Source organism: Planktothrix serta PCC 8927, from assembly GCF_900010725.2.
GTDB lineage: Bacteria > Cyanobacteriota > Cyanobacteriia > Cyanobacteriales > Microcoleaceae > Planktothrix > Planktothrix serta.
In genome coordinates this window covers 230,686-288,356 of record NZ_LR734877.1, presented here as the reverse complement: position 1 = coordinate 288,356, position 57,671 = coordinate 230,686, and the positions used below count along the sequence as shown (strand labels likewise).

Genomic DNA, 57,671 nt, shown 5'->3' with positions numbered 1-57,671 from the left:
TGTCCAAATTGCAATACTCATCATGACCGTGACGGTAACGCTGCGCTTAACATCAGGAATGAGGGGATCAGAATTAAGAATAAAGGCGGAGGGAACCCCGTCTCTGCTGATAGAGCCTGTGTAAGACCGGATAACCGCAAGGCTTCAGCCGTGAGCCTCAGCCGAACGGTGAAAGGGCATCGGGCTGAGAAATCAGAAGCCCACACTTACTCGTAGAGAAGTGTGGGTAGTTCACATAGATATAGGGCGATCGCATTTCACTCTTAGGAGCATCGCCTTAATTCATTTCCTATTGTCTAGGACGGAAAATTAGAATTCTTCAAATCGGCCCCAAACTACACAGGTTTTCAGATTGTGTTGAGTCGGGTTATGATGGATATTTTCTGTTGTCGTCATTTCTACTGTGCCATTTGGATAAATAATGTCAGCACCCCGTACTGAAGTGGCGGGGCTTTATGCCTCACATGACATAATAGTTGACCAGCCTAACTAAAAGTTAGGGGTTTCTCCTGTTTAATCTAACACAACCTTTAACTCCATTAACCTCTGGATTTTAATTATAAACAGTGATATTTTTACGGTTTAATTGAGATTAATCTCAACAAATCAAGTGATAGCGATCACAGCGTCAAATCGTAAAATTGGATAGTAATATTCCATCCTTTAATGTTTGCTACAAATACTTGATCGGGTGGGTAATAACTTTTTTCTATTCCCTCCTATTCCCTATTCCCTCCTATTCCCTATTCCCTCCTATTCCCTGTTCCCTGTTCCCTGTTCCCTGTTCCCTGTTCCCTGTTCTAAAACCAAGCGTGAAACAACGACTCGATACTTTATTAGTAGATCGCAATTTATGTGAGTCTCGCCAACAAGCTCAACGCTTTATCCGGGCGGGATCAGTTTTAGTCAATCGACAGGTAATTGATAAACCGGGAACAGAAGTTAATACAGAAGCCGAGATTCAAGTTAAACAGCGATCGCGTTTTGTCTCCAGAGGAGGAGAAAAACTGGCTAAAGCCCTGGCAGAATTTAATATTGATGTGCGCGATCGCATTTGTCTGGATGGGGGAATTTCCACGGGGGGGTTTACCGATTGTTTATTACAAGCGGGGGCGAAACAAGTTTATGGCGTTGATGTCGGTTATGGACAATGTGACTGGGGAATCAGAAATGATCCCAGAGTCCGTTTGAAAGAACGCACAAATCTGCGCTATTTAACCCCTAGTCAATTGTACGGAGATTTAGCCATTGAATCGGATACACCTCCAGAAGCTTATGCGGAGTTTGCCGTTGTAGATGTATCATTTATTTCCTTAACCAAAATTTTGTCCCCGTTGTGGCAACTGTTAAAGCCGAATCGAGAAGTGGTACTGTTAGTAAAACCTCAATTTGAAGTGGGCAAAGAAAAGGTGGGCAAAAAAGGCGTTGTCCGAGATGCTGGCGATCAAGCCCATGCTATCTTTCAAGTAGGTTGTGCTGCCCTAACATTAGGATGGCAATATCGAGGTTTAACGTGGTCGCCGATTCAAGGCCCAGCAGGGAATATTGAGTACCTGTTGTGGTTACACCCGGAAGGTCAACCCCTTCCTTCAGAAATGGCGATCGCCCAAATCACCCAACTAGCCCAACAAAACCTAACTCAATCCCCCTCTCAACCCTAATTCATAAATCGGTTCAATGAAGTTTTTCAAACTGCTGAAGCGCATTACGGTTTATATCTTATGCGCCTTCATGTTTGTCTCCTGTGTAGTCGTTCTCGCGGTTGTAGCGATTACCATCAAGGTTTTAGTCCTGAAACTCGCCCATCAATTTATTTACCCCATTTTCATGTTTGGTGATTTGCTTCGGGGTTTAGAAATTATTGATTTACTTAATATTTTGGTATTTGCGATTGTGGGTATGGGATTAGGATTAGCAACCCGTTTATTACCCATTCAAAATGCGCGAAAAATTAGTACATTTTTTCTGATTATTTTAATCCCGATTATTTTAGCTGTTCCTCAAATTGTGAAATACAATCTTTGGGTGGAGGATATTGCTCATGATGATGAAATCCCGGTTTCTCAAGCAAAAATGGTTGCGGATACCTTTCTAAAACGCCGGATTAATCAGGAGGGGATCTTCGGTTTTTATTTATATACCGGACGATTTCCCATGATTCCGACGCGACAAGTTCAAATGCAGGAATTAGAACGTTTAGAGAAACAAGTTAACTCTAAATTTGTTCGGGTGAGTGGAATTCCCCCAACTTTAATTACCTTAATTATGGGAATTTGTTTTTGGGGAATTCGGCTATTTTATTTTGCCATTGCTGTGATTACAGCGATCGCTCATTATCGAGAAGGATTAAGAATTGTGGGAGAGTAATCAAAGAATTATCGCCAGTAGGGTCTTCCTTTCCAAAACAAACCAATTAAAATTCCCATAATCGTGATTTGAGATGTACTTAATAAAAGAACGGGCGGGAAGATGGATTTATAGATAAATAAAGTTACTAATAAGCAAGGGAAAAGTACCCAAATACAAGTTGTATTGAGGAAAACTTTAGAAGGACGAATTTCGATTAAATAAATTACCAAAGCTCCTACCCCAACACCCACACCGAATAAAATTAACAACCCCAAGGGAGGGGCATATAAAATTGCCATCATTTTTTGCAAAGCTTTTGATTGAGTAATTCCCCAAATCATCAGAATTTCTGCGATCGCAACAATTAAATAAGTCAGGGCGACACTTTGCAATAAAGATGACCAGGGTAAATTTTTTAAACGTTGTATAAAATTATTCATTGTTAACTGTTGACTGTTGACTGAAGAAAAGAACGCCACTTCCTACCTGGATTTTGCCGGATTTTCCAGAATAGCCGCATATTAATCAGTTCTAAAAATTCAAGGGATCAGAAGGGGGAAACACTCAACTCAATTCCCCCTTTTCCATTAGATATTGGGTTCAATCCTTAATTTTAGTGGCTACAATCCGAATCCGCTTATAGTCAGCAATCCATGTCCCATTCTTGAATAATTTGGGGCGCAAATGCGTTTCGATATCAGTAATAATATGCAGTTGTTCCGATGCCGGAATTCCCTGAAAAAAGCTATCTGCAAACATTCTCAGCCAATGTCTTAACCCTTTTTCGCTATCATTTAATGGGGTGGGACGCTCCATCAAAGTTGCCAACTTTAACTGAAATCCTGTTGCTTCTAAGAGCGTTCCATATTCAGAAATACTGGGAAAATACCAAGGATTCAGCGTTTTGTTTTCCGGGTATCCGGCTGCATCTAAAGCCGCATAAATTGCCGTAATAATTGTATCAACATTCCCCTTTCCTCCAAATTCTGCAACAAAACGCCCTCCTGGTTTCAATGCTCGCCAAACCCCAGCGATGACTTTTTCAGGTTGTTGAATCCAATGTAAAACCGCGTTGGAGAAAACTGCATCAAACTGTTCAGTCCAGACTAAGTTCGATCCATCCGCCACCCATAAATTTAGATTGGGGTAAGTTTGATTGGCTCGTTTAATCTGGGTTGAGGCTTTGTCAATTCCGATAACTTCAGCCCCAGTATTTGTAATTTTGTAACTCAGATGACCTGTGCCACAACCGAGATCGAGGATGTGTTCTCCTGCACGGGGATCAAGCAATTCCAAGAGATCCACCGCTAAGTTAGAGACAAAGCTATGATGACTGTCGTAGAGTTTTGCATCCCAATGGGGCACAGGAGCCATAGGAGCATAGTTTACGGTCTTAGTGTTCATTAGGCAGTCAGGCAGAATTTGTTTGTCATTTTTTAGTATGCAGCATTATGTTCATGATTGTCTAAAAATTAAGGAAAGTTTAGACTTATTCAACAGAGGTAATTTATTCCTATTACTGAAAAGTGTAATCAACTCCTGAGAATTGCATTTCAACTCGTTCTGTTTTATCAATAGAGGTTGTTTCACTAAGTCCTAGTATAAATCAAGTCATCTTTCTGAAGATAGAGATTTTGTCAACTCCATTATTTTACTTCTATAAAAACTTTTCAAACCCCAGAAAAACTGACGATCCCTCCTATCATTTTTCTAGGACAAAACAGAGTTGACAAACAAAACGGAGCAGGGTAGAACTCCAGATTAAAATCGTGAGTTAAAATTTATACCCTCTGACCCCTTTCTACTGCAAGGTGAAGATGGTTTTTGGGTGTCGGGTATCGACGATCAGACATTTGAGGTGATAAAGTTTAAACCGCTATCCGCTTAGGAATAAAAATGACCGATTTTTAACCTTTTATTAATCTATGATTAAATTTTTTTTAATTTAAAATTAAAACAGTTAAAGCAGAACGGTTTAAGGGTTGTGTGTGCTTAAAATCGGATAACATTTTGTGATCAGTACAGAATGTTCTACCCTGGAACATTGGATCTGTATATTTGTAGGAGAAGTGATTATGTCGGGTAGCGAACTCCAAGCCGATTTTTGGGTGAGTGAGTATATCACACCTTGGGATATTTATGTTCATGGAATTACCAAAGTATTAGCCTATAAAAAAACGCCTTATCAAGATATGTATGTCGTCGAAACAGGCGCTTACGGAAAAGCCTTAGTTCTTGATGGGAAATGGCAATCTTGTACTGGAGATGAATTTCTCTACCACGAACCCTTAGTCCATGTCGCCTCGGTTTATCATGGTTCTCCCCAAAAAGTTGCGGTTTTGGGTGGGGGAGAAGGCGCGACCATTCGGGAGGTATTACGCTGGAAAACTATTGAATGTGTAGCGATGATTGACTTGGATGGGGAGGTGGTCGAAGCTTGTAAAGAACATCTCCCAGAAATGCACCAAAATGCCTTTGATGATCCGCGCACACAACTAATTATCGGGGATGCCATCGACTTTTTAGATCAGACTCAAGAAAAATGGGATATTGTGATTTCGGATTTATCCGATCCGATTGAAGATGGGCCCTCATTCAAACTTTTCACTAAAGAATATTTTGAAAAAATTCGTCAAATTTTGACTCCCGATGGCTATGGGGTAATTCAAGCTGGCCCCGTTTCTCCCAATGAAATGAAACTCCACGTCCGCCTGGTGAATACCCTGAAAACGGTTTTTCCCCATGTTCATTCCTATACCAGTTATATTTCAACTTACGGAAGTCCTTGGAGTTTTATTATCGTTTCCAACCAACCGATTAATACCCGTCCTGAACCGGAGACGGTGGATCAAATTTTGCAAGACCAAACCGTCGGAGGGTTACGGATGTTTGATGGAACAACAATGTTAGGAATGTTACAAGTCCCTAAACATCTGCGGGCTGCGATCGCAGCCGAAACCGAAATTTATACCTTAGCTGAACCTCCAAAATTCTTTGGCAAAGGGGCCAATGCTTAATTAATTGCTAGGCATTTAAACTGGGTATCGGGTGCTGGGTGTCGATCAGGTTAACAATTAACCAAAATCGAGTACAATACACCCTGATGCCTGGGTGTTCTGTACTGAAAAGTTATAAAAAATTCGACTAACAACCCTTTTTGGTGATCGAGGAGTCAAACCTGAATGGCAAAATCTAAATTATCGCGTCCCCATAAACTTGTTTTACTCGCAGGATTAATGGGTCTAAGTTTTCTGGGACTGGGATGGAAACAACAGTTCGCTAAAGCTCAAAATACTGAAGTGGCGACGGGTATAAACTGGTCAGGAGCATCCTTTCCTGTGGAAAGCTTTCAAGAATATACCTCTGCTTTTGGATATCGGGGTGAAGGTTTTCATTATGGTTTAGATTTAGCAGCACCTCAAGGCAGTTATATTCGCAACTGGTGGCAAGGGACAGTGGTAGAAGTTTGGCAAGATGGCCGTTGTGGGACGGGAATTGCAATTCAGTCCGGTCAATGGGAACATATTTATTGTCATGTTCAAGGCAGCGTGGAAAAAACCAGTCAAGGGACTTATTTTATTGACCGAGCAGGCGGAATTCAACTCTGGGAAGGTCAACAAATTCCTTCGGGGACGAGAATTGCTAGAGTCGGGATGACGGGACGAACAACAGGCCCTCACCTGCATTGGGGTTTAAAACATAGTGGCCGTTGGGTTGATCCCGCGCGTGTGTTACGCTCGATGTACAATCAACAAATTCAACAAGCTAATCGGGGATAAGATAAAAATGAATTTTTGTAAAAAAAATGAGTCACTCTTGATACAATAGTTAATGTGAGATTTGAAAATTTCTACCCGCAGGCAGATGAAGAACGCGGCGTTTAGGTTTCTTCAAATCAAAACAACAACGGTATCCATAAATATAGACCAGCAACTTAAATTTTGCGCTGGTCTTTTTTGTAGGTTGATGGTGGGTTTTAAAATCCTTTTTGTCCTTCACCTTCAGAGGGAAAAGTATTATCAGAAGAAGGGAGTTGAGGAAGTAAAGGATTAGTGTTATCAGGTTCAGGAATTGAAGGGGTTAAGACCGGACTATTCTGTGAAGGAAGACGGTTAGGACTGTTAGGAAGGGTGGGAGAAATCGGAGAAATGGAGGGAAGTGTATCCCCGGAATTGGGTGTTGTCGGGGCAAAAGGCGGGGTAAGATTAGAGGGATTAGGAGGGGTTAAGGTGGGGTTTAAAGGGTTTGTGGGGGGTTGAATTTCCTGAGAACTGGGTAAGGTAGCGAGGGCGACTCGTTCGCCGCCAATGGCTCTTAAACGGTCTAAAATGCTAACAACATCATTATAAAGGGCTTCTTTCGGGGCATATAATACAATTAATCCATTCGGATTCCAACGACGAAATCGTAATAATGCTCGGTCTAATTGATCGAGGTTAACCAGTTGTTGTTCAATATAGGTTCGTCCGGCTTGATCAATCCCCACAATTAACATTTTTTGCATTTGGGTTTCCCCTGTACTTGCTTTTGGCAAATCCACATTAATCGCCTGTTGACGAGTTAATTGTAGGGATGCCAAAATAAAGAACGTCAGAATACAAAACACCACATCAATTAAGGGAATTAATTCTATTCTAGCTTCATCAATTTGAGAATCTGTTCTAATTTTCATAACAGTTTTTTTGTAATTAATTTCTAGGAGTTTTTCGAGGAATAAATCGGAATATTAGCCCTGAAAATCGTTTATTTTCCATCGTCTTCCTTCTCCAAAAACTCAGATCGTTCTGCGGGTTTAATCGGTTTTTCCGGTTCTACGGACGAGTTATTATTTTCTCGGTCTACCAGTAAATGCTTCAGAATCGGTTCTTCGGTTTCTTCTTCCTCTTCTTCTTCAGTGTCAGGAATTTGTAACTGAGATTTGGCATAGGGCCAATTCTGACGATACAACAATTCTAATTCATTTCCGGCTTTACGGAATATTTTAGCTTGATTAAACATTAACCCCTGAAACAAGCGATAAAACGCCAAACTTATAATCGCAACAATTAATCCCGTTGCTGTTGTAATTAAAGCTTCTGCAATCCCCAAGGTAACATCTGAAGCCGATGAAGTCCCAATATCCCCCAAACGAATCGAACCCAAGGAGTTAATTAACCCTAATACTGTTCCCAAGAGTCCCAATAGAGGCGCCATTGCAATTACCGCCTCAAAAATTTTGTCTCCACGCCGCATGGACGCTAACTCTTCATCCGCTCCAGCTTCTAGCGCTAAACGAAACACTTCCGGGTCTGGAGACTGTAACCGCAGGGGTGCATAGAGAAACCGTCCCATAGGTTGATTACTAGATTGTTTCGCAATTTGATGCGCCTTCCCCCATTGTCCTCGTCGCGCTGAGTCAATAACTCGGTTAACGATTTGTTTTTCTTTGGTGAGGGTCGTCATCCAAAACCAAATGCGTTCTAAGATCACACTCATCGACAAGATGGACAAAATCAGCAACGGCCACATTGCTGGCCCACCCTTAGCAAAAATCTCTTGAATATTCATAACTGTATTAGATGTACAGGCTACTTGGCTAATATAAAGCCAAACCCTTTCAATTTTGCCATTCTCCGGGGTGAATCGCTAGTGTTTTTATAGCAGGGAACAGGGAACAGGGAATAGGGAATAGGGAATAGGGAACAGGGAACAGGGAACAGGGAATGAGTTTGCTGGATTTAGAAGTGTCCTAACTGTAATGCGTAGTGCTATACCCTAGAAAGGGATCTTCTGTTAAATTAACTGGGATAAAAGGGCATTCTAGGGGGTGCTGTTTTCCAGATTAATTCTATTTCTTCTGGGGTTAATTGATAGGCTTGATTGACTAAATCCGATAACCGTTTTTCTAAGTTTAGTGCTTCTTGTTTGCGAGTTTGAATGGCGGGTACATATTCGTTATAAGCTTCTCGTATTGATTTTAATCCTTTGACTCCTAAAGGATCAGATGATTTACTTTTTGGTAATTGTTTGATCACTTCTTCGATTAATTCTTCAAAACTCAGGTCGGCAAAACTTTCTAATTTTCGACTAATTTTTTTAACTTTATATTGAATTTGTAACCAAGTTAAAACATCATCATTAGCGGTTTGATTTGTTTTTGTGATTTCAATTAAGCGAGTAACAATTGATTCAACTTCATCACGAATTTGATCTGTAGGTTCTCCGATAGGAAAATTAATCATTAAATCTCCACGCGGTGTAACAGAATCTCCGATCATTTTGGGAAATAATTGATAAGCTATCCACCAACCTAAAGGCGAGTTAAGACAACCGCAAATATAAAAATCTGCCTTCGGTAAAATAAAAACTTTATTATTGACATAGTAATTGTTCCTATCTATTGTATAAGCTGGATAGGTATTAATTTCTTGATAAAGGATTTTGGGTTGTTCCAAAATTTCCCAATAATCTACTGCATCTTGAATTTCATACCATTGATAATGACCGGCTTTGCGTCCCAACCATTCCCCCTCTTGGTTTTTATTCCAATTTTTAGGACAAGGTTCTAATTTTTGGCGATAGGAATTGAGATGATTTTTAATAGCCGGATAATCATCAATTTCTAACCCTCGTCTAGTAAAAATTATCCATAAATTTTCTGATGTAGAATACCACCGTTTAATATCCTGACCTCGGAGTAAAGGTTTAATAATTTCGGCGGATTTTGGGTCAGCTTGAACAATTTTATTTTTAGTCTCATCATCAATTAAAAAGGCTTCATTTAACCCAGTTTTAATTCCATATAACGGTTTAACTCCGGCGAAATCTTTAAGAGGAATTCCCACACGCTGAATTTTATTCATTAACTCCTCAACGTCTGGACGTTCTAAATTCCAAGATTCACTTGTAAACCTTGACCAAGCCACATCATAACCTTGATTTTGGACATATTGAGTTAAGTTAATATTAACTAATTTTTCTTTTGGAATTGGACAAAGTTTAACATTAAATTCAGAAGGAATAGAGGTTTTGAGTTCAGTGGTTTCAACTTGAGAGGGAGATAGTTTATAAACCGATATAATACAGGGAAAAGTATCTGCATCCTCAAAAATTGGGGCGTGTCCAAAATCAATAATTTGCTCAAAAGTGCTATTTTCAATAAAAAACCGACGCAAGGGTTCACCATAACCCGCTTTTAACCATTTATTCGTAACAATATAAGATAATTTTCCAGCAGGTTTGAGGATATTTAACCCTTTTTCATAGAAATAAGCGTATAAATCAGCTACCCCATTATAGGATTGATAATGATCTTTTAAATAGGGTTTAATTGGAGATAATAATTCTTGTCGGACATAGGGAGGATTTCCGATCACCACATCAAACCCACCCTTAGCAAAGACTTCTGGAAATTCTGTTTCCCAGTTAAAGGGTTTATCGGTAAAGTCAGCATCAGCAATAATAGAATTACCTTGTTTAATATTATCATCTAAATCCGTTAAGGATTTTCCAGGTTCAGCCGTTTTTAACCACAGGGATAATTTAGTAATTTCGACCGACTCCGCCGATAAATCAACTCCATATAAGTTTTGAGTTAAAATCATTGTATCTAAACGTTCTAACTCTGTTTCTGGCGTTATTAATAGGGAAGATAAGGCTTGATTAACTCGTTGATAATCTTGGAATAAATAATCAAAAGCCGCGATTAAAAATGCCCCAGAGCCGCAAGCGGGATCACAAACTTTGGTTTGTTTTAAAATTTGATCTCGATAGGTTTGCCAAAATTCAATTTCTGCCGATTTTTGTTGCTTTTTAGGTGTTTTTGTGGTAATATTTAATTGAAAGCGATCGCGCAATTCATCTTCTTTTTGTTTGAGATAAGCTCCCAAGGCTACCTGCACAATATATTGAGTAATAAACGCTGGAGTATAAAAAATTCCTTGGGTTTTGCGTTTCCCTGATTTTTGATTAAAATCTTGGTTTTGAGTTTTAGCTTTTAAGGCTTCTAAATCTGTAATTGATTGTTCAAAAATATGTCCTAAAATATCAACAGAAACCTCAGTTTCAAAGTCATATTTAGTTAAATTTTTGAGTTGTGTACAAAGCGGGTCAGGAACCGTTAACTGTTCATCTAATAACGGATCATGTTCAAATAATCCCCCATTATAACCTGGAATTGGCGGATCTTCATTTCCTTTATCGACCCAAGAAAATACTGATTTATAATTATCCCAAATTAATTTAGTATGATAAGGATCTTTGTAATCATGAGCATTATTTAGGGTGTTTTTAGGTAATAACCCTCTATCTTGACAAAAGGCTAAAAATAAAATTCTATCTAAGGTTTTTTGAGCTTTCTCAATTAAAATATTATCTCGATTTGGGAGATTTTTAGGCCCGGTGAAGCAAAAATGATTAACGAGATTAATTCGGACATTATAATAATCTTGATAGAGTTGTTCTGTAATTTCTTGTTGTGCGGTATCGGAATCAGCCAATAACCGATCTATAATAGATTGTTGTTGTCCGGTTTTGGGTAAAAAGTTAGTCCGACAGAGTAAATAATAAAGCTTTTTGAAATTAGCGATCGCTTCTAAGTCAGTTAATAAAAAACGTTCAAAGTAAGCGGGTGTCTTAGTAAGTTGATAAAGACGTAATTCTCGATAATTAGAGACAATCACCCAACGACAATTTTCAGTATAATTCGCATATTGCCAACCTTGTTCAACCGCAGAAAGTTTGCGTCCGGGTGCAGGTCGATCTAAATCGTTTTTAGCACTTTTTAATTCAATCGGTGCAATAATTTTACCCTGAAGTTTAACCTTTCCCGCTTTCCCTTCAATTGCTGTAAATAATCCTAACGCACCATCAGCAAATCCACCCCCATCAGAAATCGTTTGTTCGGCGTGAATTTCCCAGGTTTTCCCCTCTCCTGAAATCACAGACCGATATCCTAAAATATCCTGAAAAATATCTTTTAAAAAATCCCCTTGTAAAGACGTTTCTTTAACTTTTTCTAGTGTTCCTGCTTTTAAGGTATTAATCCAACGTTGAAGAATTTCATGACGGTCTAGCAAATCATCAGGAAAGGTAAAATTGCGAATAGCATTATTGAGGATTTTATTTTGAAATAAGGTTTTAGTGACTTGCATCGGTTTTCTTGAATAGAAAAATGTCAATCTTCTTAACATCAATTAAGATCATTCTACAGCATAATAATAGTATTGAGTCAAAAATGATTTATGAGTTTAGTTTCACCTGCGGTTAATGATAAAAATCGAGTTATTCCCCCAGAGTTGAATGTTCCTCCCCGTCTGTTATTAGGGCCGGGGCCATCCAATGCCAACCCCCGTGTATTACAAGCGCTGGCGATGTCTCCCATCGGACACCTTGACCCCTATTTTCTGCAACTGATGAACGAGGTACAAACCCTGTTGCGCTATGCTTGGCAAACCGATAACCCCATGACTATCCCCATAAGTGGGACGGGAAGCGCTGCAATGGAGGCGACTCTGGCGAATATTGTTGAACCTGGAGACGTGGTTTTAGTGGGGATAATGGGATATTTTGGCTATCGGTTAGTCGATATGGCGGGCCGTTATGGGGCCGATGTGCGAAAATTAGTCAAACCCTGGGGTCGGGTGTTTAGTTTGGAAGAACTGCGGCAAGGGCTGGAAACCCATCGTCCCAAGGTGTTAGCAATAGTTCATGCGGAAACGTCTACAGGCGCTTGTCAACCGTTGGAAGGGTTGGGCGCATTGTGTCGAGAATTTGATTGTTTGCTATTAGTTGATACCGTTACCAGTTTAGGCGGTGTGCCCTTATTTTTGGATAGTTGGGGTGTGGATTTATCTTATAGTTGTAGTCAAAAAGGGTTAGGTTGTCCCCCCGGTTTAGGGCCGTTTACCATGAGTCCTCGCGCTGTTGAAAAATTAAAAAATCGTTCAACAAAAGTGGCGAATTGGTATTTAGATGTATCGCTTCTGTCTCAATATTGGGGTCAGGATCGAGTCTATCACCATACTGCCCCCGTTAATATGAATTATGCCTTGCGAGAAGCTCTCAGAATTTTAGCCCAAGAAGGATTAGAAGCTAGTTGGAATCGTCATCTAACTAATGCTAAATTATTATGGGAGGGGTTAAACGATTTGGGATTAGTTTGTCATGTTCACGAAGATTATCGTTTACCTACATTAACAACGGTTCGCATTCCTGAAGGGGTGGATGGAAAAGCGATTTCTCGTCAATTATTGACCGAATATAATATTGAAATCGGCAACGGTTTAGGAGAATTAGCGGGTCAAGTTTGGCGAATTGGGTTAATGGGATATAATAGCCGTCCTGAAAATGTTCTGTTATTCTTATCGGCGTTAAAACGGGTTTTAAATCGTTAAATTGTAGTAGTGCGAGCGTCCTCGCTCGCTTGCTTTTATCAAGAATAGTCAACCGTTATTCTTCTGTTAAAATTCTTTCAATATCTCTAGCCGAGTGAAGAATGCGAACAATTAAAATCCGATCTTCAAAGGATAAATAAAAGATTAAATACTTTTCAAATCCTTTAACTGACCATCTCCTTAACTTTTCTAAACGAACATTATTAATAGGATACAAACCCCCTATTTCTGACATTCTAGCCAAGTTTGCTAAGGTTTCACGGACTGCATCAAAAAAACGTAATGCTGCATTCTGATTTCTCGAAGAAATATACATAAAATGATCATCAATATCTTGGCTGGCTTTAGGAGTGATTATAATTCTTTTAGTCATTACTCTGGTTGAAAATGTTGTATTAATTGAGAACGTTTTTGATCCCACCATTCATCTGTTAACTCTATCGGTTCACCACTTTCTAACCCTTCTAATAATAAAGATTCAACTCGTTCTATTTTTACTTGTTCTTGACGCAGCAAATCTAGGATATATTCGTTAGCATTAGCATAACCTCCTTTAACAACTTGGTGTTCAACAAAAGTTTGAATTGACTCAGGGAGAGAAAGATTGAGTAAGTTCATCATCGTTTAACCTCTGATTTTAGATTTACAGTTTAGACAGAAACCCGGTTTCTAAGAAACCGAGTTTATTGGATTAACTAACGCAGTCTTAAAAATACCGTTGCGTGTTGAACATTTCCGACGCGATCGCTACTACTAATTGTAAACGATCGCAAATTATCAAAAAACGGTTTAGCGGAAAGTTCCACTAATTTAAACAACGGTAATTGTTGATTCAAAAAGTCTCGACTGGTTAGCCAATTCAGATAGAAATAACCATCATTGATTTGCGGTAAAACTTCAAGACTGGCTTTAAAATCGGGATCTTCAGTAATCAAATTAGCTGTTTTTGCCACTTCTAAAGCTTCATCCATCGCTTCAACAGAAGTCGTAAAAATTTCATATTTCCCCACCGTTGAATGTACCCCTTTTGCATTCGCTTGAATTAACCGGGTTTGAGTTTTAGCTTTATCCTTTTTCTGCAAAACCACAGGAGTTAATTTTGTCCAAGCTGATAGAGTATTATTATTGAGATTAAATGATCCCACACTATAGCCTTGTTCTGTAGCAATTTTATCTAAATTTTCAATTGCTGAATTCGCATTTTCTGAACGTTCGGCCACAAAAATCCAGTCCCATTGTTCATCCCCATGAGGAACAACTGCTAAGGCATATTCTCCTGTCACCCAACTGAAAATATTTTGAGGTAAATCTAACCCCCATAAGCTTTTAATTCCGGCTATTGGTTGCTCAATAAATTGTTCTAAAGCCGTATTGACCGCAGCAATTTTAGAGAAGTCTGTCCACAGTTGTTTTAAGTCTTTTCCGGCAATTAATAACGGACTATTGGAACTAATATAGTTTAATGCTTCTACAGGTTTGGAAAATGCTGGAGATGGGTTTATTGTATCTTCCTCTAAGGTCGCAATTAACGCGGTTTCTGCTAAAAGTCCCTTAGAATTAATTCCTAAAGATACAGCCAAACTGGGTTGTTGACCGATAAATTCTTCCGGTTGATCAGTCACTAATTGCCAATTTCCTAAATTAAAAAATCCAAACCCAACTCCTCCTGGTTTTAATTCTTTTAAGGCTTTTTGATAGGATTCAGATTGACTTAAATTCAGATTAGCTTGTACAGTATTTAAGGCTTCTTTCATCACTTTGGGATAGTTAGCAAATAACACAAAGCGATCGCCAATAGTAGCCGTGACTAAACTAGGTGTATCGTTAACATCCCCTTCAAAGGGTCTACGATAAACTAATTTAACTCCGCGATATTGATCAGAAATAATATCTAAACCAGCATTGACTTGTTTCTGCCAAAACTGATCTAAAACCTCTTGACTTTTTTGAGAATTTTTTGTTGATAAAGCGACAAAATACCCCGGTTGTTGACCATTATTCGAGGAACGATCCAGATCAGGGGTAACTAATGCCCAAGTGATTTCATTTCCTAACCAAGGTTGAATATCTCGCCCATAATTTAACCCCGTATTTGTTAACAGACTTTCTTTAATTGGGTTGAGTTGAATGCGATTATTATTACTTTTTTGGGAAAAGGTTAAAATCTTCCCAACTGATTCTAACCGATCTGGATTTACTAATAATGAAACCATTGCGGGTGCAGTCCGAGGCACAAACATCGCCGCCTCTGGCGCTGTTTTTGTGCTACCTGTTACTAAGGAGGCAGGGTTTCGGCCCGACAACCCATAAAACCCCCCAATTCCCAGGAGTCCCAAAACGACTAGACCAATGACCAAAATTTTAGGAAATGAGCGTTTTTTCATAAGCTGAACCGTTGAGCGAATAACATTGCCAGATGGGAGTTCATTCTCTATTATGCGTTAATTTTGTCGTCTTGATACAGATAAGAACGATTAGAGTTAAAAAAGGTTAAAAAATATTCCTTCCCTCTATAATTATTGTAGAGGATCAATTTATGTCCCCAGATTTCTCAACTCAACTTTCAATCTCATCACACTCATTCCACTGCTAACCCCATGACTGCAACAACACCCGTTTTATCCGCTTGGCAACAACTGAGAAATCAGAGTATTACCTGTGAGCAAGCCTTAAAAAATTTAGTCGATGAACAGAAAATTTTAAATCTAAAATTATTAGATCGAGAGGTTAGTTTCCGATTTTTCCGAGAATTTCCAGAACGGAATATTTTACCTCCAGTTATTCCCTTATTATTATGGCGAAATTGTTATTATTTAGGATGTCCGGTAGAAGTCTCGATGGATGCGATGAGAATGATGGGCGATCGCACTTTTTCTGATATTAAAATTATCCCCATTGATGATAAAAGTTATCGAGCTTGGTATCATGCCCAAAATCTTGATCCTCATCGAATTACCTCTAGTCCCTTAATTAACCCGTTAACGGGGGAAATCGAATCAGAAAATGTTAGTGAAACTACAGAATTATATTTATCAAAAGCAGCCGATCAACTGACTCGAATTAAAACCTTAATTTCAGGAGCCTTAAGAAATCGTGCCAGTGATATTCATTTAGAACCTTCTCAAGATGGCTTAAGAGTTCGCTATCGAATTGATGGTTTACTTCGCAATATTACCCTACTCCCCTCGGATATTGGACGGAAAGTGATTGTGGCAATTAAAGTTATGTCTAATATGGATATTGCCGAAAGTCGTCGCCCCCAAGATGGTAGAATTGGAGAGAATTATGTCTCCGAACAAGACTTAGAAGTTTCCCTCGATATGCGGGTTAGTACCCTGCCTTGTGTGGGGGGAGAAAAAGCCGTAATTCGATTATTACCCCAAGAAAATCCCTTCTCAGGATTACAAGATTTAGGCTTTTCAGAAACCACATTAAATATCTATAAAAGTTGGCTGTGTCAACCCCAAGGAATGATTATTTTTACAGGGCCAACAGGGTCAGGAAAAACCAGTACCCTTTATAATAGTTTGTTAGCCGTTGCTACAGAAAATGTTAATGTTGTAACGGTTGAAGATCCCGTTGAATATGTTTTACCAGGGATTACTCAAACTCAAGTTCATGAACGCGCAGGGATGACATTTGCTGCGGGATTACGCGCTATTTTGCGACAAGATCCTGATATTATTATGGTAGGAGAAATCCGCGATCGAGATACCGCAGATACGGCTGTTCGTGCTGCATTAACCGGTCATTTAGTGTTAACCACCCTGCATACAAATGATGCTATTGGTGCAATTCCCCGGTTAAAAGATATTGGCCCTGATACCGGGTTAATTAGTGATGCCTTATTAGGAATTGTCGGACAACGGTTAACCCGCCGCGTGTGTCCCCACTGTGCCGAACCTTATACACCAACAGCGATGGATTTAGACGTTTTAGGGTTAGAATTAAAACAGGCAAATCCCGACAGTTGGCGCAAAGGTCGAGGCTGTTCTAACTGTTTTTATTCAGGCTATTCAGGGCGAGAAGCAATTGTAGAATTATTAACCGTTGATGATCGAATTCGCCAAATTATTTATGAAGGCACCTTGACAGAATTACATCGTTATTTGTATGAAATAGGCTTTTTATCCTTCCGAATTGCCGCGATAGAAAAAGTAACCACTGGAGCAACAACTGTTGCAGAAGTTCAGCGTGTATTACCCCGGAGTGCCTTAACTCGAAAATTCTCAATTAAGACTTAAGAGTCGGAACATAAAAGCCTACTTTTAAAAATTTTAATTTTATTCATTCTCATCTTATTATTTCCCATGCTCACTCAAATTGATTCTAAACCGCTTCGTTGGCAGCGAACTCGATATTCTCCCTTGACTCGACAATTGGATGTGTTCACTGCCTGCGGACTGTTTATGTTCTTTTTATGGTGGGATAGAAGCCTTGCTAATAATACCTCTGGACAGAAACGAAAACGGGCAATTTGGTTAGTTAAAACCATGTTGGATTTAGGGCCGACTTTTATTAAAATTGGGCAAGCGTTATCAACACGAGCCGATATTTTACCCTTAGAATATGTTGAAGAATTAGAGAAATTACAGGATAAAGTTCCTCCCTTTAGTACCGATCAAGCTGTCGCTATTATTGAAGCAGAATTAGGCAATTCTTTATTTACATTATATCGAGATTTTGATGAACAACCTTTAGCCGCCGCTAGTTTAGGACAAGTACATAAAGCTAGACTGCATACCGGAGAAGATGTAATTGTCAAAGTCCAGCGTCCAGGGTTAAAACAATTGTTTGATTTAGATATGCAAGCAGTCCGGCGAATGATTCAGTTTTGTCAACGGAATTTTAGTTGGTCAAAGTTTTATAATCTTGATGAATTATATAATGAATTTTTTATGATTTTATATCAAGAGATTGATTATATTAAAGAAGGGAAAAATGCCGACCGATTTCGAGAGAATTTTAAAAATTATCCAGGGATTTTAGTTCCTAAAGTCTATTGGAAATATACCACCCATACAGTTCTGACAATGCAATATTTACCTGGTATTAAAGCTGATGATCGCAACCAATTATTAGCCTATGGAATTGATTTAAAACGGGTCAATCAATTGGGCATTTGTTGTTATTTAAAACAAATTCTTCAAGATGGATTTTTCCAAGCTGACCCTCACCCTGGAAATATTGCGGTTAGTGTCGAGGGGAATTTAATTTTTTATGATTTTGGCATGATGGCTGAAGTCAAAGCGTTAGCTAAAGATCAAATGATTAAAGCCTTTTTTGCGGTGTTAAAAAAAGATACGGATGTCGTGTTAGATACTTTAATTGATATTGGATTAATTGAATCTGTATCTGATATGAAACCTGTCAGAAAAATGGTAAAGTTTTTATTAGAAGAATTTACGGAAAAACCCGTTGATTTTCAGATGTTTAATCAAATTAAAGAAGAAATTTATATCATGTTTGAGCAGCAACCTTTCCGTTTACCTGCTCAAATGATGTTTATTTTAAAGTCTTTAACCACCTTAGATGGTCTAGCCAGAACATTAGACCCTAAATATAGTTTAGTCGCTTGTGCTCAACCCTTTGTCAAGAGTTTAACGATTTCTCAACAACGGGGTAATTTAGTCGGAGAATTAGCAAAACAGGCGCGAGATTTTATTAAATTTAGATTACAACAACCCAGTAAAACAGAGGTGTTAATTCGTCGTTTAGAAGAACGTTTAGAAGAAGGAGAGTTACAAATTAGAGTTCGGTCTGTGGAAAGCGATCGCGCCTTAAGACGGATTAATTTAGCGATTAAAACTTTAATTTATATCTGTTGGACAGGATTTACTTTAATTGCGGGGGCGATTTTATTAATTGGAAATTATCAAGGATGGGCGGTTTTTGTGTTAGTTTTATCATTATTTGGGTTATGGATGTCGGTGCGATCGCTCTTTAATCTGGCTATTCGAGAACGTTTAGACCGAATTGCAGAAAGTTAAAGGTTAAATCGTCCAATCTTCTATTAATAAATTGGGTATTTTTTCAAAATCTTTTCGGTTACGAGTAACTAAAATTGCTTGTTGAGAGAGAACAATAGAAGCAATTTTTAAATCTTGTGTTCCTATTTTAATTTTTTGACGTTTTAATTCTGTATAATAAAGGAAAGCTTGTTGATCAAAATCAAGGACACAAAGATTTTTAAAAAAGTTGATAGTTTCTCGCAACCTTGCATAACTTTGTATTAATAGTACATTATTGGCTTGTTCCGCGCGTCTAATTACATCAAGTCGTCCTCTAACTTGTTCTTCTACTGTAATAATTGTGACGGCTAAATGTTCAGGATTAATTCCATCAATACGCTGTATCACTCTGGGATTTCTTCTTTGCAATTCAGAGATATGATCCGTATCTAATATCCATAAACTCATCATTATTCCTCCTCTGCATCAATTTCGTTACGATAATCTTGAATAGCTTGCAAAAATTCATCAAACTGAGGATCATTTTCAAATATTCCTGCAAACTTTAACCAAGGATGCTCAGTTTTAGGAACTTCTATTTCTAATTGAATAATTTCTGTCTCTTGTAAGAAATTCTGAATCCGTTTAGATAATTTTTTAATCGCTTCATCTTTGCTATTAGCTGATGCTTTTAAACTGGGATATTCTAAAACAAAGGTTTGATATTTACCATTTTTCAGTTTTTTAATACCTACTTCATAATTAACTTTATTAACCGGACTGATTAGGGAAGGAGAGTTAGTTACCATTATTTAATTTAACCTCAATACTATTTTGATTTTAACAATTTTATTGAAGTTAGTCAAGAATCAGCGATCGCTGTTTAATTTGGCGATTCGAGAACGCTTAGATCGCATTGCAGAAAGTTAAGGGTTATAGCAGTTTTTGCTGGTATCTTGACAAGGGTTAAGCCTAATTTAACCACAAAGACACAAAGACACAAAAAAGTTGTAAACACGCTCCCGGCTTATTATTGTGTTGAGAATGGGTGATTGCTCTTTAACCTTGATGTTTGAAAACGGTTGAAGCGAATGGCATCAAGTTAACAAATTGTATGTATAATTATAGCAGAGGAGACCAGACTCCTTTTGAGGGATAATCAACGTTAATGCCAGGGCTAAAATTATGGTTTGCTGTTTAAATCCAACCTGCGATCAACCGGAAAACCCAGAAGGAATAACCCATTGTCAAAGTTGTGGTACAAAATTAATTGAACGATTACGAGACCGTTACAGACCCACTAATTTTCTCGGAGAAGGAGGGTTTGGTCGTACTTATCGAGGGGAAGATATAGATCGGTTAAATGCGTCTTGTGTGATTAAACAGTTAGCCGCGAAAGTACAAGGAACCTGGGCGTTAAAAAAAGCAATTGAATTATTTCAGCAAGAAGCTCAACGAATGCAAGCATTAGGTGAAAATAACCCCCATATTCCTACACTTTATGCTTATTTTGAAGAAGATCAACAACTCTATTTAGTTCAAGAATATATTGAAGGTCAAAACTTATTACAGGAATTACAAAGCCAAGGACTTTGGAATGAAAAACAGATTAAAAATTTGCTGCTAGAACTGCTTCCCATCCTTCAGAATATTCATAGTAAACAGGTAATTCATCGGGATATCAAACCTGAAAATATTATGCGACGTTCTCGTTCAGGAGGCAAAGGAGAATTTGTATTAATCGATTTTGGTGTTTCTAAACAGCTATCAGCCACCGCCAAAGTAACAACCCAAATCGGGACTCGTTTAGGTTCCTTTGGATACGCACCTTTTGAGCAAATACAAGCCGGAGAAGCCTATCCAGCCAGTGATTTATTTAGTTTGGGCGCTACTTGTTTTCATTTATTAACCGGAATTGTCCCCCATGAACTCTGGTTAAAACAAGGTTATAGCTGGACAGAAAAATGGCAAGACTATTTAAAGCAACCTTTAAAAGATCCTCAATTAAAACAAGTCTTAAATCAGTTTTTAAAAGAAGATTGGCAAGCTCGTTATTTATCTGCTGAAGCGGCATTAGAAACTTTAAACCAGAAAACAGTTTCCCCCCCTCAGTCAACTGTGGTTAAATCTCCCTCTAAATCTAAATCTAAACCCCTTCCCCCACCTCCAAAAATTAATACAACGGTTATCCAACCCCAAAAAAGCAAAACCCCTGTTAAACCGATTACTTCTCCTCCTCAACCAACCCCTAAAAAATCAGGATTTAAGTTATTTATTAGCTTATTTTTAGTCGGATCTTTTATAGGAATGGGAAGCAGTTTATATCTAGTATGGAAATTTCAATTATGGAAATATATCGATGCTATGGCTAATATACTGTCTCAGGGGAACTTAACAACTTCTAATCCTTCCCCCGTAGAACCTTCTGTAGCCGTTACGAACCCTCCCCCTCCCATACTAGAACCCACGCCCTTAGCTTCCCCTACTGTCGTCACTCCAACGCTAGAACCCACGCCCTTAGCTTCCCCTGCTGTCACTGTCTCCCCCATCGCCACCACACCCCCGACCCCTGCTGTTGCTCCTCCTCCCACTACAAACCCATCACCAGTTCCAGCCCCAGTCACCTCTGTTTCTTGGGCGAAACCGAGTAAAATTCATTCCTTCATTGGTCATTCAGAATGGGTTCATTCTGTTGCATTCAGTCCCGATGCTAAAACCTTAGCCAGTGGTAGTAATGATACAACTGTCAAACTTTGGGATGTGATTGGACAAGAACGGATGACTTTGAAAGGACATTCATCTTATGTTTACTCTGTAGCGTTTAGCCCGGATAGCAAAATATTAGCCAGTGGCAGTCAGGATAAAACTATCAAACTTTGGGAAGTTGGGACAGGACAATTAATCACGACTTTAACAACAACTAATTGGGTTCTTTCTGTCAAATTTAGCCCAGATGGTAAAATTTTAGCGGCTGGAATTGGAGATAGCACCATCAAATTGTTTGATATGACGACGGGGAAACAAGTGGCTACTTTTACAGGACATTTAGCCCCAGTGACATCAGTTGCTTTTAGTCCAGATGGTAACACTTTAGCCAGTGGCAGTAAAGATGGAAATGTTAAACTTTGGGAAGTTAGCACCGGAAAACTTCAAGCCAATTTAACTGGATCAAGAGAGGTTAATAGTATTGCTTTTAGTCCCGATGGTAAAATTTTAGCGAGTGGTGGTTCTGGTTCAACTATTCAAATTTGGGATGTAGCAACTGGGAAAATTCTGGCTTCACTTCCGAATCAAAAACAAATTTTCGATATTGCTTTTAGTCCAGATGGCACAACTTTAGCAGCAGCCAGTCTTCCTGGAGGTATTAAACTGTGGAACCTGGCAACTCAAAAGGGAATTGCCGAGTTTAGTGCTAATAGTTCATTCATTAGTTTTAGCCCTGATGGCAAACTTGTAGCGGCTGGGGAAATGGAAAAAATAAACGTTTGGCAAGATCAATAAAATCTGTAATAATTACAATTAAATTTTTTACCTAAAAATAATTATGACGGCTGCAAATTTACCTAAAATAAAATTTCTGAAAACCCCCACTTCTCAAGCTTGGGTTGAACAAGCGATCGCACATTTAGACACCATCTTACTCGATCATTCCCACTGTGAACGCAAAGCCGCCGGAGTGGCAATTAATTTAATGTTTCGCTATCCTTCTAGTGTAAAATTAATTAAAGAATTAACTGCGATTGCTAAAGAAGAATTAGAACATTTTGAACAAGTGAATCAATGGTTAGAACGGCGAGGCGTTGCTTTAGCACCCCTATCCGCCCCACCCTATGGCGCTAGTTTAAATCAACAAGTACGACGGGATGAACCCCAAAGAATGTTAGATTTATTATTAGTTTCAGGATTAATTGAAGCCAGAAGTCATGAACGTTTAGGGTTATTATCTCAATATTGTCCTGATCCTGAACTTGCTAAATTTTATCGCGGGTTAATGGCATCGGAAGCTAGACATTATGGCATTTATTGGGTCTTAGCAACAACCTATTTTGATCAAGAGATTGTTAGAGAACGATTAGAGGAATTAGCAACGGTAGAAAGTCAATTATTATCAACTTTATATCCAGAAGCAAGAATTCATAGTTAACAGGTATAGCAGGAAATTGGGAATTACGAATTACGAATTACGAATTACGAATTACGAATTACGAATTACGAATGGGGAATTGGGAATTGGGAATAGAGAAAAAATCATCTATTCCCGACTTCCTATTCCTTATTGATCAGGGGAATTAAGCGGTTTCAAAGGATTCTATTTGTAAAACCGGGCCAACCATTGCTAAGGTCATAACGTCATCTCTAACCTGACCTTGAACGGTTACTCTTAACCCCGATTTTTGCAAATCCGAAGGAGGATTATGCAGTTCATAGGTTTTGTTATCACTGACTAATGCCCAGGTTCCAAAACCAAATCCTTTGCGTTCAATTGTGCCTGTTACTGTGATAGTCATACGGTTTTCACTTGAGTTTTAATTGCTAAACGAGCTAAACCAAAACATAATAAAGCATTGAAAATTAGGAACAGTTGAGAAACCCAACCTGTTCCTAATCCCCAAACAGTAGGAGACACTATCGCATTAATTCCTAAACAACTCGCGGTTCCAATTGTCATCCCAATTGCAATCCATTTCCATTGCGGATGCCCAAGCAATAATACAATTAAAATTGCTGGAATCAGTACACTGGCAAAAATGGGATTTAATACAGTATTTCCCTGAATTGCACTTCCTAATTCGGGGACAGAACTGCCCATAATTCGCATCGGCCATTGGGGTAAATCAAAGATATAAAAACCCCGTAAAAAGAATAAACCACTACTCCCAGCAATTAATCCTCCGGTAAACGACAAACCCCATTGAAACGGGAAATAATTTCGCAAAAACCAAGCTAATAAATAGGAACCTAAAACCATTGCTAATTTAGGTAATAATGCCACTGCGCCACCATCAATCCAAAACCGAGGATTTAGATAGCCATTATCGCGTAACCATCGGAAGAAATCACGGAAAGTAATTTGTCCTTGTAATGCTTTATGGACGGCATTTGTTGCATCTAAATGACCGGCGCCAAAATGATTTAAGGGATCTTCTGCAACTTTGCGAGCAGATTCTTTGAGAAGATTAATTACTTGATTTGGTTCTGTTACGCCACTGGCTTTAATTAATGCCGCTACTCCCGCAACGTGCGGCGCCGCCATACTGGTTCCTTGAAAGGCTACAAATACCGCTTCACCTGTTGAAGGGTCAATGGTATTTTGTAATATCCCTCCGACTTGATTTTCTCCTTGAATTAATCCTCCAGGTGCAGCAATATCAACCCCAGCCCCAAAGTTAGAATAGGGGGTTTTATTCCCAGCCGCATCTAACGCCGCCACACCTAAAACTTTAGGATAACGGGCGGGATATCCGGCGCAATTTTCCCCTGAATTTCCCGCCGCGCCAATAATCACAACTCCCTGAGAATAGGCATAATCAATGGCTTCTTGCATTAAATGACTTTCGCCACCCCCGCCTAAACTCATATTAATTACATCGGCGTTATTATCAGCAGCAAATTTAATCGCTTCCGCAATATCAGAAATCGTGCCACCCCCGCCTGCACTTAATACTTTTAAGGGCATAATTTTGGCTTTGTAAGCAATTCCGGTTACGCCATAATTATTATTCGTAGATTGGGCAATAGTTCCGGCGACATGGGTTCCATGTCCGTTATCATCAAAGGCTTCAATTTTATCATTGACAAAATCGTAACCTTCAACAAATTGGGTTTGTTCTAAATCAGGAACTCGACTAACTCCGGTATCAATAACCGCAACGGTAACGCCTTCCCCTTGGGTTTCACTCCAAGCTCCTTCAATATTAATACTGCGAAAGTTCCATTGTTGACCGTATAACGGATCATTGGGAATGGTATTAACAGTATCATAAATAATCGCAGCTTGAGAATTTTTATCTGGAATTTCATCAACCCGATAAATGTAATTGGGTTCAATAAATTCCGTTTGTTTTCCTAGGGATTTTCTCAAGGATTTGAGTAGTTTTTCATCCCCACGAACAACATAAACGTTATCCGCTTGAGAAAATTCACTATTGAGATAGGGAACAATTTGATATTTTTCGGCTATTGTCCGAACTTGGTTGGCAATTTCTTGTTCTCCTATTGATTCTCGAAAATCGAGTACAATACTGTCATAACTGCCTTGATTAGCCAGACCGGAAAAGTTAGAAATTGCCCAGCCTAAGCCAATTAAAAATAAGCAGAAGAGGAAAAATTTTTTCATCGTTTTCAACGCTTGGGGTTGATGAGAGGTTGGCATCAAACGTGAGAAACCGGGTTTCTTTGGGCTTAGTGACTAGATGCTAGATTGTTGACAGAAACCCGGTTTCTGAAGGATAAATCTTGATTACACCCTAAAGACAAGGATAGAAACCTGGTTTCGGGGGTCTGAACAAACATCGTGTTTCTATTCTATCTAGTGTTCTCAAAATAAAGCATCATAGTAAATAAATTTATACGGAGTAAAAATAGCAATGGAACGGGGTTTATTGTGGCTTCCTCTACTGGCGGTGTTTATTGGTTTAGCTGGGTCGGGTTGGAATGAATACCAAAAACTGGAAGCCTATCAAACTTGGGCGACTAATTTTGATAAAGCTAAATATGATATTTATGCGGTCTTGGGGTTAAAGGAAACAGACTTAACCTGGGGAAAACCCACCCGCAAAGGGCCAATTAATTTACAAACCTTTTCCCTCAATGATGTGATATCTTTGGGGCTATTAGTGGATAATCAAGTCATTGACCCCAATATTCCCCCGGAGAAAGGAAAAGCGATCGCGTTAGAATTTAGATTCAAAGATACTGCTAAAATTGTCCAAATTCCCTTTACTGAAATTCCTCTGGCTGTCCGATGGTATAACTATCTTCAATCTTTAATGCAATCAACTTTATAGAACTTTTGGCTTCTCGGTTTGTGTAAAAAGCGTATACTAGGGAAAATAACGGTTATTTTCCTCAATCCTAGGGGAATAATGGGTTATTTTTACCTTTTGTTTAATTAAACGTATGAATTTCAAACGATACCCTAAAATTTTAATTGCTTTCGCCCTGGCAATGTCGTTATTTGTCTCCGCTTGTGCAGGAACAACTTCCGCACCGCCGCAGGGGAATCAATCTGTTAGTAGTCCAGCAAAACCTGCTGTTGCACAGAAACCTGTTTCGGGGGGAAGTTTTAATAAATTTTTCCCAAAAAGTCAAGATGGATATAACGTTGTTTTTACTCAGGAAAAAACAGGTTTTGCTGAAGCAAAATTGAACGAAGGCGGACAAAATGTGGCAATGCTTTCGATTAATGATGTTGCTAATAATCCTAGTGCAGCTACAAAATATAAAAGCAGTAGCCAAACCATTGAAGGCTTTCCGGCTGTAACTCAAGGCACGAATACCACAGCGATTTTAGTCGCTAACCGCTATCAAGTTAAAGTTCAATCTCGTTCAGCCTCTTTTGGGGCTAATAATCGAGAGGAATGGATCGAAAAATTTGACTTAAATGGGTTATCAAGACTAAAATAATATCGTTAAATTCGATATTATCAGCTTTTTTTTAAACAATAGTTTTTTAGGAGGACGATTGTGAGCAAATCGATTATTGAATTAGTTGATGAATTACCGACAGGCGGCGTTACCGTCATGGTTTTACGCGGGTTAGACTTTGTAATTCCCGGTCAATGGAATAATTTAGTTGGGTTTGAAAATACAGTTAAAACCATTACAGGAGAAAATGACCCCGCCTATATTCAACAAGTCAGTGAACGGGCGTTATGGCTATATAATGACAAAAAACAAGAACAAGATTATCAACGGGCATTGTGGTTATATCAAACCATTGATAGCGCTGGAACCGCTTTAGGGACAGCAGCTTTAGCCAATAAAATTGGAGAAAATGTTAGTTTTTTAGGGTTTTTAAATAAATTAACCCCCAAAGCAAATAAAGCTCAAGCCATTGATTTATCTCTAAAATTAGTGGCTGAATTAGTGGGATTTTGTTTAATTAATGGAATTCCCGGTGATAGTATTGGAGATTTTTTAGCTGCGTTAGGAGATTATGGTGGAGAATCTTTAATGCGGATGACGGCGTTAGTTTGTTTAGATGGTTTAATTCCGTTAGGGCCAGATTTTATTAGTTCGGCGTTATCAACTATTGGAAACTTAACTCCGAAAGAATTAGAACAAAATGAAGGCTTTAAACGAATTAATGATGTCATTCCTGGGAAAACTTCTGAAGGAAAATTACAATTTATTCAAGGAAGTTTTGATTCTGTCAAGGGTTGGATGGGTGATTTTGTTTCTCAACATGATTTAACCCCCGAAAAAGTGGTTAAAAATCTGCAAGGGTTTGTCGATATTACCAATGATAAGTTAGATTATGTCGCCGCATTTTTAGACATGACGACTAACTATTATACCCATACGGGAACTCAAACCTTAGCCCGTCGTTTAATCGAACGAGCCTCCGCCGAAATTTAACGCAGGTTGGGTCATAAATTCAGGGGTAGGGTTTTCCCACCCCTGCACAGAAATCAATCATCCGGTGAACTACTCCTAGCTTTTCGCCTAAGCTAGTAGCTTCGTGTATCATTTGCCAATGCCTCTGTTAGTAAGCTAACTTTGGTCTTACTTAGCATCTCTAGTATTGCTACCTTTACCAGTACAAGACTAGACCCACGCAGAAGTCCTAGTTCCTAAGACCTATATAGTTTTTGTTTTGACCTGACTCAGGATACGCTTTTATTGCCATTGCCCTAGTCACCTTCTCAGACTGAGATCGAGAGCGAGTCCCCTGGCACACTTCTGAGAGCCTGATCACCGGGTAAGTACAGGTTGGGTCGTGGTGATCAAGAACATCTTTATTATCCTTTGATTGGGGTAATTTAGTCAAGCATAAAGTTTAAAAATGTGTTCGCTTTCATCCCCACACCGCTATCTGAGTGTGGGGACTTCTCGCTCACAAACTGTTAAAATAGCTTAAATATTCCAGTAAATTGTTGTTCAAATTAAAACAAGGAAGTATCCATGTCTGAGGAAACAAAACCCAAGGCTGAAGCCGCTCCCCCGGAAAAAGAGGAAAAAAAACCTGCTGCGGAGAAAAAACCCAAAGCGCCTGCATTAGAAGATAAACCTTTCGTTGAGTTTATCCAACAGGACTATATTCCGGCATTACAAAAAGCATTAAATAGTCAAGGGGTTGAGGATTTAGACCTCAAATTTGCTAAAGAACAACTGCCTTCGGGGTTAGGCGTAAATCAAGATTGTTGGCAAGTGGTCGGTAAATGGAACGCTGGAAAACGACAGTTTAATCTCTATTTTCCCACTGAAGATATCAAATCTCAAAAGCTATTTACCTGTGCTTTAAATGGGAATAAACCCTCTACGATTGAATCATTTTTAGTGGATGAACGAAAGATTACCCTCGACTTATTAGTGTTTGGAGTTGTTCAACGTCTGAATGCACAAAAATGGTTAACTCGTAACTAACCCTAATATTTATAGTAGGGAACGGGAAACAGGAAAAAGCTTACTTTACTAGAGGTTTTATGGTAGACAAAATCAAGAAAACTGATGCAGAATGGAAGCAACAATTAACTGATGAACAGTTCTCTGTAACTCGCAAAAAAGGCACCGAACGCGCATTTACTGGAAAATACCATAATAATAAAGAAAAGGGTATTTATAAATGCGTTTGTTGTGGAACCGAGTTATTTAGTTCCGAGACAAAATTTGATTCAGGAACTGGATGGCCGAGTTTTTGGCAACCGCTCAAAGAAGATAATATTAGTTGCAAAAGTGATGTTAGTTTCTTCATGCGGCGAACTGAAGTTCTTTGTGCGGCTTGTGATGCCCATTTAGGTCATGTTTTTGATGATGGCCCTAAACCCACCGGACAACGTTATTGTATGAATTCTGCGGCTTTAGATTTCGAGAAATCTGAAGATTAACCTCACCCGTTACCGAAAATTCTGGGTTTAAAGCCCCGTCCTTTAGCGAAGCGGAGGACGGCTTTTTATTTTAAATTAATGTATAATAAAATAAGTTAAATCAACAAAAGTATGAAAGCCAGATATCGTTTCAGATGCTACCCAAGACCCTCCCAAAAATTGGCATTAGCCAAATTATTTGGGTGTGTACGGGTCGTGTGGAATGATACTCTGGCTTTCTGTGTTTCCGAGTACAAAGGAGGTAAAAAGAAACCTAAAAACGCTGAACTGCAAAAACAATTTATCACTCAAGCCAAGAAATTAGAAGAACGACAGTGGTTATCAGAAGTATCAGCAGTTCCCTTGCAACAAAGCTTGAATGATTTAGAACAAGCTTACTCAAACTTTTTCGCATCCTATTAATTAATGTCATACTGAGTGAAACGAAGTATCTCTGTAGAATTTTGAGAGATAGTAGAGATTCTTCGCTGTGCTCAGAATGACAGGAATAATAATTAATTAATGTCATACTGAGTGAAACGAAGTATCTCTATGGGGTTTTGAGAAATAGTAGAGATTCTTCGCAAGCTCAGAATGACAGAAATAGCTGTTTTTTGGCTAATTTTTTTGTCATTATTGGATAAATCCGCTAAAATTAATTGTAGGGCTTGTATAAAATTAAATAAAATCCCAGTACAATTTTATCCCTCAACGATAATGAAATGCTGCATCAACCCCCAATGTCCGAACCCAGACAACCCCGATAATACGGTTTATTGTCAAAGCTGCGGTGTCCCCATACCCGACTTGCTGCGGGGACGGTTTCGGATGATCAAACTGTTAGGACAAGGGGGGTTTGGTCGGACTTATTTAGCGGAAGATATCGACAAATTGAATGAGAAATGTGTAGTTAAACAGTTTGTTCCCATGATGCAAGGAACAGCAGGACTACAAAAAGCTTTAGAATTATTTGAACGGGAAGCGAGACAACTACAACAACTGGGACAACATCCCCAAATTCCGGCGTTATCAGCCTATTTTTCAGAAAACAATCAACTCTATTTAATTCAGCAATATATTGAAGGGGAAACTTTAGATAAGATTTTACAAAAACAAGGGGTTTGGACAGAACAGCAAGTTAAGGAATTATTAACCAGTTTGTTACCTGTTCTCAAATTTATTCACCAGCAAAAAGTGATTCACCGTGACCTCAAACCGGATAATATTATGCGTCGTGGAAATGGGGAATATGTGTTAATTGATTTTGGCGTAGCAAAAGATTTATCCGCAACGGTGGTATATACCCAAATCGGAACCCGTGTTGGTTCCCATGGATATGCAAGTCGGGAACAAATGCAAGGGGGGGAAGCCTACGCCGCCAGTGATTTATATAGTTTAGGAGTGACTTGTTTTTATCTATTAACTAAAATTTCACCTCTGGAATTATGGTTAGATGACGGTTACAGTTGGACGACAAATTGGCAAAAATATGTCAAGCAAAATCTTAGTCCACAATTAAAGAAAGTTCTTGATCAGCTATTAAAAAAAGATATTGGAGATCGTTATTCCTCTGCTGATCAGGCCTTACAGGATTTACAGATACCGTCAACACTACAACCTACACCATCACCCCAAGTTTCCTGGGAAAACCCCACCCTGGTTGCTACTCTCACCGGACATTCAATTTGGGTCACATCTGTAGCCTTCAGTCCCGATAGTCGGACGTTAGCTAGTGGGAGTAAGGACAAGACGATTAAATTGTGGGATGTACAGAGCCAACAGGAAATTGCTACTCTCGCCGTACATTCAAATGATTTCACGTCTGTAGCCTTCAGTCCCGATGGTCGGACGTTAGCTAGTGGGAGTAGGGACAAGACGATTAAATTGTGGGATGTGCACAGTCAACGGGAAATTGCTACTTTCAACGGACATTCAACTTGGGTCACATCTGTAGCCTTCAGTCCCGATGGTCGAACGTTAGCTAGTGGGAGTGGGGAGAACACGATTAAATTGTGGAATGTGCAGAGCCAATGGGAAATTACTACTCTCACCGGACATTCAAAATTTGTCACATCTGTAGCTTTCAGTCCCGATGGTCGGACGTTAGCCAGTGGGAGTTTTGACAGTACGATTAAATTGTGGGATGTGCAGAGCCAAGAGAAAATTGCTACTCTCACCGGACATTCAGATGTTCTCTATTCTGTAGCTTTCAGTCCCGATGGTCGGACGTTAGCTAGTGGGAGTGCGGACAAGACAATTAAATTGTGGGATGTGCAGAGCCATAGGCAAATTGCCACTCTCACCGGACATTCATGGTATGTCTACTCTGTAGCCTTCAGTCCTGATGGTCGGACGTTAGCGAGTGTGAATCATAACATGATTAAATTGTGGGATGTGCAGCACCAACGGCAAATTGCTACTTTCACCGACCATTCAAAGGATGTCTACTCTGTAGCCTTCAGTCCCGATGGTAAGACGTTAGCCAGTGGGAGTAAGAACACGATTAAATTGTGGGAGGCACGGTAGGGGCGGGTTCGCGTTAATCGGTGTTAACAATCGCGCTAAAAGCCTTGAAATAAATTTCAGGCTCAAAGCTAAAACCCGTTAAAACGGGTTGAGGAAGATCAGTTTTAGTCATCTTTAGATGACTTTAGCTTTTAGCCCGAACTTTAGTTCAGGGCTAACCTGGGTAAATAGCAATTAACTTAATTAGAAACCCGGTTTCTTTTGGTGTTTGCGATCGCATTCAGAAACCGGGTTTCTCAAGATATCTGGATTTGTGGTAATTAACTTAATTAGAAACCCGGTTTCTTGGGGTATTTGCGATCGCATTCGGGGCGGGTTTAGCCAGATTTTTGCTAATTAACAGAGATGAACGCGAACCCGCCCCTACAATATAGAAAAATTTCTGTTATTCTAAAAACGGAAACAATATTATTAATTACTGTGATTATGATTAGACGAATAACAATTTATTCCGGCGAGGATGGTTACTGGGTCGTTGAATGTCCGAGTTTACCCGGTTGTGTGAGTCAGGGGAAAACTCAAGAAGAAGCATTAATCAATATTAAAGAAGCAATTCAAGGCTATATTTTAGCTTTAGAAGAAGATGGTTTACCTGTACCCCTGGAAAATGTTGAGACTTTAGAAAATGTGCTGTTAGTGGTATGAGTAAATTGCCTAGAATTTCAGGTAAGGAATGTGTTAAGGCTTTAGAGAAAGTGGGTTTTTATTTGAGACGACAACAAGGTAGCCATCTGATTCTCAGACGTAATGAACCTTTAACACAAGTGGTTGTTCCCAATCATTCCGAACTGGATAAAGGAACTTTAAGATCAATTATTAGAGGTGCTGGATTAAGTGTTGATGATTTTATACAATTATTGTAATGTTACTATCTCAAATCCTGTCATTTGGCTAATGTCTGTTTTTCAAACCAAAGGAGAATCGAACGATGACATCCCTTGAACTTCGAGAAAAAGGCTATCAAATTCTAGTTGAACACTTAGGTCAAGTTGCTACCCTTCGTTTTCTACAAGAATTTAATTGGGGGCGAGGTGACTATACAAAAGACAGAGAAACCTTATTAAAACAGGTGACACGGGAAAGCTTTTGGCAAGATGTGGCAACCCTTCGTGCAGAAAAAGCAAACGATAATTATAGACATCGATAAGGCAGTGTTACGAATTTTTAAAACCCGGTTTTTTGGGGTATTTGCGATCGCCATCAGAAACCGGGTTTCTGTAGATATCTGGATTTATTGCAATTAACTTAATTAGAAACCCGGTTTCTTTGGATATTTGCGATATATGAGTGTCTAGGATGATCATGTTAGCGCCTCCCAGTCTTCTACAGCTACGGGTTCGTAGGGATGTTCATAGTGAATGACTTTTCCTCGCAGGGGATGTTCAGAGGTAAGCTGTGGTAAGGAAGTTGAGCGCATATCATTTTTGACAGTTTGTAAAATGGCTTCAATGATTAGGATACGTTCTTCGATTGATGTTCCTTGCAGTTTTTCGAGGATATCTGATTCAATCATTATCAATTTTTATCTGATTTAATGCTAAGATTATATGGCAATACCATTGTTTTCTTATTTAAACGGTAAACAAGAGTGCATACTAGAGGAAAGGGATTATGGAGCCGTTTTGAATGTCAACCCTGCTGGAAAGAATCACAATTAATCCTAGGCAATGTGGGGGTCGTCCCTGTATTCGAGGTATGAGAATTCGGGTGTCAGATGTGTTAGACTTGTTTGCGGCTGGACTAACTGCTGAAGATATATTGGAAGAAATGCCTGATCTCGAAGCAGATGATTTGAAAGCATCTCTTTTGTATGCCTCGCGGAAACTATAGCGCTACGCGCTATGGTTAGGACAAAAGTATGATAAGATGCAGTAATACCTCAATATCGGAAAATAGTTATGCCGGCACCTTATAGTTACGATTTACGCTCCAAGGCGATCGCAGCCGTGAAAAGAGGAGAAAAGAAAATAGAGGTAAGTCGTTTCTTTAAAATAAGTCGCAACACATTAGATCTGTGGCTGAAAAAAGAAAGAGAAACAGGAGACTATCAGGCTAGCCGACAGGTAGGAGTAGGAACTCAACCGAAAATTCAGGAGTTAGAAAAATTTAAAGAATTCGTGAAAAAAAATAGTGACAAGACTCAAAAACAAATGGCCCAATTATGGGGGTGTGAGGCGACGCAACAGAATATTAGTTATGCTTGTCGAAAACTGGGTATAAGTCGAAAAAAAAAACTTATGGGTATCGAGAAAGAGATGAAGAAAAAAGACGAGAATTTCTTCAAAAACTAGAGGGAATAGAAAGGAGCAGAAAAGTTTATGTAGATGAAGCGGGATTTGATAATAGAGAGGATTACCCGTATGGCTACAGCCCGATAGGGGAAAGATGTTATGCACTCAAGTCCGGTAAAAGAAGAGAAAGAGTCAGTTGGCTATCAGCATTGAAAGAAGGTAAATTATTGGCTCCTTTAACCTTTGAGGGGTCATGTAATAAAGATTTATTTGAAACCTGGTTAAAGAATTGTTTGCTGCCAGTGCTAGAACCAGGAGACATTATTATTATTGATAATGCCAGCTTTCATCAAGGGGAATATATCAAAGAACTCGTCGAAGAAGCCGGATGTAAAATTTGGTATTTGCCCCCATATTCTCCCGACTTGAACAAGATTGAAAACTGGTGGGCTGTTTTAAAGACATGGATGAAACAGAGATTAAACGAATTTCAAACCGTCAGAGAATGCGTGGATGCTGCATTTAGAAATTGTCCTAACGTATGCGCGTAGCGCTATAACAGCACAAGCTAACACTTCATTGCAGCAGAAACTTTGAATAGGATAAAACAAAATGAACGAACAATTACTACTTAATAAATGGCACAAATTAAAATTAGAAGATCAAGAAAAAGTTTTAGCTTTTATAGATGCTATTGACCCAGAAAAGTCAGAAGAACAATTATCTGAAACGACTGAAATTGTTTACCAACCTCAGACAGAATTAGGTAAAAAGCTTTGGCAAATTAGACAAAGAATAATTAACGATCCAAATATTAAATTATTAGATTTGGATGATATAAAAGCTGAGTTAGATGAAATTAGAAGTAAAAATCAATGACAATTATTATAACAACTTATTTAGATTCTGGAGTTTTAATTGCTGCTGCTATTTCAGTAAATGCTGATGAATTTATTACTACAGAAAAGACAACTAAACCCTTACATCGAGTCACAGAAATAAATGTTATCTTTCTGGGTAGTTAAACTCAGTCCAAAATCTAAAGGAGTTTTTTATGAACTTACAATTAGTTGATTCTCTTGCTAAAATCATTAATAATTTAACTCCAGAAGAAAGACAAATTTTACAAACAAAAATTATCCCAATTACTTTGTTAAAAGAAGAATTGACTCCCTTAAAAAAAGAACCTTTTATTGGGATGTGGTCTGACAAAAAAGACATGGAAAATAGCAGTAAATGGGTTAAAAATATTAGAGAGAAGGAGTGGAGTTAAATGATGATTTTAGTAGATACAGATATCTTAATAGATGTTAGCCGTAATATTGAAATATCTATTAATCGCCTTGATTTGGAAGAACAAAAGAATCAAATTACCATTAGTGTGATTACCCAAATGGAATTAATAGTCGGCTGTAGGAATAAACTAGAATTACAGCATTTGAATAAATTTTTGTCCCGTTATCACATTAGTCAAATCAATGACCATATATCAAGTTTTACTGTGGAATTAATCAAAACCTACCGTTTAAGTCATGGATTATTAATTCCAGATGCTTTGATTGCTGCTACCTCTATGATTAATAATTTTCCTTTACTGACAAAGAATCAAAGTGATTATCGCTTTATCCCTGAAATCAATTTACTTCCTTATCCTTAACCTAATTATTGTTAATAATCATAAATTAATCAAACTCCTGATCAATTTTTATCTAATTTGATGCTAAGATTATATGGCAATACCATTGTTTTCTTGTTTAAACGGCAAACAAAAGTGCATACTAGAAGAAACCGATTATGGAGCCGTTTTGAATGTCAACCCTGCTGGAAAGAATCACAATTAATCCCAGGCAATGTGGTGGTCGTCCCTGTATTCGAGGGATGAGAATTCGGGTGTCAGATGTGTTAGACTTGTTTGCGGCTGGGCTCAGTGCTGAAGATATATTAGAAGAAATGCCTGATCTTGAAGCAGATGATTTGAAAGCATCTCTTTTGTATGCCTCGCGGAAATTGAATCACCCGGTAGAAGATTTACTTTTACCCACTATTAGCGTTAATTCATTAGAAGAATTTGAACAACCAATTAAATCTAACTTAACCAATAAAAATGTAGATATGATGGTTGATACACAAGTATTGTCATACCGATTTAAAAATGTTGAGAAAGACATTTATAGTCAAGATTTTGCAATTTCATCAATTACGGCTAATGAGTTTTTAGAGGTACAGTCCAAAAACTCAGAAAAACCTAACTACTATGTTCTTCATCCAGCTAGATACCCTTGTAGTGATCGTGATCACTTTAAAAATCCTAAATATGCGAGCAGGGGTCATCATCGAACAGATAAAATAATTATTGATTTTGGTAATCAGTTCTCAGCCTATCGAGAATTCGGAAATGAGGCTATCTCAGAAATAATTAATAAAAATCAATCTAAGATATATAAATTGAGTATTCTCCATTTTCCTAAACAAAAACAAAAAAAGCTTTTAAAGCGTTTGAATTATATTTTATCTAATGGCTACTAAGGAATATATTCATAGGGGTTGGAGTTATGCTATACGTAATGATCGATTAATCTATGATTAAACCTCAAAAATATTAAATCAGCCCCTTTCTCAATTGAGAAGGGGGCTGAGAAGTTAGCTCTTAAAACTGACTCTCCTAAATCGCGATCGCCAATTCCGCAACCGACGCTTCAGGACTATCTTTCTCCGAAGGAGGAACAACTTGCCAGAACTTCGGTAAATATTCCGACCAGTTCGCTAGAATTGCCTTAGCCTTCTCGCTTCCCGTGCGTTCAGCGTGCTGTTCAATCAACTCTTTCAACTGCTGTTCACCCATCGGCGTACTCACCCGTTGAATTTTGACAATTTCCGGGTTAATCATTTCAGGAAACTCCCCATCTTCATCGAGGAAATACCCTAAACCGCCCGTTTGTCCAGCACCCACATTCCGCCCGACTTTACCCAGCACCACCACGACACCGCCCGTCATATATTCACAACAGTGGTCGCCAGCACCTTCAATGACGGCTTTACCCAAGGAGTTCCGCACCGCAAACCGTTCTCCGGCTTTTCCATAGGCGTATAACGTTCCCCCCGTCGCCCCATATAAACAGGTATTCCCAATAATCACATTCTCAGAAGGGTCGTAGGTTACAGCCGCCGGAGGTTTAATAATAATCTCTCCCCCGTGCATTCCCTTCCCAACATAATCATTGGCTTCCCCGGTTAGAGTTAACTTCATTCCCGGTAAATTGAACGCCCCAAAACTTTGACCCGCCGAACCTGTAAAATTGAGGTTGATTTGTCCTGCAAAGCCTTTATCTCCATACAGCGAGGCGATTTTACCTGCAATGCGGGTTCCCACTGTCCGGTCAGTATTAACGACACGCACGGTTTTCGTCACCGTCCCCTGATTTTGAATAGCCGTAGCAATTTCCGCATCTTCTAATAACACATCATCTAAAACTGGGCCGTTACTATGGATGGGTTCATGGTTTAACCAATTGCGATCGCTGCTAACAGGCGTCTGGGTCAATACCTCTACATTCAGGTGTTGAGTTTTCGCCACAGTTACGTTATCCCGACGTTTCAACAGGTCTGACCGTCCGACTAAATCCACTAATTTGCGATATCCCAACGCGGCTAAAATATGGCGGACTTCCTCGGCGACAAAATAGAAGAAATTCACGACATGACCCGGAGTTCCGGGGAAGCGCTCCCGCAAACGTTCCTGTTGAGAGGTAACACCCACCGGACAACTATTAGTATGGCAAATCCGGGCCATTACACAGCCTTCAGCGATCATCGCCACCGTTCCGAAGCCGAACTCTTCAGCCCCCATTAACGCTCCCATTACCACATCCCATCCGGTTTTGAAACCGCCATCAACGCGCAAACGCACGCGATCGCGGAGTTTATTTCCCATCAACACCCGATGCACTTCCGTTAACCCCAATTCCCAAGGGCCTCCCGCGTGTTTAATGGAAGACAGGGGAGACGCACCTGTCCCGCCGTCGTGACCGGAAATTTGAATATAGTCTGCGTTGGCTTTAGCAACCCCCGCCGCAATAGTCCCAATACCGACTTCTGCTACTAATTTCACCGAAACCGTCGCTTTCGGGTTAATTTGGTGCAGGTCAAAAATTAATTGGGCTAAGTCCTCAATAGAATAAATATCATGGTGAGGAGGAGGCGAAATTAAGGTAACTCCGGGTTTAGACCGCCGCAACATGGCAATATAGGGACTAACTTTTTTACCCGGTAACTGTCCCCCTTCCCCTGGTTTAGCCCCTTGAGCGACTTTAATCTCAATGGACTGAGCGCTCATCAAATATTCGGGTGTGACTCCAAACCGTCCCGACGCCACCTGTTTAATTGCAGAACTGGCGCTATCTCCATTTTGCAATCCTTTTAAATAAGGACGACCCAGGGAAATCCCATTTTCATCAACATCGTTAAACATTTTGAAGCGGGCGGGATCTTCTCCACCTTCGCCTGAATTGGATTTACCCCCTAAACGGTTCATAGCAATGGCTAAGACTTCATGGGCTTCGGGAGATAAAGCTCCCAAGGACATCCCCCCAGTACAGAAGCGTTTAACAATCTCTTCAACGGGTTCAACCTCATCTAAAGGAATGGAAGTGCGATCGCTCTTAAAATCTAACAAATCCCGTAATGCTGTTACAGGGCGACTTTCCATGAATTTGCGATACATTTCATACAAGTCAAATCCATTTCCCTCCGTAGAACGAACGGCTTGATGTAACAGTTTTGTCATTTCTGGGGTATTTAAGTGATATTCACCCCGCTTCATGGCGTTGACAAATCCAAAGTTTTCTAACTTTTTCCCTTCTACGGGGAAGGCTTTGGCATGGAATTGATACACCTCTTGGCTTAACTCAGAAATCGTTAACCCGCCCATACGAGACACCGTACCTCGGAAACCAACGTCTAGCAGATCTTCTCCAATACCAATGGCTTCAAAGATTTGCGCCCCTTGATAGGAAGACAACAGCGAGATCCCCATTTTCGATAAGATCTTCAGCAACCCATCTTCTACCGCCTTGCGATAGTTATTTTGGGCATCTTCGATGGTCATAGCGGGTAATTTCCCCTTCTCCATATTGCTCTGAATTAGGGGAATAGACCACCAATGGCGCACACTTTCCAGCGCCAGATAAGGACAAATAGACGAAGCTCCATAACCCACTAAACAAGCAAAATGATGGGTATTCCAACATTGAGCCGTTTCTACCACAATTGAAGCGTTTAACCGTTTCCCGGTTTTAATTAAATAGTGGTGAACAGCCCCCACCGCTAACAAGGGCGGAATATAGGTCTGTTCAGCCGTTAACCCTTGATCCGACAGAATAATGATTTCTTTGCCTTGATCCACCGCTTCGGCGGCTTTCTCACAAAGTCGGGTGAGAGCGATCGCACAACCATTAGGCCCACTTTCTAACCCATAAAGCGTTGAGAGCGTTGCACTGGGAAAATCCGACTGACGCAAAGCTTCTAATTCTGCCTCATTCAGCAGGGGAGAGTCAATTTTAAACAGTCGAGCATCTTCAGGTTTTGCGTCTAACAAATTCCCCCGTTTCCCCAACCGCATACACAAGGACATGACAATCCGTTCCCGCAATGGGTCAATCGGAGGGTTTGTTACCTGAGCAAACCGTTGTTTAAAGTAGTCATATAACAAATGAGGTTTATCGGAAAGCACCGCCAAGGGAATATCATCTCCCATACAGAACGTCGCTTCTTTGGCTGTACTCGCCATATCCGCAATTTGGATATCTAAATCTTCCGCCCCATAGCCAAAGGCGGTTTGCTGTTCTAGCAGAACGTTGGCTGCTAATTGTTTTTCGCTGACAAAGGGTTGGGGTTGCGCGTCTTTACGATATTGTTGTAACCATTCCCGATAAGGGTGTTCATGGGCGACTCGTTGTTTAATCTGCCAATTTTTCAGAACCTCATGGGTACTCAAATCTACCGCAATCATTTGTCCTGGCCCTAAACGGCCTTTTTCCTGAATTTCATCTTCGGGAATATCTACCACCCCAGCTTCGGAGGAAACCATGATCACGCCATCTTTAGTAATACAATAGCGGGCGGGACGTAAACCGTTACGGTCTAAACAGGCGCCAATTTGTTTCCCATCACTAAACACTAATAATGCAGGGCCATCCCAAGGTTCTTGAATCCCACTATAATATTCATAGAAATCGGTAATTTCGGGCAGATCTTTGAGGTTTGGCTGGTTTTTATAAGCTTCAGGAACCATAATCATCAACGCTTCCAACGGACAGCGCCCGGTTCTCACCAGCAACTCCATGACATTATCTAAATTAGCCGAATCACTATTGTTAGCATCGACAAAGGGAATTAAGGTTTTTAAGCGATCGCCCCAAACCGGATGAGAAAGAATTCCTTCCCTGGCTCGCATCCAGTTAATATTACCCAATAAAGTATTAATTTCGCCATTATGCCCTAACAGTCGCATCGGTTGGGCTAAAGGCCAGCGCGGCATCGTATTCGTACTGAAGCGTCGATGATAAACTGCGAAATTACTCTTATAGGCTGGGTTAATTAAATCTAAATAAAATTCTCCTAAAATCGCCGAGCGCACCATGCCTTTATAGACAATGGTACGGCAAGAAAAAGAACAAATATAAATATCCTCACCCCAGACTAACCCATCCTGTTTTAACGCCACCCCAGAAGAACGACGGGCTAAAAACAGTTGTCGATCTAAATCATCCCCAGTATTACCCTTAGCTGAATATACAATAACTTGTTCAATCCGGGGTTGATTTTCTCTGGCTTGTTCTCCCAGAACTTCCGGTTTTACAGGGACTTCCCGCCAACCCACTAGAACTAATTCTTCTTGTTTAAGGTCAGCTTCAATAATTTCACGCGCTTTAGCTGCTAAATCACTATCTTGGGGTAAAAACACCATCCCCACCCCAAATTTACATTCCGGTTCTTGCAGAATATCAATCTTTCGTTCCGCAAACCAAGGCGCTAACAATTCCCAAGGAATAGCAGTCATGATCCCGGCGCCATCCCCAGAGTCTTGATCTGCACTACAGCCGCCCCGATGTTCTAAGCAAGTTAAAGCAGGTAAGGCTTTTTGAATAATAGAATGACTCGCACCCCCGGATGGGTTAGCAATAAAACCGACTCCGCACGCATCTCTTTCTTCGACTAACCAGCGTTGACCCCCATAGGGGTAGCCCATACTCCCTGACATAAGCTCTTGTTGATTCTGTTGTTGGTTGTAATTGACTCTCTTGTTATCCATGTCTTGATTTTATCGAGTGAGGGTAGATGTGTACAGACGTTGGATGCAACGTCTCTACAGAAAAATGTTGCAGCGCGGGATGAATGGATGGGGCGGGTTAACAATTATACAATACCGGGCGGGAAAACCAATGAAATACCGGGCGGGAAAACCCCGCCCCTACGTTTTTCCTGCAAGCGTTACGTTCTTTACATTAAGAATTAAATTGTAGCCAAAATTTACATTATGGCGAAAAAGCCCCTTCCTTATTAGCATACACTGAATTGGGTCACACTGTTAAACAATTTGAGGATCTGATGACAAATTACCGGGTTGACGGTTGACGGTTGGCTGTTAACGGTTGGCTGATACAAGTTCATCGTTTGATAGTATCTGTATTATTTGTTTAGTCAAAATATGCTTAATTTTAATCTGACTCGACCGAAAAAAAATATTATTCTATTGTTAAGTGTAATTGGTTTAAGTACCTTCCCAATTGACACTCTAGCTTTACCCAGAACAAACTCTTCTTCACAATACGGAAATATTATTGAATTAAACAATAATTTAATTAACGTTCCTTGGCGGATTGATCCATCTAACAGAAAATCAACAAATTCTGTAAAAATGAGTGATATTGGATTAATGCAGAATCTAGGGATTAATCTACTAGATACGAATAATAGTTCGCAACAACCCATTCAATGGTTTTCTGATTCTGTTGTTTTATCGGCTGAATATATTCGCCCCTATCGCTATTTAGATTTATCTAATTTTCCGGCTAGTTCTCAATGGGAAATTCAACCGAATGGAACAACTTTAAAAATTACAATCCCTCCATCAAAGATTCAATCTATTCGTATTGAACCCTTATTATTAGAAAGCAATTCTCTCCAAACAAAATCTACTTTTTCCCCAAATAAAATTATTATTGAACTCGATAAACCGACGTTTTGGCAACAACCTACTCCTGATATTCAAAAGCGATCGCCATCTCCTTCTCCTCAACCTTCACCGCCTCCTCTAACCGATGATCCCACAACTCTAAATCAACCTAAACCTTCTCAACCTTCTCTCCCAATTTTACAAGATTGGAGTTTAACTTTAGAAGCCAAGGCTGATCCAAAACTTTTATCTAATAACGATTATAACATAAAATTACAATCCCAAAATTATCAAACTCGTCTACAATTTAGTGTCCCTCCCGGTTGGCGACCCGTTGTAACAACTTTAGATTCTCCCTATCGTTTAATTATTGATATTAAACCGGATTTTTTAGAGTCTAAAAATATTTTATGGCAACCGGGACTTAGGTGGAGACAAGAATATATTGAAATCCCAAAAACTGAGATATCTTTAGGATCTTTACTGAATCGAATTTTAAAGAATACAGTAACAACTGTTGAACGATTTCCGGTATATTGGCTAGAAGTTGACTTAAATCAACCTCAAATTAGCTTGAATCCTATTTTAAGTAATATTAATTCTCGTCAAGGAACCTCACCTTTATTGGATATAGCACAAAAAGCAGGAGTTTCGGCAGCGATTAATGGAGGATTTTTTAATCGCAATAATCAATACCCTTTGGGTGCTATTCGGTTAAATAATAACTGGTTATCGAGTCCAATTTTAAATCGAGGAGCGATCGCTTGGGGACAGGATAAACCTATGATTATGAATCGTTTAATCTTAAAAGAAACAATAACAACAAATTCGGGTCAAACCCTACCCCTACAATATCTAAATAGTGGTTATGCTGAAACCGGAATTTCTCGTTATACTTCCGACTGGGGAAAAACTTATACCCCGATTAATAATCAAGAAAAAATTATTGTTGTTGAAAACAACCAAATTACCCGTCATCTTGAAACCCCGAAATTAGGATCACCTGCTGTTGCTATTCCCATTCAAGGTTATTTATTAGTGATCAGAAGTCGTCCCGAATTATTAAATTTATTACCGATAGGAACTCGTGTACAATTAGAAAGTAAAACTGAACCCCCAGACTTTGAAAAATATCCTAATATTTTAGGAGCAGGGCCGTTATTAATTCAAAATCGTCAAATTGTTTTAGATGCAGCGCGAGAACGATTTAATCCCGCCTTTCAACAACAAAAAGCCATCCGCAGTGCAATTGCAATTACCAATAATAATACTTTACTAATAGTAGCTGTTCATAACCGTCCCAATGGTTCTGGCCCTAGTTTAGCCGAACTCGCTCAAATTCTGCAAAAATTAGACGCTGTTACCGCCTTAAATTTAGACGGAGGAAGTTCCACCAGTCTTTATCTAGGAGGATACTATTTAGACCGTCCTTTCCCCACAGCCGCACCCGTCCATAATGGTTTAGGAATCAGTGTAGGGGCGGGTTCATCAAGATAGTGATTAATTTAACAAAGATCTGACTAAACCCGCCCGTACTCGTTAACAGCCAACAGTCAACCTCTAAATTTAATGTTGTGTAAAGATTTGACCAGTGCCGGGTTAAAGGGGATTATGATAGATCACAGCAACCAAGGTGCATTTGCTATGGTGGTTGTAGTGGTTATCCTTGAAAACGTTAACAGCCGTCCAAGTGTTCACTAACGCCACCCCAGATTTTAATAACAGCAATTGAACTTCCGTCAAATCGTTTGATAAGGAAATAGAGTCATGGTAGCAGTCAAGGAAATTGTTGAAAATTCTACACCCGTCTGTGAAAATATCCCCAATGTATGTAATGCCACAACGGAATTGAGACCTTGGGGTTCATTTACGACACTAGAAGAAGGGCCAGGATATAAAATTAAGCGGATAGAAGTCCAACCCGGTCATCGGCTGAGTTTACAAATGCACCACCATCGCAGTGAACACTGGATTGTTGTGGCCGGAACTGCTAGGGTTGTGTGTGGGGATTGTGAAGAAATTCTATTCTCGAACCAATCTACTTATGTTCCTCAGTGTATGTCTCACCGCTTGGAAAACCCCGGTGTGATTCCCCTTGTCTTAATTGAAGTCCAGAATGGAGAATATTTGGGAGAGGATGATATTATTCGCTTTCAAGATGACTACTCTCGGACTCCTGCTTAAAAATAACTAGAACAACATTCCCCCTGGTAATCTAAAAATCGGTTAACGTTTTTATAAGCAGGTGTTCCATGATTTCTCTCAGTCCAGCAGCAACTCGTGAGGTTCTGCGCCTTAAGTCCAAGCAAAATCATCCTCATGTCCTCTTTCGTCTTGGAGTTCAAAAGGGAGGCTGCTGCGACTGGTCTTATACAATGGGATTTGATCACACACGCCAGTCGAGTGATGTCGTTTATCAGTGTAATCAGATTGAAATTGTGATTGAGCCTGAAAATTTAAAGTACCTAGAAAACTTAACCATTGACTATTCTGAAGATTTAATGGGGGGTGGGTTTCGCTTCCAAAACCCCAACGCCTCTCAATGTTGTAGTTGTAGCTATTCTTTCGTCCTTCAACCCTAAACCCTATATTTTATTCTTCCTGTTCCCCATTGCCTATTGCCTATTGCCTATTGCCTATTGCCTGTTCCCTGTTCCCTGTTCCCTGTTCCCTGTTCCCTGTTCCCTGTTCCCTGTTCCCTACTAGAGAAAGTTTGCCAAAAGTACCTGGATGGGTTATTATGATCTTTTGGGTGTCAACATCTGACCATACTTTTGAAAGAAAGTCCCGTCCCCAGGTAGGGGAGGGATATTTCAGTGGAGATACCTTAAAACTTCAAATTGCCTAATTATTTCAGTATGTCGTAACTCATGCCCACTATCCAGCAACTAATTCGTTCTGCACGGGAACAGACTCAGAAGAAAACAAAATCGCCCGCCCTTAAGAGTTGCCCTCAACGGCGGGGAGTCTGCACACGGGTTTATACAACCACCCCCAAAAAACCTAATTCCGCGCTGCGTAAGGTGGCAAGGGTGCGGCTAACCTCTGGCTATGAAGTGACAGCATATATTCCGGGTATTGGTCACAACTTGCAAGAACACTCCGTAGTAATGATTCGAGGCGGTCGGGTGAAAGATTTGCCTGGAGTTCGATATCACATTATTCGGGGAACATTAGATACGGCGGGAGTCAAAGATCGTCGTCAGGGACGCTCGAAGTATGGCGCCAAGCGTCCTAAATAAGAACTTTGAATCACGGTCAAGTTAAAAGTTGCACTTGTGTTGTTAGCTCAAGGCTAACAGCCGTTAGCTTCGGATGACTTGTACTCATCGCTGAAAATCTAAAATCATCTATTGTGTTGAGGAAGATACAATATGTCTCGTCGCAGAGTTGTGCAGAAGCGTCCGATCCCTGCTGATCCGGTCTATAACAGTCGCTTAGTTAGCATGATGGTACGTCGCATCATGAAACATGGAAAGAAATCCATTGCCTACCGGATCATTTATCAGGCACTGAAAACAATCGAAGAAAGAACGGGTTCAGAGCCTTTAGAGGTGTTTGAAAAAGCCGTTCGCAATGCTACCCCCCTGGTTGAAGTGAAAGCACGACGGGTTGGCGGTGCAACCTATCAAGTTCCGATGGAAGTCCGCTCAGAACGAGGAACAGCTTTAGCCCTACGTTGGTTAATTCAATATGCTAGAGCTAGAACCGGACGTTCCATGGCTGTACGATTAGCCAATGAACTGATGGATGCCGCCAACGAAAGCGGAAGTGCAGTTCGCAAACGGGAAGAAACCCACCGGATGGCAGAAGCTAATAAAGCTTTTGCTCATTATCGGTACTAAAAATTGGGGATAGCAGTGATATCCGTAAACGTATAAAATCTTAATAAAGGTTTAAAAAGGAGGTAGCTGTGGCACGTACCGTCCCGCTTGAGAGAGTACGGAATATTGGTATTGCAGCCCACATTGATGCGGGCAAAACAACCACAACAGAGCGGATTTTATTCTACTCTGGCATGGTTCATAAAATGGGCGAAGTCCATGAAGGAACCGCAGTAACCGACTGGATGGCTCAAGAGCGGGAGCGTGGAATTACCATCACGGCTGCCGCGATTACTACCAGTTGGAAAGATCATAAGATCAATATCATTGACACTCCCGGTCACGTTGACTTCACCATTGAAGTCGAGCGCTCCATGCGGGTGTTAGACGGTGTGATTGCTGTCTTTTGTTCAGTCGGTGGTGTACAACCTCAGTCTGAAACCGTTTGGAGACAAGCTGATCGCTATAAAGTTCCTCGGATCGTCTTTGTGAACAAGATGGATCGCACAGGCGCGAATTTCTTCAAAGTCTATGAGCAAATCCGCGATCGCTTAAGAGCCAATGCAGTTCCGATCCAGATCCCGATAGGAAGTGAAGACAACCTCCAAGGATTAGTGGATTTGGTGGAGATGAAAGCTTATATCTACACCAACGACAAAGGAACGGATATCGAAATCACCGATGATATTCCAGAAGCGGTCAGAGAGATCGCGGAAGAATACCGCGTGAAATTGGTGGAATCCGTTGCTGAGACTGATGATCACCTGATGGAGAAGTACCTCGAAGGCGAAGAACTGACGAACGAAGAAATTCGGACGCAGTTACGCAAAGGTACAGTTGCTGGGACGATCATTCCGCTCCTGTGTGGTTCGGCCTTCAAAAACAAAGGGGTACAACAACTGTTAGATGCGGTAGTTGACTATCTCCCGGCTCCGGGGGAAGTTCCTCCGATTCAGGGAACCTTACCCAGTGGTGAAATTGACGTCCGTTATGCTGATGATAACGCTCCCTTATCGGCTCTAGCCTTTAAGATCATGGCTGATCCCTACGGTCGTTTGACCTTTGTTCGGGTTTATTCCGGGGTTCTGCAAAAGGGCAGCTATGTTTTAAACTCCTCGAAAGATAAGAAAGAACGGATTTCCCGTTTGATCGTTCTCAAAGCCGATGATCGGATTGAAGTGGATGAACTGCGGGCTGGAGACTTAGGGGCGGCGTTGGGTTTGAAAGATACCCTCACCGGTGATACCCTTTGTGATGACGCGAAGCCGATTATTTTGGAATCTCTGTTTATCCCTGAACCTGTAATTTCCGTGGCGGTGGAACCCAAAACGAAACAGGATATGGAAAAACTGTCCAAAGCTCTCCAATCTTTATCAGAGGAAGATCCCACTTTCCGGGTTTCCGTTGATTCTGAGACGAATCAAACGGTGATTGCGGGGATGGGTGAACTCCACTTAGAAATTCTGGTTGACCGGATGCTGCGGGAGTTCAAAGTTGAAGCGAATGTGGGCGCGCCCCAGGTGGCTTATCGGGAAACCATCCGCGAATCGGTTAAAGCTGAAGGCAAGTTCATCCGTCAAAGTGGTGGTAAAGGTCAATACGGTCACGTTGTGATCAATCTCGAACCCGGTGAACCGGGTAGCGGGTTTGAATTTGTTTCCAAAATCGTCGGCGGAACTGTACCTAAAGAGTACATCAACCCGGCGGAACAAGGGATGAAAGAAGCCTGTGAAACAGGTGTGGTTGCGGGTTATCCTCTGATTGACTTGAAAGCGACTCTGGTGGATGGGTCTTACCACGATGTAGACTCCTCAGAAATGGCTTTCAAGATCGCTGGTTCTATGGCGTTGAAAGCAGCGGCTAATAAGGCTAAACCCGTCTTGTTAGAGCCCATGATGAAGGTTGAGGTAGAAGTACCAGAAGACTTTATTGGTAACGTGATTGGAGACCTCAACTCTCGCCGAGGCCAAATCGAGGGTCAAGGAACTGAACAAGGGATTGCCAAAGTTACCGCTAAGGTTCCTTTAGCAGAAATGTTTGGTTATGCAACCGACATTCGTTCCAAAACCCAAGGTCGAGGCATTTTCACAATGGAGTTCAGTCACTATGAGGAAGTTCCTCGTAGCGTTGCTGAAGCTATTGTTGCCAAGAACAAAGGCAACTAAATTAACAATTGCGGGTCGTCAGGTTTTGGCCTGTTGTCCTTAACGGCAGGTGGTTAACAGCCAGCCGCCAACACCTGATACCTGTCTTCTTCCCTCAACTATTTTTCTTGAAAACTTTCAATTTTTAACTCAAAATGGCACGCGCAAAATTTGAACGGAACAAACCCCACGTTAACATCGGTACGATTGGTCACGTTGACCACGGTAAAACGACTTTAACGGCTGCAATTACCATGACTTTGGCGGCTATGGGTCAAGCCACCGCTAAAAAATATGATGAAATTGATGCAGCACCCGAAGAAAAAGCACGGGGGATCACAATCAATACGGCTCACGTTGAGTATGAAACCAAAGAGCGCCACTATGCTCACGTTGACTGCCCGGGTCACGCTGACTATGTGAAAAACATGATCACCGGTGCCGCCCAAATGGACGGTGCAATTTTAGTGGTGTCTGCGGCTGACGGCCCCATGCCCCAAACCCGTGAACACATCCTTTTGGCCAAACAGGTTGGGGTTCCCAATATTGTTGTGTTCCTGAACAAGGAAGACATGGTGGATGATGCGGAACTATTAGAACTGGTGGAATTGGAAGTGCGGGAACTGTTAAGCTCCTACGACTTCGATGGTGACAATATCCCCATTGTGGCTGGATCTGCTAAAGAAGCCTTGGATGCAATGGTAAAAGATCCCAAAACCACCAAAGGTACAAATGACTGGGTTGATAAAATCTACAAGCTGATGGAAGAAGTGGATTCCTATATCCCCACTCCTGAGCGTGATATTGATAAACCTTTCCTGATGGCTGTTGAAGATGTCTTCTCCATTACTGGACGGGGGACAGTGGCCACGGGTCGGATTGAACGGGGTAAAGTCAAAGTCGGTGACACCGTTCAGTTGGTTGGAATTAAAGACACTCGTTCTACCACCGTCACCGGGATAGAAATGTTCAAGAAGAGTCTGGATGAAGGGATGGCAGGGGACAACGCAGGTCTGCTGCTGCGGGGAATTCAAAAAGAGGATATTGAACGGGGAATGGTGATTGCCAAACCCGGTTCTATTACTCCTCACACTGAATTTGAATCAGAAGTTTACATTCTGACCAAAGAAGAAGGCGGTCGTCACACTCCGTTCTTCCCCGGCTATCGTCCTCAGTTCTATGTGCGGACAACAGACGTGACTGGAACCATCAGCGCCTTTACGGATGATGAGGGGGGTACAGCAGAAATGATTATGCCCGGTGACCGGATTAAAATGACGGTGACACTGATCAACCCGATCGCCATTGAACAAGGGATGCGCTTTGCTATCCGCGAAGGTGGCCGTACCGTTGGTGCGGGCGTTGTATCCAAAATTCTTAAGTAAGCTCCAGAATTAAATCTTCAAAGTTGATGGTAAGGTTGCGGAAAAGTGGAAATTTGATCCCCTCTTCTGCACCTTCTATCTGTGAAGATGCACTGATTAATCATTAATCAGATCCGTTATCCTGAACCTAGACAACTGAACACAAAATGGCCACTATTCAACAGCAAAAAATTCGGATTCGTCTCAAAGCGTTTGATCGTCGTTTACTTGATACCTCCTGCGAGAAAATTGTAGATACGGCCAATCGGACTAGCGCTACTGCCATTGGGCCGATTCCTTTACCCACAAGACGCCGGATTTACTGCTTACTGCGTTCTCCCCACGTTGATAAAGATTCACGCGAACACTTCGAGACTCGTACCCATCGTCGAATTATCGATATTTATCAGCCTTCTTCCAAAACCATTGATGCTTTGATGAAATTGGATTTACCTGCTGGAGTTGATATTGAAGTAAAACTCTAAGCTCCAACGGTTTTAAACCTACTCAACCTGACCTTTCAATTGGGAGGCGTGAGTAGGTTTTCTCTATTTTGATCCTCACACGATAAAAATTATAGATTAGGCAACTTTTCGGTGTTTTTTCGTTGTTGTTTAATCCATCCTCCTAACTCTGTGCCAATTTCATTAATCAATTTTGCGATATACTCATAGCGTTCAGTTTTAATTAACTCGAAATCTAATAATATTCTGGTTTGATGGCGCAGAATATCTAATTTGCCATTCAATAATTCTAATTGGTTTAGTTTATTTGGGGAATAACGGGCTAAAATTAATCCTTCGAGAAGGTCATAAAGTCCGGTAATGATTCTATCTCCTAATGTAAATTTATGATCTCGCGGTAGGCGATTTAATATGGGTACATACCATTTAATTAAATCATAGGTTTTCTGGATAATCGGTAATTCACTCATTTTGTTAATTTTTTCAGCTAAATAGGAGGATGTCATTGTCTAATCTGGTATAGCTGTCAAAATTTGTGGTGGTCTCAATGGGTTTAAACCAGGGATTCCCTGAAAATCACTAATATTATAAGTGGCAAAAAAATCAATGCCCGCATCTAAAATCAAAGCCGCTAGTCTAATATCAAAAATTCTGGCTGAAATAAAATTACCATTGACGGCTAATTCCAATACTTTGTCTAGGGTAGAATGATTAGGATAAAGGATTTCCAAAGTACCCGTTAGGTAGGTTCCAGCAATTAAATCTCTAGCGGTTGATGGGTTTAAGGCATTACCTTTCATAGCACTAGGGTTAGTCAGAATTCTATACAGTTCAATGATGTTTTGTTCAGCGATGATACCTTGAACTTTTTCCTCTAAAGTCATTTGCAGTAATTCTGCCGATTCTGTATGGTAATTGGCAGATTCATCGTGAGCGTAGACCAAAACATTTGTGTCAAAAAATATCTTAATCAGACTCATAAATTTTTTCTCGGTTGAGGTAATCTTCTTTAATTCCTAACTGAAAAGTCGGAAAGGAATATTTGGGTTTGGGGATAACGGAAACAGACACCTCTACTTGATCACCCTCTTGGACATTTTCGGGCAAGCAATCTATGAGAATAATGCTTTTTCCTTTGATATAACCTTTCATAATCATTGGTTTTCCTCTGAATTTTAGCAAGAGGGCGGGTTTATTAAAATTATTGTGGGTTGACACAATTTTCTAACAAAACCCGTCCCCTGAAAAAAAAAATTTTTAAACGCGCTGACGCGCGAAAAGGGAAGAAGGGAAAAGAAGAAAGAAGGGTAAAGGGCTAAAGGGCTAAAGGACAAAGGGCTAAAGAGTCCACGCAGGCGGGAGGGAAACAACACGAAAACCGTAGTCCCAGTACCGACCGCCCGGCACGTACCTGCCACGATTGGCACTGCGACAATCCCAGGGATAGTTGAACCACGAACCACCGCGAATCACCCGGTATTGAGTATTTCCGCCCGACTCCCAAACGCTACCATCATCTGGCGCACCAGTATAATTTTCATGCCAAGGGTCAGCGCACCATTCCCAAACGTTGCCGTGCATATCGTATAATCCAAAGGCATTTGGAGGGAAACTACCGACATCGGTGGTTTGTTGACGATAGGTTCCTTTTGGCCCATTGCCGTAAGTATTACTTGCCTCATAATTAGCTAAATCGGCTGTAATGGTTTCGCCAAAATGGAAAGGACTTGTAGTTTGAGCACGACAGGCGTATTCCCATTCCGCCTCAGAAGGTAAACGATAGGTTTTTCCTGTTTTTTGGGAAAGTCGCTGACAGAATTCCTGCGCTTCATGCCAAGTTACACTATCAACAGGTCGGTTTGCGCCTTTAAAATCAGAGGGGTCGCGCTTTAAGTCTATTTTTATTTTAGGTAATGCAAGTACGGCTTCCCATTGAGCTTGAGTAATGGGATATTTTGCCATAGAAAATGCAGCAATATTAACGGGATGTTGGGGATATTCGTCGCTACTAGCATGGGCTTCATTTTGAGCCGCACCCATCATAAAAGTTCCCCCAGGAATGGATACCATTTCTAAACTGATATTATTGCCTAAATCTTGTTTAAAAAATTCAGCCCGACGGCGTTCTCGTTTGGTTTCCTTTCCTTGGGCGTTAACAGTAATGACATCAAACTCAAATTCCTTTTGCTGACGGCGTTTTTCTGCTTCTTCCTGACGCTTTCTTTCTTCCTCCTGACGGCGTTTTGTTTCTACTTCCGTTTGTTGCTGACGTCGTTTTTCATCCCAAACTCCTTGAGCAACATCCCGATTATGGGCGACATCGGGTAAATTAGGATTAAGGGCGAGACAGGAATTGTAATCGGCGATCGCTTTTTCATATTGCCCTAATTTATAATAGGCATTAGCGCGATTATTGTAAGCCTCGACATAATTCGGATTCAGTCGCAAGGTTTGGTTATAATCTTCGATGGCGGCTTGATATTCCCCTAATTTACTATAGGCTAATCCGCGATTATAATTGGCATCGGGAGAATTAGGTTCGAGTAACAAAACTTGGGTAAAATCATCAATGGCGGTCGTATATTCTCCCTGTTGACAATGGTTTTGTCCCCGTTGATAACAGGCTTGAACAATATTAACCCGGTGAGTTTCTCCCAAGGATTCTAGCAAATTATTGATTTTTTCAATATAGTCTAAATCCTTAGCTATTACGACAGAATTAACTCTATCCCATAATTCAGAAACTTCAGAAACCCGGTTTCTTTGAGAAACCGGGTTTCTTAACTTCAACCAAGATTTTACAGAATTAATTAATTGATTTTTAGCCCAAGATTTATTGGGTAAATTGACTAAACCCTGGGCTAATTCTAGGATTAATTCAGGGAGACGATGAGAACTTTCTGTTTCTAGGATTTTGTAGATTTGTTCATAGCCAGAAATGACCATCCCTATGACTGAATCTGCAACTTCTCCTTCGGGGATATTCTGAGTTAAATCTGGGAGGAGTTGCGGTAATAAAGGCGTGAAATCATGGAGAAATAAATGATGAGTGTCAGCTATCCAACCTGCGACCAGAAAATGACAGGTGATTAAAAACTGGTACAAATCTTCAAAATGCTTGCTATTAATTTTATAGTGAATTTCTAACTCGTCATCCTCTATTCCCTCCTCTCGTAAACTTTGTTCTTCCTCCCAAATTTTGAGATTAATTTCATTATCCCCGCCCCGTTTATCAATATCAGCTTGGGTTTTTCCCAGTGCTAATAGTTTGTCTTTTGTAACTTTCCATTTCCGGGCGCGAGTTTTAGCAGAATCATATAAAATATCCCGATAGGACAGTTGAGAAATAATCGTTTGATAGGAATAGTTAAGTTGTCCTATTGTCCAATAGGCGACTCGGAAATTGAGATAATCTCCATCAAATTCCGACTCTAATATTAATGTCGGTTCTGATTTTAGCATCCCGAATAAGGCTTTAATACTGGCTTCGCTATGAAAGCGTTTACTTTCCCAAGCACCTGCTAAAAATTCTATCGGTCTTCCCTGTTGAGAATACTGATCAAAAAAATCGCGCATTTTTTGATTTATAGTTAATTCAATATCAGGGAAATTTTGCGGCGTGGTGGCAAACTTTTCAAACTGAACTTTAGGCGGCGCAATAAAAACTCGCAGGGGAATTAAATTATTATTGTAGGATTCTAAAATTTGCGCCGGAGGCAATGTTAACGGCCAATTAGCAAAAATTTTCTGAACTTCTGCTTGGTTATGGGCAACTTTTATCGCGGTTTCTCGTTGATATTCGGCGATAATTAATTGGGTTTCTCGACCATAAGTTGCTAATTCTGATTGTAGGCTTTTTTCCTGTTCAAAACGCCAGCGTTGAAACTCAATATTGCTTTTATGGATGGCTAAATTAACGCTTTGGATATATTCTTGGAGTTCCTTTTGTCGTTGATGATTGAGTTCAGTTTGTTGGGCTTGAAATTCTCGATTCTCTCGATTTTGGATATATTGTAATTTAATTTGTTCTAATTGAATTTCCTGTTTTTTTTCCTCTATTACAGCATTATTCGCAACTTGTACACATTGTAATTTATACTGTGCTAACTGAATTTGTTGCCGTTTTTCCTCCATCGCAGCATTGTTAGCTACAACGATATCCGTATTTCTCTTTTGGCCATCTACTAGGGTTTTTTGAAGCATAAATCGAGATACCACTTCTAAACCCATATTCAACCATTTCCAAGGTTCCATTTTCGCATCTCCGGTTAATAAATTATAAGGTTGATCTCTATAATCAACCCCTGAAATCAATTTCGGGCGTAGGGGCGAGGCGCGCCTCGCCCCTACAGAGTTTTTGTTGAAATCAACCTGGACTAGAGGTATTAAAAACCAACACCGTCGCCGCCCAAATCGGTGTTTTTCCTTCAGCAAAAACCGCCCCATCTAAGGTATAAGCATGACCTTTTGTATCAACCCAACCAATACATTTATCATGAGCATCATAGACCTTCATATCAGCACCTAAATGCCCCATATAATGGTTGCCATTGTTATAAAATTTTTGCCCATCAATATGTCCGGCTTGTCCGCCACTATCCCAATAAACATCACCATCTGGATAAATATGAACGCTATTAGAATCTCCCTTTTCTACATAATTAAGTGTTTGCATTGCGGAAAAGGTAGACATTTGTTGCGAGTGATCTTCTATTCCCGAATTGTGATAGGATTGATCAGGGGTTGAATAGTCGGTTTGTTCGGGGTGTTGATAAGGATTAAACTGTTCTAACTCCGTCCCATTAGGATGTAATTCTGGGGTTTGAAAGTTCAGGTCAGAGATAAAAGATGGGTGTAGACCTTGATAATATTCTCCAGTTCCAGAGAAGTTAGAGACATCAAGATGAAGATGATGGGGGTCGTGGCTATGGAAATCAGGGACAGACATAATATTGTGTGTCTGTTCAGGAATTTGTTGTTGATGGGAGTCAATTTCTAAAGATTGGATTAAATTATTAAATAGAGAATCCAAGTTGTCTGGGGAGCCATTGTCAGGGTGATTATTCATGGCTATTATTTTAAGGGTTTGATTTAATATTATAGCGTAGTCATCTATATTTGTGTTCAACCCTCACCTGAAACTCAGAAACTAGGTTTCTCAGTATGTTTAAAGGTTCTCAGAAATTGGATTTTTTCAACAAGATTTCTATTAAGCAGCAAAGTTATTACAGAAACCCGGTTTTTTTTCGGGTCTAGCAGTTTTCTCTCAAGTGAGGCACAATTAAGGATTATGCTTCCTTGTGAATAGGTCTTAATTTAACGGACAATGGCATCATCTTCCTCAATTGCAGTTCGAGAGCTTCCTCTATTTCCTCTACCGGAAGTGGTTCTATTTCCGGGTAGACCCCTGCCCCTGCATATTTTTGAATTTCGCTATCGGATTATGATGAATACTATCCTGAATACGGATCGCCGTTTTGGGGTATTGATGTTTGATCCGACTCAAGGCCAAGTCGCTTCTGTGGGTTGCTGTGCAGAAATTGTCCAATACCAACGTTTACCCGATGATCGGATCAAAATGCTGACGTTAGGACAGCAACGATTTCGGGTATTAGAAGCGGTTCGGGAAAAGCCTTATCTGGTGGGTTTGGTCGAATGGATTGAAGATGAACCCCCCCAACAAGATTTAAGACCTTTAGCAACGGAAGTAGAACGTTTGTTGCGGGATGTAGTTCATCTATCAGGAAAGTTGATGGAACAAAACATTGAACTTCCTGATGATATTCCTGATTTACCGACAGAACTCTCCTATTGGGTGGCCAGTAATCTCTACGGAGTCGCAACGGAACAACAAACCCTATTAGAAATGTTGGATACCGTCACCCGTTTGGATCGGGAAGTGGAGATTTTAACTTCAACTCGCAACCATTTAGCCGCACGCAGTGCGTTAAAGGATGCGTTAAAGTAAACAACCTGCACCTCCTACAAAAACCTAATTTGTTGGGGGCGTGGACTTAACATTTACGCCCCAACAGGTTAACGACTCGGTGGTAAAGATAAAGGTTGTTTGGAGACTGATTTGCCATTAGCAGAATGTCCGTTTACTTGAATACTAGACCCCAGTTGATTATCCTCAGAAATTAGGGGATCAGAGGATAAAAATAATTCCCGAATCAGTCTTGCTGCTGCCCGTTGCGCTAATTCTCCGGCTACTTTTTGACTCAGATGTTGCACTTCGGGTTTAACAATTAAACTGGGAACACGCTGCACTAATAGCATCGGATCAAACCCTTTGGTTTCTTGGAGAATATTAACAATCCGTTGCAAGTGTTCTAAGTTATTTTGATCGGGAGTTAGTTTAACTTCTTTCGCCGAAGTCGAGGCAACTTTAACTCCCATCCATTCAGCCACTTTAGATTGAGCCTTTGTCAAAGCATTACGAGAAGCCGTATCAATACTTTTAACAAATTCATTAGCTAACTGTTCCCGAATAAATTCCCCCCGCTCTGAGAATAAGAAATCGAGGGTTTGATTCAAGACTTCGTTAATATCATAATCATCACTATGTTGAGCGTTTTTGAGTAGATTTTCTAACCGATTCCAGCGAAATGATCCCTCTTTAAATAATAAGTCTTTCAAGGATGTTCTTAACTCAACCGAAGGATCAGTTAACAATCGTTTAGCCACATAGGGATAGGCTTTACTTAAGACTTTAAAGTTGGGATCAACGTTAATAGCAATGCCTTCTAATGTCACCAAAGACCGAATAATTAACGCATAGTACGCCGGAACTCGGAACGGGTATTCATACATTAAATCTGAGAGTTGATCCGTAATACTCTTAAAATTCAATTCGGCAACACTCGCCCCTAACGCATTATTAAACACTTTTTCTAAAGCCGGAATAATTGGGCTTAAATCGGTATCAGGGGTTAAAAATTCCAACTTGACATAATCTTTCGCCAACCCTTCAAAATCTCGATTGACTAAATGTACAACGGCTTCTAATAACCCATAACGTTGATAGGGTTTAACCTCGCTCATCATGCCAAAATCCAGATACACTAATTTCCCTTCAGGACTGGCTAATAAATTACCCGGATGGGGATCAGCATGGAAAAACCCATGTTCTAATAATTGTCTTAAGGAACATTGCACCCCAACTTCAATTAAATAACGCGCATCAATACCTTGGGCGGTAACTTCTTCTAAATTCGTTAATTTAGAACCGTTGATCCACTCCATTGTTAACACTCGACGCCCCGTATAATCCCAATAAATTCGAGGCACATAAATATCCTGAATATTGCCATAAAGTTGTCGAAATCGTTCGGCATTTCGTCCTTCATGGTTGTAGTCCATTTCTTCATAAATTCGACCCCCAAATTCATCCATGATGGCGACTAAATCGCTGCGAATAAACTTAAAGGTTTTCTTCGCCCACTGAGCTAAGGTTCGTAACAGATAAATATCCAGGGCAATATTTTCGGATAACCCCGGACGCTGAACTTTGACCGCCACGATTTCGCCTGTTTTTAATTTGCCTTTATAGACCTGTCCTAATGAAGCGGCAGCTAAGGGATCAGGACTTAATTCTGCATAAATATTTTCCGGGCGATCGCCTAATTCTTCTTCAATAAATTGATAGGCGAGTTCATTGGGAAACGGAGGCAGTTGATCTTGTAATTTTGTTAATTCTTCTAAATATAAAGGCGGAACTAAATCGGGCCGGGTTGATAACGCCTGTCCCACTTTAATAAATGCAGGGCCAAGTTCCGTTAAGGTGATTCGCAGTTGAATCGCTCGTTTGCGGTCGGTTTTAACCTTTTTGCCTCGTTTACCATCTAACCATAGGCCCAAGGCAAAGGAACCAAATTTCACCATAATGCTTAACAGCCGTCCCCAGACTTGGAAGACGCGGGAACGGTAATAATCGGCAATGGCAACGGGATCGTAGCGTAAGGCGGGCTGATTAGATTCATCAGGGGTTGTCCCCTCTGGCGGTTGAGGCAAAGGGTGATGCTCCTCCACAAATTCTGAGGAAACATCAATGGTTGCAGGAGAAACCGAGTTGATCGGTTGGAGTTGGGTAATTGTCATATTAGGTAAATTTGAATCAAGCTGGGGCTTTGCAGGCGATAAAGACTTAGGTGGGAGTTTGTTTGTGTTAACTATTGTAACAATATCCTCAGCCAGTCCTTTACATTCCCAAAAAGACCTTTCTCTTGGTTCAAAATTAACCTG

At 40.3% G+C, this 57,671-nt stretch carries 56 protein-coding genes and 1 pseudogene (2 of these 57 only partly in view); 36 read left to right on the top strand and 21 right to left on the bottom strand.

Features of this window, described 5'->3' with window-relative positions:
• The 3 genes from PL8927_RS17905 to PL8927_RS17895 all read left to right on the top strand — a co-directional run.
• On the top strand, window positions 1–216 hold the 3' end of the coding sequence (locus PL8927_RS17905; RefSeq protein ID WP_083624269.1) for an RNA-guided endonuclease TnpB family protein. 654 nt of this gene lie to the left of the window's left edge; the window shows 216 of its 870 coding nt (coding positions 655–870); its start codon lies beyond the left edge, outside the window; it ends in the stop codon at window positions 214–216.
• Between the two features lie 596 nt (window positions 217–812).
• Window positions 813–1,661: a TlyA family RNA methyltransferase gene (locus tag PL8927_RS17900; protein WP_083624266.1), complete on the top strand. Its 849-nt coding sequence runs from the start codon at window positions 813–815 to the stop codon at window positions 1,659–1,661.
• A 16-nt stretch (window positions 1,662–1,677) separates the two neighbouring features.
• Entirely contained in the window at window positions 1,678–2,367 is a 690-nt protein-coding gene (locus PL8927_RS17895; protein ID WP_083624264.1) for a hypothetical protein, read from the top strand.
• Window positions 2,368–2,375: 8 nt separating this feature from the next.
• On the opposite strand, the gene PL8927_RS17890 is transcribed toward PL8927_RS17895, so the two are convergent.
• Window positions 2,376–2,789 carry a peptide chain release factor 1 gene (locus PL8927_RS17890; RefSeq protein ID WP_156093234.1) on the bottom strand — a complete coding sequence of 138 codons (414 nt, stop codon included), beginning with the start codon at window positions 2,787–2,789 and terminating at the stop codon, window positions 2,376–2,378.
• Between the two features lie 160 nt (window positions 2,790–2,949).
• On the bottom strand, window positions 2,950–3,753 hold the full coding sequence (locus PL8927_RS17885; protein WP_083624255.1) for a class I SAM-dependent methyltransferase: 804 nt from the start codon (window positions 3,751–3,753) through the stop codon (window positions 2,950–2,952).
• Window positions 3,754–4,424: 671 nt separating this feature from the next.
• On the opposite strand from PL8927_RS17885, the gene PL8927_RS17880 reads away from it, so the two are divergent.
• Window positions 4,425–5,366: a spermine/spermidine synthase domain-containing protein gene (locus PL8927_RS17880; protein ID WP_083624252.1), complete on the top strand. Its 942-nt coding sequence runs from the start codon at window positions 4,425–4,427 to the stop codon at window positions 5,364–5,366.
• Between the two features lie 165 nt (window positions 5,367–5,531).
• Window positions 5,532–6,128, top strand: a complete 597-nt coding sequence (locus PL8927_RS17875) for a M23 family metallopeptidase (RefSeq protein WP_156093233.1) — start codon at window positions 5,532–5,534, stop codon at window positions 6,126–6,128.
• A gap of 197 nt (window positions 6,129–6,325) precedes the next feature.
• Here PL8927_RS17875 and PL8927_RS17870 read toward each other — a convergent pair whose 3' ends face one another.
• From PL8927_RS17870 to PL8927_RS17860, 3 genes are all read right to left on the bottom strand, one after another.
• Window positions 6,326–7,021 carry an ExbD/TolR family protein gene (locus tag PL8927_RS17870; protein ID WP_083624249.1) on the bottom strand — a complete coding sequence of 232 codons (696 nt, stop codon included), beginning with the start codon at window positions 7,019–7,021 and terminating at the stop codon, window positions 6,326–6,328.
• A 71-nt stretch (window positions 7,022–7,092) separates the two neighbouring features.
• The gene (locus PL8927_RS17865; RefSeq protein ID WP_083624246.1) at window positions 7,093–7,896 is read right to left on the bottom strand and encodes a MotA/TolQ/ExbB proton channel family protein; all 804 of its coding nucleotides are present in this window, start codon (window positions 7,894–7,896) and stop codon (window positions 7,093–7,095) included.
• Between the two features lie 230 nt (window positions 7,897–8,126).
• The gene (locus tag PL8927_RS17860) at window positions 8,127–11,480 is read right to left on the bottom strand and encodes an Eco57I restriction-modification methylase domain-containing protein (protein WP_083624244.1); all 3,354 of its coding nucleotides are present in this window, start codon (window positions 11,478–11,480) and stop codon (window positions 8,127–8,129) included.
• Between the two features lie 90 nt (window positions 11,481–11,570).
• Between PL8927_RS17860 and PL8927_RS17855 the strand changes: the two genes are divergently transcribed.
• Window positions 11,571–12,722, top strand: a complete 1,152-nt coding sequence (locus PL8927_RS17855; RefSeq protein ID WP_083624241.1) for a pyridoxal-phosphate-dependent aminotransferase family protein — start codon at window positions 11,571–11,573, stop codon at window positions 12,720–12,722.
• A gap of 55 nt (window positions 12,723–12,777) precedes the next feature.
• On the opposite strand, the gene PL8927_RS17850 is transcribed toward PL8927_RS17855, so the two are convergent.
• The 3 genes from PL8927_RS17850 to PL8927_RS17840 form a co-directional block, all read right to left on the bottom strand.
• The gene (locus PL8927_RS17850) at window positions 12,778–13,095 is read right to left on the bottom strand and encodes a type II toxin-antitoxin system RelE/ParE family toxin (RefSeq protein WP_083624238.1); all 318 of its coding nucleotides are present in this window, start codon (window positions 13,093–13,095) and stop codon (window positions 12,778–12,780) included.
• A complete protein-coding gene (locus tag PL8927_RS17845) occupies window positions 13,095–13,343 on the bottom strand; it encodes a ribbon-helix-helix domain-containing protein (protein WP_231506053.1) in 249 nt (82 codons plus the stop codon). Before PL8927_RS17845 ends, PL8927_RS17850 begins: the two co-directional genes overlap by 1 nt.
• A gap of 74 nt (window positions 13,344–13,417) precedes the next feature.
• Entirely contained in the window at window positions 13,418–15,106 is a 1,689-nt protein-coding gene (locus PL8927_RS17840) for a DUF3352 domain-containing protein (protein WP_083624235.1), read from the bottom strand.
• Between the two features lie 213 nt (window positions 15,107–15,319).
• On the opposite strand from PL8927_RS17840, the gene PL8927_RS17835 reads away from it, so the two are divergent.
• Both PL8927_RS17835 and PL8927_RS17830 read left to right on the top strand, forming a co-directional pair.
• A complete protein-coding gene (locus tag PL8927_RS17835) occupies window positions 15,320–16,966 on the top strand; it encodes a GspE/PulE family protein (RefSeq protein ID WP_083624232.1) in 1,647 nt (548 codons plus the stop codon).
• A 66-nt stretch (window positions 16,967–17,032) separates the two neighbouring features.
• Window positions 17,033–18,712: an ABC1 kinase family protein gene (locus PL8927_RS17830; protein ID WP_083624228.1), complete on the top strand. Its 1,680-nt coding sequence runs from the start codon at window positions 17,033–17,035 to the stop codon at window positions 18,710–18,712.
• A 3-nt stretch (window positions 18,713–18,715) separates the two neighbouring features.
• Here PL8927_RS17830 and PL8927_RS17825 read toward each other — a convergent pair whose 3' ends face one another.
• Window positions 18,716–19,141, bottom strand: coding sequence for a type II toxin-antitoxin system VapC family toxin (locus PL8927_RS17825; RefSeq protein ID WP_083624225.1), 426 nt, complete (start codon window positions 19,139–19,141; stop codon window positions 18,716–18,718).
• Window positions 19,142–19,143: 2 nt separating this feature from the next.
• Window positions 19,144–19,482, bottom strand: a complete 339-nt coding sequence (locus PL8927_RS17820; protein ID WP_083624223.1) for a hypothetical protein — start codon at window positions 19,480–19,482, stop codon at window positions 19,144–19,146.
• Window positions 19,483–19,858: 376 nt separating this feature from the next.
• Between PL8927_RS17820 and PL8927_RS17815 the strand changes: the two genes are divergently transcribed.
• Together PL8927_RS17815 and miaE are read left to right on the top strand one after the other, a co-directional pair.
• Window positions 19,859–22,174, top strand: coding sequence for a serine/threonine-protein kinase (locus PL8927_RS17815; RefSeq protein WP_083624220.1), 2,316 nt, complete (start codon window positions 19,859–19,861; stop codon window positions 22,172–22,174).
• A gap of 43 nt (window positions 22,175–22,217) precedes the next feature.
• The gene (miaE, locus tag PL8927_RS17810; RefSeq protein ID WP_083624217.1) at window positions 22,218–22,817 is read left to right on the top strand and encodes a tRNA-(ms[2]io[6]A)-hydroxylase; all 600 of its coding nucleotides are present in this window, start codon (window positions 22,218–22,220) and stop codon (window positions 22,815–22,817) included.
• Window positions 22,818–22,962: 145 nt separating this feature from the next.
• On the opposite strand, the gene PL8927_RS17805 is transcribed toward miaE, so the two are convergent.
• Both PL8927_RS17805 and PL8927_RS17800 read right to left on the bottom strand, forming a co-directional pair.
• Complete coding sequence (locus PL8927_RS17805) at window positions 22,963–23,181, bottom strand: hypothetical protein (RefSeq protein ID WP_083624214.1); 219 nt, start codon at window positions 23,179–23,181, stop codon at window positions 22,963–22,965.
• Window positions 23,178–25,010 (bottom strand): S8 family peptidase, encoded by a 1,833-nt coding sequence (locus PL8927_RS17800; RefSeq protein ID WP_083624895.1) that lies wholly within the window; start codon window positions 25,008–25,010, stop codon window positions 23,178–23,180. The genes PL8927_RS17805 and PL8927_RS17800 overlap by 4 nt, the downstream gene beginning before the upstream one ends.
• Before the next feature lie 250 nt (window positions 25,011–25,260).
• Between PL8927_RS17800 and PL8927_RS17795 the strand changes: the two genes are divergently transcribed.
• The 10 genes from PL8927_RS17795 (at window position 25,261) to PL8927_RS17750 (ending at window position 32,374) form a co-directional block, all read left to right on the top strand.
• Window positions 25,261–25,680, top strand: a complete 420-nt coding sequence (locus tag PL8927_RS17795; protein WP_083624211.1) for a hypothetical protein — start codon at window positions 25,261–25,263, stop codon at window positions 25,678–25,680.
• 112 nt (window positions 25,681–25,792) lie between these two features.
• A complete protein-coding gene (locus PL8927_RS17790; protein ID WP_083624208.1) occupies window positions 25,793–26,299 on the top strand; it encodes a hypothetical protein in 507 nt (168 codons plus the stop codon).
• 60 nt (window positions 26,300–26,359) lie between these two features.
• Complete coding sequence (locus PL8927_RS17785; RefSeq protein ID WP_083624205.1) at window positions 26,360–27,253, top strand: hypothetical protein; 894 nt, start codon at window positions 26,360–26,362, stop codon at window positions 27,251–27,253.
• Window positions 27,254–27,799: 546 nt separating this feature from the next.
• A complete protein-coding gene (locus tag PL8927_RS17780) occupies window positions 27,800–28,261 on the top strand; it encodes a DUF2996 domain-containing protein (RefSeq protein WP_083624202.1) in 462 nt (153 codons plus the stop codon).
• Between the two features lie 59 nt (window positions 28,262–28,320).
• Window positions 28,321–28,722 (top strand): peptide-methionine (R)-S-oxide reductase MsrB, encoded by a 402-nt coding sequence (gene msrB / locus PL8927_RS17775; RefSeq protein ID WP_083624199.1) that lies wholly within the window; start codon window positions 28,321–28,323, stop codon window positions 28,720–28,722.
• A gap of 111 nt (window positions 28,723–28,833) precedes the next feature.
• Window positions 28,834–29,124 carry a transposase gene (locus tag PL8927_RS17770; RefSeq protein ID WP_331281841.1) on the top strand — a complete coding sequence of 97 codons (291 nt, stop codon included), beginning with the start codon at window positions 28,834–28,836 and terminating at the stop codon, window positions 29,122–29,124.
• A 294-nt stretch (window positions 29,125–29,418) separates the two neighbouring features.
• Complete coding sequence (locus tag PL8927_RS17765; RefSeq protein WP_083624894.1) at window positions 29,419–31,227, top strand: serine/threonine-protein kinase; 1,809 nt, start codon at window positions 29,419–29,421, stop codon at window positions 31,225–31,227.
• A gap of 426 nt (window positions 31,228–31,653) precedes the next feature.
• Window positions 31,654–31,872 carry a type II toxin-antitoxin system HicB family antitoxin gene (locus PL8927_RS17760; RefSeq protein ID WP_197047465.1) on the top strand — a complete coding sequence of 73 codons (219 nt, stop codon included), beginning with the start codon at window positions 31,654–31,656 and terminating at the stop codon, window positions 31,870–31,872.
• Window positions 31,869–32,090, top strand: coding sequence for a type II toxin-antitoxin system HicA family toxin (locus PL8927_RS17755; RefSeq protein WP_083624195.1), 222 nt, complete (start codon window positions 31,869–31,871; stop codon window positions 32,088–32,090). Before PL8927_RS17760 ends, PL8927_RS17755 begins: the two co-directional genes overlap by 4 nt.
• A 65-nt stretch (window positions 32,091–32,155) precedes the next feature.
• The gene (locus PL8927_RS17750) at window positions 32,156–32,374 is read left to right on the top strand and encodes a hypothetical protein (RefSeq protein ID WP_083624191.1); all 219 of its coding nucleotides are present in this window, start codon (window positions 32,156–32,158) and stop codon (window positions 32,372–32,374) included.
• Window positions 32,375–32,527: 153 nt separating this feature from the next.
• On the opposite strand, the gene PL8927_RS17745 is transcribed toward PL8927_RS17750, so the two are convergent.
• On the bottom strand, window positions 32,528–32,740 hold the full coding sequence (locus PL8927_RS17745; protein ID WP_083624189.1) for a hypothetical protein: 213 nt from the start codon (window positions 32,738–32,740) through the stop codon (window positions 32,528–32,530).
• A gap of 113 nt (window positions 32,741–32,853) precedes the next feature.
• Here PL8927_RS17745 and PL8927_RS17740 point away from each other — a divergent pair, with 113 nt between their 5' ends.
• The 7 genes and pseudogenes from PL8927_RS17740 to PL8927_RS17715 form a co-directional block, all read left to right on the top strand.
• Window positions 32,854–33,057, top strand: a complete 204-nt coding sequence (locus tag PL8927_RS17740; protein WP_083624186.1) for a DUF433 domain-containing protein — start codon at window positions 32,854–32,856, stop codon at window positions 33,055–33,057.
• A gap of 68 nt (window positions 33,058–33,125) precedes the next feature.
• Window positions 33,126–34,009 (top strand): IS630 family transposase gene (locus PL8927_RS17735; protein WP_197047317.1). Its coding sequence is split into 2 segments (ribosomal slippage): window positions 33,126–33,452 and window positions 33,455–34,009, totalling 882 coding nucleotides; the frame shifts between segments, so codons are not numbered across the junction.
• A gap of 61 nt (window positions 34,010–34,070) precedes the next feature.
• Window positions 34,071–34,337, top strand: a complete 267-nt coding sequence (locus tag PL8927_RS17730; RefSeq protein ID WP_083624184.1) for a hypothetical protein — start codon at window positions 34,071–34,073, stop codon at window positions 34,335–34,337.
• On the top strand, window positions 34,334–34,483 hold the full coding sequence (locus tag PL8927_RS28080; RefSeq protein WP_197047464.1) for a hypothetical protein: 150 nt from the start codon (window positions 34,334–34,336) through the stop codon (window positions 34,481–34,483). The genes PL8927_RS17730 and PL8927_RS28080 overlap by 4 nt, the downstream gene beginning before the upstream one ends.
• A 29-nt stretch (window positions 34,484–34,512) precedes the next feature.
• Entirely contained in the window at window positions 34,513–34,731 is a 219-nt protein-coding gene (locus tag PL8927_RS17725; protein WP_083624182.1) for a hypothetical protein, read from the top strand.
• 3 nt (window positions 34,732–34,734) lie between these two features.
• Complete coding sequence (locus tag PL8927_RS17720) at window positions 34,735–35,115, top strand: type II toxin-antitoxin system VapC family toxin (RefSeq protein ID WP_197047463.1); 381 nt, start codon at window positions 34,735–34,737, stop codon at window positions 35,113–35,115.
• A gap of 152 nt (window positions 35,116–35,267) precedes the next feature.
• Window positions 35,268–35,480, top strand: a pseudogene (locus PL8927_RS17715) (DUF433 domain-containing protein); the annotation flags it as partial.
• A gap of 640 nt (window positions 35,481–36,120) precedes the next feature.
• Here PL8927_RS17715 and gltB read toward each other — a convergent pair.
• The gene (gltB, locus tag PL8927_RS17710) at window positions 36,121–40,767 is read right to left on the bottom strand and encodes a glutamate synthase large subunit (protein ID WP_083624177.1); all 4,647 of its coding nucleotides are present in this window, start codon (window positions 40,765–40,767) and stop codon (window positions 36,121–36,123) included.
• A gap of 396 nt (window positions 40,768–41,163) precedes the next feature.
• On the opposite strand from gltB, the gene PL8927_RS17705 reads away from it, so the two are divergent.
• The 8 genes from PL8927_RS17705 to rpsJ all read left to right on the top strand — a co-directional run bounded on the left by PL8927_RS17705 (window position 41,164) and on the right by rpsJ (window position 49,448).
• Window positions 41,164–43,128 (top strand): phosphodiester glycosidase family protein, encoded by a 1,965-nt coding sequence (locus PL8927_RS17705; protein ID WP_083624174.1) that lies wholly within the window; start codon window positions 41,164–41,166, stop codon window positions 43,126–43,128.
• A 270-nt stretch (window positions 43,129–43,398) separates the two neighbouring features.
• A complete protein-coding gene (locus tag PL8927_RS17700; RefSeq protein WP_083624172.1) occupies window positions 43,399–43,815 on the top strand; it encodes a phosphomannose isomerase type II C-terminal cupin domain in 417 nt (138 codons plus the stop codon).
• 68 nt (window positions 43,816–43,883) lie between these two features.
• Window positions 43,884–44,213, top strand: coding sequence for a HesB/IscA family protein (locus tag PL8927_RS17695; protein ID WP_083624169.1), 330 nt, complete (start codon window positions 43,884–43,886; stop codon window positions 44,211–44,213).
• Window positions 44,214–44,501: 288 nt separating this feature from the next.
• Entirely contained in the window at window positions 44,502–44,873 is a 372-nt protein-coding gene (gene rpsL / locus PL8927_RS17690) for a 30S ribosomal protein S12 (protein ID WP_026786431.1), read from the top strand.
• 132 nt (window positions 44,874–45,005) lie between these two features.
• Window positions 45,006–45,476, top strand: a complete 471-nt coding sequence (rpsG, locus tag PL8927_RS17685; protein WP_083624167.1) for a 30S ribosomal protein S7 — start codon at window positions 45,006–45,008, stop codon at window positions 45,474–45,476.
• A 68-nt stretch (window positions 45,477–45,544) separates the two neighbouring features.
• A complete protein-coding gene (gene fusA, locus PL8927_RS17680) occupies window positions 45,545–47,620 on the top strand; it encodes an elongation factor G (protein ID WP_083624165.1) in 2,076 nt (691 codons plus the stop codon).
• Between the two features lie 134 nt (window positions 47,621–47,754).
• Window positions 47,755–48,984 carry an elongation factor Tu gene (gene tuf, locus PL8927_RS17675; protein WP_083624163.1) on the top strand — a complete coding sequence of 410 codons (1,230 nt, stop codon included), beginning with the start codon at window positions 47,755–47,757 and terminating at the stop codon, window positions 48,982–48,984.
• 146 nt (window positions 48,985–49,130) lie between these two features.
• Window positions 49,131–49,448: a 30S ribosomal protein S10 gene (rpsJ, locus tag PL8927_RS17670; RefSeq protein WP_072721120.1), complete on the top strand. Its 318-nt coding sequence runs from the start codon at window positions 49,131–49,133 to the stop codon at window positions 49,446–49,448.
• Window positions 49,449–49,537: 89 nt separating this feature from the next.
• Here rpsJ and avd read toward each other — a convergent pair whose 3' ends face one another.
• The 5 genes from avd to PL8927_RS17645 all read right to left on the bottom strand — a co-directional run bounded on the left by avd (window position 49,538) and on the right by PL8927_RS17645 (window position 54,495).
• Window positions 49,538–49,933 (bottom strand): diversity-generating retroelement protein Avd, encoded by a 396-nt coding sequence (gene avd / locus PL8927_RS17665; RefSeq protein ID WP_231506052.1) that lies wholly within the window; start codon window positions 49,931–49,933, stop codon window positions 49,538–49,540.
• 3 nt (window positions 49,934–49,936) lie between these two features.
• Window positions 49,937–50,407 carry a type II toxin-antitoxin system VapC family toxin gene (locus PL8927_RS17660; RefSeq protein ID WP_083624161.1) on the bottom strand — a complete coding sequence of 157 codons (471 nt, stop codon included), beginning with the start codon at window positions 50,405–50,407 and terminating at the stop codon, window positions 49,937–49,939.
• On the bottom strand, window positions 50,394–50,585 hold the full coding sequence (locus tag PL8927_RS17655) for a hypothetical protein (RefSeq protein ID WP_231506051.1): 192 nt from the start codon (window positions 50,583–50,585) through the stop codon (window positions 50,394–50,396). Before PL8927_RS17655 ends, PL8927_RS17660 begins: the two co-directional genes overlap by 14 nt.
• A gap of 180 nt (window positions 50,586–50,765) precedes the next feature.
• Window positions 50,766–53,681, bottom strand: coding sequence for an SUMF1/EgtB/PvdO family nonheme iron enzyme (locus tag PL8927_RS29020; RefSeq protein WP_197047462.1), 2,916 nt, complete (start codon window positions 53,679–53,681; stop codon window positions 50,766–50,768).
• Window positions 53,682–53,793: 112 nt separating this feature from the next.
• The gene (locus tag PL8927_RS17645; protein ID WP_156093232.1) at window positions 53,794–54,495 is read right to left on the bottom strand and encodes a hypothetical protein; all 702 of its coding nucleotides are present in this window, start codon (window positions 54,493–54,495) and stop codon (window positions 53,794–53,796) included.
• Between the two features lie 258 nt (window positions 54,496–54,753).
• Between PL8927_RS17645 and PL8927_RS17640 the strand changes: the two genes are divergently transcribed.
• Window positions 54,754–55,395, top strand: a complete 642-nt coding sequence (locus PL8927_RS17640; protein ID WP_083624154.1) for an LON peptidase substrate-binding domain-containing protein — start codon at window positions 54,754–54,756, stop codon at window positions 55,393–55,395.
• A 68-nt stretch (window positions 55,396–55,463) separates the two neighbouring features.
• Here the strand turns inward: PL8927_RS17640 and PL8927_RS17635 are convergent, their stop codons facing one another.
• Together PL8927_RS17635 and PL8927_RS17630 are read right to left on the bottom strand one after the other, a co-directional pair.
• Entirely contained in the window at window positions 55,464–57,527 is a 2,064-nt protein-coding gene (locus PL8927_RS17635) for an ABC1 kinase family protein (protein WP_083624152.1), read from the bottom strand.
• A gap of 136 nt (window positions 57,528–57,663) precedes the next feature.
• A protein-coding gene (locus tag PL8927_RS17630; RefSeq protein ID WP_083624150.1) for a hypothetical protein crosses the window boundary here: on the bottom strand, window positions 57,664–57,671 show its end. Its footprint extends 433 nt past the window's final position; the window shows 8 of its 441 coding nt (coding positions 434–441); its start codon lies beyond the right edge, outside the window — the gene reads right to left on this strand; its stop codon occupies window positions 57,664–57,666.

What these genes read in the sequence shown, in the direction of transcription:
- rpsJ (WP_072721120.1), top strand. Translation starts at nt 49,131, where the DNA reads ATGGCCACTATTCAACAGCAAAAAATTCGGATTCGTCTCAAAGCGTTT.
- PL8927_RS17835 (WP_083624232.1), top strand. Translation starts at nt 15,320, where the DNA reads ATGACTGCAACAACACCCGTTTTATCCGCTTGGCAACAACTGAGAAAT.
- PL8927_RS17745 (WP_083624189.1), bottom strand. Translation starts at nt 32,740, where the DNA reads ATGATTGAATCAGATATCCTCGAAAAACTGCAAGGAACATCAATCGAA.
- PL8927_RS17890 (WP_156093234.1), bottom strand. Translation starts at nt 2,789, where the DNA reads ATGAATAATTTTATACAACGTTTAAAAAATTTACCCTGGTCATCTTTA.
- PL8927_RS17725 (WP_083624182.1), top strand. Translation starts at nt 34,513, where the DNA reads ATGAACTTACAATTAGTTGATTCTCTTGCTAAAATCATTAATAATTTA.
- PL8927_RS17885 (WP_083624255.1), bottom strand. Translation starts at nt 3,753, where the DNA reads ATGAACACTAAGACCGTAAACTATGCTCCTATGGCTCCTGTGCCCCAT.
- PL8927_RS17825 (WP_083624225.1), bottom strand. Translation starts at nt 19,141, where the DNA reads ATGAGTTTATGGATATTAGATACGGATCATATCTCTGAATTGCAAAGA.
- PL8927_RS17850 (WP_083624238.1), bottom strand. Translation starts at nt 13,095, where the DNA reads ATGACTAAAAGAATTATAATCACTCCTAAAGCCAGCCAAGATATTGAT.
- PL8927_RS17790 (WP_083624208.1), top strand. Translation starts at nt 25,793, where the DNA reads ATGAATTTCAAACGATACCCTAAAATTTTAATTGCTTTCGCCCTGGCA.
- PL8927_RS17870 (WP_083624249.1), bottom strand. Translation starts at nt 7,021, where the DNA reads ATGAAAATTAGAACAGATTCTCAAATTGATGAAGCTAGAATAGAATTA.
- PL8927_RS17700 (WP_083624172.1), top strand. Translation starts at nt 43,399, where the DNA reads ATGGTAGCAGTCAAGGAAATTGTTGAAAATTCTACACCCGTCTGTGAA.
- PL8927_RS17795 (WP_083624211.1), top strand. Translation starts at nt 25,261, where the DNA reads ATGGAACGGGGTTTATTGTGGCTTCCTCTACTGGCGGTGTTTATTGGT.
- PL8927_RS17855 (WP_083624241.1), top strand. Translation starts at nt 11,571, where the DNA reads ATGAGTTTAGTTTCACCTGCGGTTAATGATAAAAATCGAGTTATTCCC.
- PL8927_RS17755 (WP_083624195.1), top strand. Translation starts at nt 31,869, where the DNA reads ATGAGTAAATTGCCTAGAATTTCAGGTAAGGAATGTGTTAAGGCTTTA.
- PL8927_RS17765 (WP_083624894.1), top strand. Translation starts at nt 29,419, where the DNA reads ATGAAATGCTGCATCAACCCCCAATGTCCGAACCCAGACAACCCCGAT.
- PL8927_RS17860 (WP_083624244.1), bottom strand. Translation starts at nt 11,480, where the DNA reads ATGCAAGTCACTAAAACCTTATTTCAAAATAAAATCCTCAATAATGCT.
- PL8927_RS17800 (WP_083624895.1), bottom strand. Translation starts at nt 25,010, where the DNA reads ATGAAAAAATTTTTCCTCTTCTGCTTATTTTTAATTGGCTTAGGCTGG.
- PL8927_RS17865 (WP_083624246.1), bottom strand. Translation starts at nt 7,896, where the DNA reads ATGAATATTCAAGAGATTTTTGCTAAGGGTGGGCCAGCAATGTGGCCG.
- PL8927_RS17830 (WP_083624228.1), top strand. Translation starts at nt 17,033, where the DNA reads ATGCTCACTCAAATTGATTCTAAACCGCTTCGTTGGCAGCGAACTCGA.
- PL8927_RS17730 (WP_083624184.1), top strand. Translation starts at nt 34,071, where the DNA reads ATGAACGAACAATTACTACTTAATAAATGGCACAAATTAAAATTAGAA.
- PL8927_RS17645 (WP_156093232.1), bottom strand. Translation starts at nt 54,495, where the DNA reads ATGAATAATCACCCTGACAATGGCTCCCCAGACAACTTGGATTCTCTA.
- PL8927_RS17750 (WP_083624191.1), top strand. Translation starts at nt 32,156, where the DNA reads ATGACATCCCTTGAACTTCGAGAAAAAGGCTATCAAATTCTAGTTGAA.
- PL8927_RS17660 (WP_083624161.1), bottom strand. Translation starts at nt 50,407, where the DNA reads ATGAGTCTGATTAAGATATTTTTTGACACAAATGTTTTGGTCTACGCT.
- PL8927_RS17805 (WP_083624214.1), bottom strand. Translation starts at nt 23,181, where the DNA reads ATGACTATCACAGTAACAGGCACAATTGAACGCAAAGGATTTGGTTTT.
- PL8927_RS17815 (WP_083624220.1), top strand. Translation starts at nt 19,859, where the DNA reads ATGGTTTGCTGTTTAAATCCAACCTGCGATCAACCGGAAAACCCAGAA.
- PL8927_RS29020 (WP_197047462.1), bottom strand. Translation starts at nt 53,681, where the DNA reads ATGGAACCTTGGAAATGGTTGAATATGGGTTTAGAAGTGGTATCTCGA.
- PL8927_RS17880 (WP_083624252.1), top strand. Translation starts at nt 4,425, where the DNA reads ATGTCGGGTAGCGAACTCCAAGCCGATTTTTGGGTGAGTGAGTATATC.
- PL8927_RS17760 (WP_197047465.1), top strand. Translation starts at nt 31,654, where the DNA reads ATGATTAGACGAATAACAATTTATTCCGGCGAGGATGGTTACTGGGTC.
- rpsL (WP_026786431.1), top strand. Translation starts at nt 44,502, where the DNA reads ATGCCCACTATCCAGCAACTAATTCGTTCTGCACGGGAACAGACTCAG.
- PL8927_RS17720 (WP_197047463.1), top strand. Translation starts at nt 34,735, where the DNA reads ATGATTTTAGTAGATACAGATATCTTAATAGATGTTAGCCGTAATATT.
- PL8927_RS17695 (WP_083624169.1), top strand. Translation starts at nt 43,884, where the DNA reads ATGATTTCTCTCAGTCCAGCAGCAACTCGTGAGGTTCTGCGCCTTAAG.
- PL8927_RS17635 (WP_083624152.1), bottom strand. Translation starts at nt 57,527, where the DNA reads ATGACAATTACCCAACTCCAACCGATCAACTCGGTTTCTCCTGCAACC.
- PL8927_RS17705 (WP_083624174.1), top strand. Translation starts at nt 41,164, where the DNA reads ATGCTTAATTTTAATCTGACTCGACCGAAAAAAAATATTATTCTATTG.
- PL8927_RS28080 (WP_197047464.1), top strand. Translation starts at nt 34,334, where the DNA reads ATGACAATTATTATAACAACTTATTTAGATTCTGGAGTTTTAATTGCT.
- PL8927_RS17640 (WP_083624154.1), top strand. Translation starts at nt 54,754, where the DNA reads ATGGCATCATCTTCCTCAATTGCAGTTCGAGAGCTTCCTCTATTTCCT.
- PL8927_RS17770 (WP_331281841.1), top strand. Translation starts at nt 28,834, where the DNA reads ATGAAAGCCAGATATCGTTTCAGATGCTACCCAAGACCCTCCCAAAAA.
- PL8927_RS17845 (WP_231506053.1), bottom strand. Translation starts at nt 13,343, where the DNA reads ATGATGAACTTACTCAATCTTTCTCTCCCTGAGTCAATTCAAACTTTT.
- PL8927_RS17875 (WP_156093233.1), top strand. Translation starts at nt 5,532, where the DNA reads ATGGCAAAATCTAAATTATCGCGTCCCCATAAACTTGTTTTACTCGCA.
- PL8927_RS17895 (WP_083624264.1), top strand. Translation starts at nt 1,678, where the DNA reads ATGAAGTTTTTCAAACTGCTGAAGCGCATTACGGTTTATATCTTATGC.
- PL8927_RS17740 (WP_083624186.1), top strand. Translation starts at nt 32,854, where the DNA reads ATGTCAACCCTGCTGGAAAGAATCACAATTAATCCTAGGCAATGTGGG.
- tuf (WP_083624163.1), top strand. Translation starts at nt 47,755, where the DNA reads ATGGCACGCGCAAAATTTGAACGGAACAAACCCCACGTTAACATCGGT.
- PL8927_RS17780 (WP_083624202.1), top strand. Translation starts at nt 27,800, where the DNA reads ATGTCTGAGGAAACAAAACCCAAGGCTGAAGCCGCTCCCCCGGAAAAA.
- PL8927_RS17840 (WP_083624235.1), bottom strand. Translation starts at nt 15,106, where the DNA reads ATGAAAAAACGCTCATTTCCTAAAATTTTGGTCATTGGTCTAGTCGTT.
- avd (WP_231506052.1), bottom strand. Translation starts at nt 49,933, where the DNA reads ATGACATCCTCCTATTTAGCTGAAAAAATTAACAAAATGAGTGAATTA.
- PL8927_RS17655 (WP_231506051.1), bottom strand. Translation starts at nt 50,585, where the DNA reads ATGATTATGAAAGGTTATATCAAAGGAAAAAGCATTATTCTCATAGAT.
- gltB (WP_083624177.1), bottom strand. Translation starts at nt 40,767, where the DNA reads ATGGATAACAAGAGAGTCAATTACAACCAACAACAGAATCAACAAGAG.
- PL8927_RS17820 (WP_083624223.1), bottom strand. Translation starts at nt 19,482, where the DNA reads ATGGTAACTAACTCTCCTTCCCTAATCAGTCCGGTTAATAAAGTTAAT.
- miaE (WP_083624217.1), top strand. Translation starts at nt 22,218, where the DNA reads ATGACGGCTGCAAATTTACCTAAAATAAAATTTCTGAAAACCCCCACT.
- rpsG (WP_083624167.1), top strand. Translation starts at nt 45,006, where the DNA reads ATGTCTCGTCGCAGAGTTGTGCAGAAGCGTCCGATCCCTGCTGATCCG.
- msrB (WP_083624199.1), top strand. Translation starts at nt 28,321, where the DNA reads ATGGTAGACAAAATCAAGAAAACTGATGCAGAATGGAAGCAACAATTA.